This window comes from Nocardiopsis chromatogenes YIM 90109 (assembly GCF_000341185.1).
In the GTDB taxonomy this organism is placed as follows: Bacteria; Actinomycetota; Actinomycetes; order Streptosporangiales; family Streptosporangiaceae; genus Nocardiopsis_A; species Nocardiopsis_A chromatogenes.
Genome location: NZ_ANBH01000194.1, coordinates 1 through 43,702 on the forward strand (window position 1 = coordinate 1; position 43,702 = coordinate 43,702).

Here is a 43,702-nt window from a genome sequence, read left to right on the forward strand (position 1 = left end):
GCGAACCGGCCCGCCCCGGTGACCGGGGCGGTCGTGGCGCCGATGTCGTCGCGCATGGCGGCCACCGGCGGCACACGGGTCCCGCGTCGCACCGGAACGTAGGCGGCGGCGAGGGTGACCCCGACGCCGACCGCCACCGCGACGGCCGCGCTCGTGCCGGTGAGGCGCAGCGGCACCTCCGGCAGCCCCACTCCGGCCGCGCCCATGGCGGCCAGCACGCCCCGCGCCAGTACCGCCCCGGCGGCCAGGCCCAGCGCCGAGCCGACCAGCCCCACGCCCAGCGCCTCACCCATCACCACGGCGCGCACCTGCCCCTGCGAGGCGCCGACCGCACGCAGCAGCGCCAGCTCCCGCACCCGGCGCGCCACCAGCACCGCGAAGGTGTTGGCGATCAGGAAAGAGGCGGTGAACAGGGCGATCCCGGCGAAGGTCAGCAGGAAGACCTCGAAGAAGCCGAGGACCTCCAGCAGCGGCCCGGTCTCCTCGTCGCGCACGATGTCCATGGGCAGTGACTCGGCGCCGAGGGGCAGCACGGAGGCGACGGAGTCGGCGATCTGCCACTGCGACTTGGCGTCGTCGCCCACCAGGTGGAACTCGGTGACCCGGTCGGGGTCGCCGAGCAGCAGGCGGCGGGCGGTGTCGGGCGCGAAGGCCGCGACCGTCGCCCCGGCCGCCATGCCCACCTGCCCGGCGCGGAACGTGCCGGTGAGCTCCATGTCGCGCTCGTCGCCCGCCCCGCCGCCGGGGTCGGGGAAGCGCAGCACGGCGCGGTCGCCGGGTTCCAGGCCCTGTTCGGCGGCGGTGCCCTCGTCCAGTACGAACTCTCCGGCGCCGCCGGGGCCGCGGCCCGCCGTCAGGGTGATCCCCGACCCGGGCCTGCCGTGCCAGGTGGTGCCGATCTGCGGCGGCCCCTGCCCGCCGACCTCCTCGCCGTCGGGGTCCAGCAGCACGGCGGTGCCCTCGGCGACCGGGTAGACGCCCTCGACCTCCTCGGGCTCGGCCAGCTCCTCCGCCAGGTCGGCGGGCAGGCCGGGACCGGCGCCGAGGGCGGGCCCGGCCTGCTGGGAGAAGGCCTGCTCGGTCCGGACCACGGCGTCCACGTCGGCGTTGATGCCGGCGAACATGCGGGTGAAGGACCGCTCCATGGTGTCGGTGAGGATGAGCGTGCCGCTGGTGAAGGCCACGCCCAGGACCACGGCGACGGCGGTGAGGGCCAGGCGGAGCCGGTGGGCGGCCAGCCCCCGCAGGGCGAGGCGGAGGAGGATCATGCCGGGCTCCCCGCGCTCTTCATGCGCTCCAGGATCGTGTCGGCGTCGGGGGCGTCCAGGCGCCCGGCGACGCGGCCGTCGGCGAGGAAGACGACCAGGTCGGCGTAGGAGGCGGCGGCGGGGTCGTGAGTGACCATGACGGTGGTCTGGCCGTGCAGGTGGGCGGCGTCCCGGAGGAGGGCGAGCACGTCGCGGCCGGAGGCGGTGTCGAGGTTGCCGGTGGGTTCGTCGGCGAAGACGATGTCGGGTCGGGCGGCGAGGGCGCGGGCGCAGGCCACCCGCTGCTGCTGCCCGCCGGAGAGCTCGGAGGGGCGGTGGCCGAGCCGGTCGCGCAGGCCGACGGCGTCGATGACCCGGTCGAGCCAGGCGCGGTCGGGTCGGCGCCCGGCGATGTCGGAGGGCAGGGTGATGTTCTCCAGCGCGGTGAGCGTGGGGACGAGGTTGAAAGCCTGGAAGACGAAGCCGACCCGGTCGCGCCGCAGTCGGGTCAGGGCGCGCTCGCCCAGGCCGGTGAGGTCGGTGCCGCCGAGCACGACCCGTCCGGAGGTGACCGTGTCGAGCCCGGCCATGCAGTGCATCAGCGTGGACTTGCCGGAGCCCGAGGGGCCCATGACGGCGGTGAGGCGGCCCTGGGGCACGGCGAGGCTGACGCCGTCGAGGGCGGCCACGCGGGAGTCGCCCCTGCCGTAGACCTTGCGGACGTCCTCGACGGCGGCCGCGGCGGGCGGGTCGGCGGATTCCTCGGTCGTCGCGGCGGTCTGGGTCATGATTCCTCCCGGCGGGCGACACGGCGGGGCTGTCGGCGGGCCCGGCACCCGGGGCCGGGGATGTCCCCGAAGGCGTCCGGGCGCCGGATACCCCGCGCCATGGCCCTGACGCTAGGCCGAACCCCGGGTCGCGCGCCTCCCCCGGGAGAGGTATTCGGCCCTACGCACGAAAGCGTGCGCGACGGGGACGGCGGGGACGCAGCGGTTCCCGGGCCCCGCCTGCCGTCCGCCGGGCTCCTCGCGGTCCGGGCGGGCGGCTCAGCTGGTGCCCTACTCACGGGCCCCGGCCGGGCGGCGGGCCGCCGGGGTGTGGGGTGGTCGGGCGGCGACGAGGCAAGGTCGGCGGCCCATACGGCAGCGCCGTCGAGTGACGGGCGTGTGCGTGGCCACCGTGGTGGGCGGCGACGGAGCGAGCGGGGCGGTTCCCAGGCCCTGCTTGCCGGGCGGCGGGTTCCTCGCGGTGCGGGAGGACGGCGCGGTCCCGGGGTTCGCGCTCTTCGACACCCGAGGCGGCCGCCGGACCCGCACAGCGAACCCCGTCAGCACTGTGACCTGGGCGAACACTCCGCGTTAGGTGCGGGCGGGAGCGGGAAGCGGGCCCAGCGACGCCCCCGGAGGCCCCGGAGCGACGAAGAGCGCGATACCAGAACAGGTTCTAGGAACAATATGCCCTGTTCGTACCTGTCCGGGGTGTTTCGGTCGAGCGCGGAGGCGAGCGCGGGGCCGTCCGGGCGCCCCAGCCGGGCTCGCGGGGCCCATGCGGGGCCGATATCGGCTACACACAGTGACACCGGGCCCGACAAACGGCCCCGGTGTGCCGTTTAAGGCCCTTCTGGCGCCGGATCCCGTTCACGTGTCGTGATGAACGCACGCCCGCACCGCCCGCGACGCCGCCCCGGGCGTCAAACGGGGCGCGCAAGGCGCCCCGACAGCCAAGGAACCGGGCGAAGCGGACACCGGGTCGGTACCGGCAGGCCCGGAATCCACCTTCCGGGCCCCACGGGCCCCTCGGGGCATCCATAGCGGTGAAACCTGCGCAGAATCACTGGCCGGGCGGCGATACCACCACCCTGGATCACCGCCCCTCCGCAGCGCGCTCGTTATGCCCGGTATGCCCTCGGGAGGGGCCCTCCGGGGCTGCGCACCGGCCCGGCGGCCGCCACGAGCGCGGGCGACCACCCGCCCACCTTGCCGCACCGCCCTGCCTGGACCGTGAGGAACCCGCCGCCCGGCAAGCAGGGCCCGGGAACCACCCGGCTCACTCCGTCGCCGCCCACCACGGTGACCACGCACACGCCCGCCGCACGACAGCGCTGCGGCGAGGGCCACCGCGCTTCCTCGTCGCCGCCTTTCACCTGGCACTCCGCTGGCCCGCCGCCCGGCCGGGGTCGGTGAGTGGGGTACCGGCCCACCCCCCGCCTTCCCGGACCGCCAGGAACCCGCCGCCCGGCAAGCAGGGCCCGGGAACCCCCCCGCTCACTCCGTCGCCGCCCACCACGGTGACCACGCACACGCCCGCCGCACGACAACGCTGCCGCAATGGCCCCACCCCTCGTCGCCGCTCCCGGGCCATTGGTCGGCGCTGAGGGCCGGTGCTCCGTCGCTCCCTCGCCTCAGCGCCGGTCCGGTGCCCCGTCAGCGCCGGTCCAGCCCTGTCAGCGCCGGTCCGGTGCCCCGTCGTCCTCTCCCGGGCGCACGATTCCGGTCTCGTAGGCGTGCACGACGGCCTGGACGCGGTCGCGCAGGCCCAGCTTGGTCAGCACGTTGCCCACGTGTGTCTTCACCGTCGTCTCGCTCACCACCAGCGCCTCCGCGATCTCGGCGTTCGAGCGGCCCCGCGCCAGCAGCCGCAGTACCTCGCGCTCGCGCTCGGTCAGCCGGTCCATCTCCGTCGACGGCTGCTCGCGGGTGCTCGGCAGCTTGTCGGCGAACCGGTCGAGCAGGCGCCGCGTGACCGTGGGGGCCACGATCGCCGCCCCCTCCGCGACCACCCGGATCGCCCCCGCCAGCTCCTCCGGCGGCACGTCCTTGAGCAGGAACCCGCTGGCGCCCGCGCGCAGCGCCTCCACCACGTACTCGTCCAGGTCGAAGGTGGTCAGCACGAGCACCCGGACGGTCTGCCCCGCGCCGCGCGCCCAGGTGAGGATCTCGCGTGTGGCGTCGATGCCGTCCTTGCCCGGCATACGGATGTCCATCAGCACCACGTCGGGCAGCAGGCGCTTGGTCGAGGCCACGGCGCCGTGGCCGTCGGAGGCCTCCCCCGCGACGGAGATGTCCTCCTCGGCCTCCAGGATGAGCCGGAATCCGGTGCGCAGGAGCGGCTGGTCGTCGACGAGCAGAACACGGATGGCCATGCACGGGATTCTTCCCGATCCACGGCCCCGCGGGCACACTCCGGCCCGGTCCGTGCCGGTACCGGACCCCGGCCGCGCGTCCCGCCCCCGCCCCGCCGCCACTGTGACCTGGCCCGTCACGCGACCCGCCGGAGGCCGCCCCGGTTCTCCCGGTTTCACCCGCGAACTGCGACCATGAGGCTCGTGACGGACCTCACCAGCGCACCGCCTCCGACGCCGCCAACCCCCCGCCCCGCGGCGGCGTCCCACCCCGTGGCGCGCCCCCGGAGGATCCCGGAACCGCCCGCCGCATGCCCCACTCCCCGTCGAGAACCGAAATAGCGAGAACCGCCCATGGCCGACGACCCGCAGCAGCGGCCGACCCCGACGAGCGAGGACAACCTGCTCAGCAGGCTCCGTGACTGGCGCGCCTCCAAAGAGGCGGAACTGCACGCCGAGGGGCTGGAGGACGAAGCCGTCGAGATGCCCGACCCGCGCGCGATCGACCTGGTCCTGCGCGTGGGCGAACTGCTGCTGGCCAGCGGGGAGGGCACCGAGGCGGTGAGCGAGGCCATGCTGAGCCTGTCGGTGGCCTTCGAGCTGCCCCGCACCGAGGTGTCGGTGACCTTCACCGTCATCTCCCTGTCGACCCACCCCGGCGGCGACAGCCCGCCCATCACCGGCGAGCGGGTGGTGCGCCGCCGCGCCCTCGACTACTTCCGGGTGAACGAGCTGCACACCCTGGTGCAGGACGCCGCGCTCGGGATGCTGGAGCTCGAAGGGGCGATCGCCCGCCTGCAGGCCGTCAAGCGCGCCCGGCCGCCCTACCCCGGGTGGCTCATGATCACCGGCTTCGGGCTCATCGCCTCCAGCGCCAGCCTCATGGTCGGCGGCGGTCTGCTCGTGGCCACGGCGGCGTTCATCGCCACCGTCCTCGGCGACCGGGTGGCCGCGGTCACCGCCAAGCGCGGGATCGCCGAGTTCTACCAGATGGCGCTGGCCTCGGCGACCGCCTCCAGCATCGGGGTCCTGCTGCTGTGGATCAGCAGCGTCCTCGACCTGGGCCTGTACGCGGGCGCGATCATCACCGGCAACATCATGGCGCTGCTGCCGGGACGGCCGCTGGTCGCCAGCCTCCAGGACGGGATCAGCGGCAGCTACGTGTCGGCGTCGGCGCGGCTGCTGGAGGTCTTCTTCACCCTCGGTGCGATCATCTCCGGTGTCGGCGCCGTGGCCTATACCGCCGTGCAGCTGGGTGTCGACATGGACCTGGACGACCTGCCCACGGCGGGCACGTCGGTGGACCCCATCGTGCTGGTGGGGGCCGCCGGGATCGCCGTGGCCTTCGCCGTCTCGCTGGCCGTGCCGCCGCGCATGCTCCTGGCGATCGGCGTGATGGGCGTGGTCATCTGGCTGCTGTACGCCGGGGTGCGCACCGCGTTCGGCGCTCCGCCGATCATGGGCACCGTGGCGGGCGCCGGCGCGATCGGTGTGCTCGCCCACGCGCTGTCGCGGCGCACCCGGCGGCCGGTGCTGCCCTACGTCATCCCCGCGATCGCCCCGCTGCTGCCGGGGAGCATCCTCTACCGGGGCCTGCTCCAGATCACCCTGGACCACCCCGTGTCCGGCCTGCTCAGCCTGTCCGAGGCGGTCACCGTGGGGCTGGCGCTCGGTGCGGGCGTCAACCTGGGCGGCGAGCTCGTGCGGGCGTTCCAGCGCGGCGGCCTCGCGGGGGCCGGACGGCGGCACCGCCCGGCGGCTCGCAGGACGCGCGGCGGGTTCACCTGAGAGGCGGCGCCGCAGGCCCGGGGGCACGGCCCGTTCCGGCGCACGACGGCGCGGCCGCTAGTGTCGGCCCATGATCGCCGTTCCCGACCGCGCCTCCCGCCCCGACCTCTGGCCCAGCGACCCCGACCGCGCCCGCGCGCTGCAGGACCGGCTCGCCCCTGAGGTGCGTGTGGAGCCGCTGGATGCCGGGGCGGTGGGACTCGCCGTCGGGCTGGACGTGTCCTACGCCCCCGGGGAGGACCGGCTGGTGGCCGCGGCGGTGGTGCTGTCACTGCCCGACTTGGAGGTGGTGGAGGCCGCGACCGCGGACGCGGCGCCCGCCTTTCCCTACGTGCCGGGCCTGTTCGCGTTCCGGGAGCTGCCGCCGCTGCTGGAGGCGATCGGCCGGTTGTCGGTGGAGCCGGACGTGTTCGTGTGCGACGGGTTCGGCCTGGCGCACCCGCGCCGGTTCGGGCTCGCCTGCCATCTGGGATGGCTGCTGGACCGCCCGACGATCGGCGTGGGCAAGTCGCCGTTCGTGGGCCGCTCCGACGAGCCGGGGAGCGCGCGGGGCTCCCGCGCGCCCCTGGTCTCCGACGAGGGCGATGAGGTGGGGTGCGCGCTGCGGACCCGGACGGGCGTGCGGCCGGTGTACGTGTCCGTCGGCCACCGCGCCGACCTGGAGGGTGCGGTGGACCTGGTGCTGCGCCTGACGCCGAGATACCGCCTCCCCGAGACGGTGCGCGCGGCGGACCACCTGTCCCGCGAACGCCTTAAGGACCTGGCCGCGGCCGAAGACCGCGCATAGAGGGCGGCAGCACACCGGCGCCAAAGCGGCACCCGGGGTGCGCCTTGAACGGCGCTGGCGGGATCGGTGTCATTTCCGGGGGCCGCGACCACCGGCGTGCCGAGCGCCGAACCGGTCCGACGGCTCCGAGCGGGACAGCGCGCCGGGAAACGCGCCGGGAAAGGCGCGGATTCGGCGGATTCGTGAGGTGCCCCGCCTACTCGGCCGCCTCTTCACCAACAGGCGCCACCCACGCCCCACTCGTGGGGAAGCGCCCCGCTGTTGGACGCACCGCCCGCCTCCCGGGTTCGCCGAATGGCCTACTGCGGCCTACCTTCACCCCCATTCGATCCACGTCCTGGTCCGACGCGTCGGAATCTCTATAAAGGCGCGGCAGAGTGTGCCGCACACCACTATGGTGCTTTTGGGGGCGGTCACCCGCCCCCATGGAAACGACCGAATCCGGAGGCGCGCCATGTGCCGTCACGAACCCCCGTGCCCGTCCTTCACCGCCAACGACCGCGAGGCGGCCCGAGTGGTGGCCGTCCATCCGGAGCAGGGCTGGAGCCTGCTCTGCAACGGCGTCGTGCTCTTCGAGGACACCGGCGAGCTGCTGCCCGACGGCAATACCATCGCCCCGCACCGCCCCGCCGTGCACATGGCGGCCTGACTGCCGACCGGCCCCGGCGCTTCCGGACGGGAGCGCCGATGGAGCAGGCGGCAGGGCACCGCTCCCCGTCGGTCCCGGAGATGCCGGTGGTCGGCGCCTCCCCGGCATGAGCGCCGGGCCCGGCCGGGCGAGGGCGCCCCCGAGGACCGCGCACCGGCCGGCGACGGGTGCCCGCCCGGCGGCACCCGCCGACCGGAGCGCTCAGCCCCGTGGCATTCACCGAACGGGGAAGCGCTCCCCCAGCCACTCGGCGACCACACCGCCGACCCCCTCGGGGTCCTTGGACAGTTCATGCCGCTCGCCAGGCCGCACCTCCAGCGTCTGGGCGTCGGCGGCGTCGGGGACCCCGAACGGGTCCCGGTCCCCGTTGACCACGAGCACCGGCACCCCGGCCCCGCGCAGCTCTTCGGCGCGCGACTTCTCCGGCTTGCCCGGAGGATGCAGCGGGAAGGCGAGCGCGACCACGGCGTCCGCCCCCAGCGCCGACGCCGTCCGGCAGGCCACGCGCGCCCCGTTGCTCCGACCGCCGAGCACCAGCGGGACCCCCGCCGCGCCCGGCTCGGCCCGCAGTTTCTCGATCATGGCCGACCAGGCCAGGTCCTGTGGCGCCGTGTTCGCCCCCGGCATGCGCCGCCCCGCGACACGGTAGGGCTGGGTCACCCGCGCCACCGCCCCGCCGGAGGCGAGCACGGCGTCCCGCACGGCCAGGATGTCGGGGGCGTCCACTCCCCCGCCCGCGCCGTGGGTGATCGCCAGCAGGTAGCGCGCGTCCCCCTCGGGCCACTCCACCTCGGCGCGCCCCGGTCCCTTCGGGGTATCGATCTCGATCTCCATGGCCCCCAACCTAGGTGCACCGAGTCGCCGGTTCCCGCAGAGCGATGGGCGCGCGGACGATCGCCGGACGAGGTGGCGACGACGACGGCCCGCAGGCCCTGCGCTTTCGGCGCCTTGTCGAAACGTATGCGATTCGCATATAGTCGCGCCCATGGCACCTTCCCTCGAAGTCGCGGTCGACCGCTGGCACACCGCCGTCAACGGCGGCGACCCCGATCGGGCGGCGGCCGCCGTCACCGACCCCGTCGTCGTCCTCGGCCCGAAGGGTGCAGGCCCCATCTCGCCCTCCGACTTCGCCGACTGGGTACGGCGCTCCGGGATCCGTATGCGCCCCACCTCCCGGCACCCCGTCAGCGACCGCCTCATGGTGGTCGAGCAGGAGGCGACCTGGCCGCAGAGCGAGCGCCCGTCCCGTGTGGCCACGGTCTTCCGGGTGAACGGCGACCGTGTCTCGGCCGCCCTGCGGCAGCCGGACCTCGCCTCCGCCCTGGAACTGGGCTTCATCTGCCGGGAAATGGCGGCCACGGAGTGAGCGTGGACACCCCTCCGGAGGGAGCGGAGCGGTACGAGGGGTCCGACCGGTCCGACGACGCACAGGAGCCGGGCACCGGCCCCGGCCCGACCCTCTTCGCCTTCGTCCGGCACTGGTCCCGGCGCTGGAACGGCCCCGCCGACAACGCCGCCGCCCGGCAGGGCCGCCTCGTCCTCGTCACTGAAGCCGTCCACTCCCTCCAGGCGCGAGGGAAGGCGCCGGTGACGGTCAACGCCGTCGCCCGGGAGATCGGGATCGACCAGAGCGGCGCCTCCCGCCTGGTCAAGGACGCGGTCGAGGCGGGACACCTGGAACTGCGCCCATCGGCCGACGACGCCCGCCGCCGCCAGGCATCGGTCACCGCCGCGGGCGCCGAACTGCTCCGCGACGCCCACCGCTGGCAGGAAGAGGTCTTCGGGCTCCTCACCGAGGACTGGACCCCGGAGGAACGCGCCGGGTTCCACCGGGCCATGGTCCGCCTGCTCGACCGCTCACACGCCGTGGAGCCCTGACCCCGACGGGGCCGCACCCCTCACTCACCCCAGGTCCGGCCAGCCCTCCGGGAGGACGTCCTCGGACGAGCCCGCCGCCTTCCGCAACCGGTCGCGGAAGTCGTCGTGCAGGGCCCGCCCCCACACGAACTCGCTCGGCGTGCGCACCGCCTCCTCCAGGGCGCCCCGCAGCTCGGCCACGCGCGCCTCCCCCTCCACGAGCGGGAGCGCCGCGCGCGCGTGCACGGCACCGAGCGCGGCGAACAGCTCCCCCGCCAGCATGGGTGTGCTGCCCTCGGCCTCGGCGGCCTCCAGGTACGGCTCCCACCACTGGGCCTCGTCCGCCCCCTCGGCCTCCGGGTCGGGTTCGAGGAATCCCCTGCGGAGCCGGGAACGGACCTCACCTGCCACATCAGCGTCGGTGTGCCGCGTCCCCTCCTCCCAGACCTGCGCCGCCGACTCCTGGTCGCCGCGCACGGCCAGCAGGCGGGCCAGCAGCTCGTAGGCGGTCGCCGCGGCGGGCGCGGGTACATCGGCGGTGGGGAGAGAGGGATCGCCGACCGCCCGGCCCCGAGGGGCGGCGCTGTCGACGACGATGCCGAACTGTTCGATGGCGCGCTCCACGTGCACGGCCCCCAGGAGCATGCGCAGACCCGGGTGCTCGCCCGCTTCGAGGCCGCGCCGTACGGCCGCCTCGGCGCGTTCGGTCTCTCCCCTGGCGAGGAGGCGTTCGGCGTAGTCCTGCGCGGCGTCCGGGACCGAGTCGGGGTCGCCCGCCAGCGCGCGCTCCCAATGCCCGCGCGCCGCATCCGCGTCCCCCCGCTGCTCGGCTGCGCGGGCCAGCCCGTGGTGGGCGGCGGGCGCGTAGCCTTCGTGCCCCGAATCGAGCACGGCGGTCCAGGCGCGCTCGGCGTCGGCGAGCAGCCCCTCCTCCTCACAGGAGAGGGCGAGGTGGTAGGCGGCGCGCGGCGCGTATTCGGGGTGGCCGGTCTCCATGGCGGCGCGGGCGGCCTCACGGGCCTCGGACACCTGCCCGGCGCTGTGCCGGGCGACCGCCAGGCCGAGCGCGGCGGCGGCCCTGTGCTCTCGGGAGCCGCCTTCCAGGACCTTCTCGTAGAGCTGTGCGGCCCGGGCGAAGTGGCCGTTGTGCGCGAGGTCGCGCGCCTGGTCGCAGAGGTCGGCGAACGCGGATTCGTCTCCGGCGGCACCGGAGGGCGAGGAGGAACCGGTCGTCGCGGTCATGCAGGCAACTCTCCACAGGGGGCGGGATCCGCCGCGCGGACGCGGCGGAGGCGCTGTCCCTCGGAGAGTAGCGGGTGCGCGGGGCCGTTCCGATCCGCCCTGCCCGGGTGTTGACGAACGGTTCCGAGGAGGCCGGGCAGGGGCGGAGGCGGGTCAGTCGTAGGTGAGGAAGTCGCCGCTGTCGACTTCGACCTCGAAGGGGTCGGCGATTTTGAACGTCTCACCGAACCGGTACTTCTGTATGGACTTGTACTCGTCCTTCTCCGGCCGACTGAACACGCTGGTCACCCCTTCCAGGGGGTCGACCAGGACGAAGCACGGGATCAGGGCTTGTGCGTAGATTCCCGGCTTCACCGTGCGGTCGGCTCGTGTGCTTCCAGGCGAGACGATCTCGGCAGCAAGAAGGACGTCGTCCGGGGGGATCGAATGCTCCGGTGTCCTCAGCACCGCCACCGGGGCGATGAAGAGGTCGGGAACGACGCTTCTGCCCAAGGCCGGGAGGCGGATCTCAAGGTTGCCCTCCGCCCTGTGCTCCTTCGGAAGGCATGGACGCAGCTGCTCACTGAGCAGGTAAACATTCTCTTGATGTAGACCGATGGGGGTCGGAGACAAGGTGATGGTCTCCCCGTCCAGGATTTCAGCCCGCCACCGCCTGGTCTCAGGCAGGCTGTCGAGGATCGCGAAGAGCTCGTCTCCGACGGATTCCGTCTCGGTACCGACGTCCCGAACCGGTTCCTCCACGAGTGCCGTCACTCTCGACTCCTCAATGTCGGACATCTGACCCTCACATCCTGTCACCGAGCGACGACACTTTCAGTGTTTCCCGCCATCCTCGGTCGGCTCCCATTCCACCCTCTATGCGGCGGCGGCGCCACTCCCCACCCCGGGTACCGGCGCCGCCGCTCACCTGACAGGGGCCACGCCCCCTTACCGGCTCACTCCTCGAACGCCTCCGGCGGCGGGCAGGAGCAGACCAGGTTGCGGTCGCCGTAGGCCTGGTCGATGCGGCCCACCGGCGCCCAGTACTTGTACCGGCGCAGCCGGGCGACGGGGTACCCGCCCTCGGCGCGGGTGTAGGGGTGCTCCCACACATCGGCGGTCAGGGCCTCCGCCGTGTGAGGGGCGTTCTTGAGCGGGTTGTCCTCCGGGTCGTACTTCCCGTCGGCCACGCGGTCGATCTCCTGGCGGATCGCGACCATCGCCTCGATGAAGCGCTCCAGCTCCTCCAGGTCCTCGCTCTCGGTGGGCTCCACCATCAGGGTGCCCGCCACCGGGAACGACATGGTCGGGGCGTGGATGCCGTAGTCGATCAGCCGCTTGGAGACGTCCTCGTTGGTGATCCCCGTCTTCTTGGCGATCTGCCGGATGTCGATGATGCACTCGTGCGCCACCAGGCCGTTGTCGCCGGTGTAGAGCACCGGGTAGTACGGCTCCAGGCGCTTGGCCAGGTAGTTGGCGCTGAGCACCGCCGCCTCGGTGGCCGCGCGCAGGCCCGCCTCGCCCATCATCCGCACGTAGGCCCAGGAGATCTGCAGGATCCCCGCCGACCCGAACGGCGCCGCCGACACCGGGCCCACGCCCGTGTGCGGCCCGGCGTCCGGCTGGCCCGGGTGGTTGGGCAGGTACCCGGCCAGGTGGGAGCGGACCGCGACCGGCCCCACGCCGGGACCGCCGCCGCCGTGCGGGATGCAGAAGGTCTTGTGCAGGTTCAGGTGGCTGACGTCGGCCCCGAACCTCCCGGGCTTGGCCCACCCCAGCAGCGCGTTGAAGTTGGCGCCGTCGACGTAGACCTGGCCCCCGGCCCCGTGCACCAGGTCGCACACCTGGGTGATGGTCTCCTCGAACACCCCGTGGGTGGAGGGGTAGGTGACCATGATGGCCGCGACCCGGCCCTCGTGCTTGGCGAGCTTGGCGCGCAGGTCCTCCAGGTCCACGTTGCCGCTGTCGTCGCAGGCGACGACCGCCACGCGCATGCCCGCCATGACGGCGCTGGCGGCGTTGGTGCCGTGCGCCGAGCTGGGGATCAGGCACACGTCGCGGTCGGCCTCGCCGCGCCCGCGGTGGTAGCCGCGGATGGCCAGCAGCCCGGCCAGCTCGCCCTGCGACCCGGCGTTGGGCTGCAGCGACACCGCGTCGTAGCCGGTCACCTCGGCCAGCCAGCGCTCCAGGTCGCGCACCAGGGACACGGTCCCGGCCGCCTGGTCGAGCGGGGCCAGCGGGTGCAGCCGGGCGAACTCCGGCCAGGTCACCGACTCCATCTCGGCGGTGGCGTTGAGCTTCATGGTGCACGAGCCCAGCGGGATCATGGTGCGGTCCAGCGCCAGGTCGTAGTCGGCCAGGCGGCGCATGTAGCGCAGCAGCGAGGTCTCGCTGCGGTGGGTGTTGAACACCTCGTGGTCGAGGTAGTCCACCCCGCGGCGCAGGTCCTGCGGCAGGTGCGAGGACGGCTCGGGGGCGGGCCGCTCGGCCTTGTCGCCGCCGGAGAAGGCGGCCAGCACGGCGGCCAGGCGGGCGTCGTCGGTGGTCTCGTCGCAGCTGATGCCGACGGTGTGGTCGTCGACCCGCAGCAGGTTGACGCCGCGCTCGGCCGCCGCCTCGACCTTCCCGGCCGCGCCGTTGGGGACGCGCACGCGCAGGGTGTCGAAGAAGTCGTCGTGCACGACGGTGAAGCCGCGGTCGCGCAGCCCGGCGGCCAGTCGGGCGGTGTGCCGGTGCACCCGCTCGGCGATCGCCCGCAGCCCGTGCGGGCCGTGGTAGACGGCGTACATCCCGGCCATGACGGCCAGCAGCACCTGGGCGGTGCAGATGTTGCTGGTGGCCTTCTCGCGGCGGATGTGCTGCTCACGGGTCTGCAGCGCCAGCCGGTAGGCGGTCTTGCCCGCGCCGTCCACCGACACCCCGACCAGGCGGCCGGGGAGCTGGCGCTGCAGGCCCTCGCGCACCGACATGTAGCCGGCGTGCGGGCCGCCGAAGCCCATGGGCACGCCGAAGCGCTGGGTGGAGCCGACCGCGATGTCGGCGCCGAGCGCGCCGGGGCTGCGCAGCACGGTCAGGGCGAGGATGTCGGCGGCGACGACCGCCATGGCGCCCTTGTCGTGCGCGGCCTCGATGACCGGGCGCGGGTCGCGCACGGCGCCGCTGGAGGCGGGGTACTGCACCAGCACGCCGAACGCGTCGTCGTCGGGCAGGCCCTCGGTGAGGTCGGCGACCACGACCTCGATGCCCAGCGGCTCGGCGCGGGTGCGCAGCACCGCCAGGGTCTGCGGGAAGACGTCGGCGTCCACGATGAAGGTGGAGCTCTTGGTCTTGGTGGCGCGCCGGGCCAGGGTCATCGCCTCGGCGGCGGCGGTGGCCTCGTCCAGCAGGGAGGCCCCGGCCACCGGCAGGCCGGTCAGGTCGGAGACTATGGTCTGGAAGTTGAGCAGGGCCTCCAGGCGGCCCTGGGAGATCTCCGGCTGGTAGGGCGTGTAGGCCGTGTACCAGGCCGGGTTCTCCATGATGTTGCGCAGGATGACCGGCGGGGTGACGGTGTCGTAGTAGCCGCGGCCGATCATCGAGGTGCGCACGGTGTTGCGGTCGGCCAGGGACCGCAGTTCCGCCAGCGCCTCGGTCTCGCTCGCCGCGGCGGGCAGGTCCAGCGGGGCCGGCGAGCCCGGCGCGGTGAGGATGCTGTCGGGCACGGCCGCCGCCATCAGGTCCGCGGGGGAGTCGTACCCGACCGTTTTGAGCATTTCCGCGAGCGCGGCCGGGTCGGGACCGATGTGCCGGTCGGCGAACTCGCGCGCCGGCCCCCCATCGGTCGCGCGGTTACGGGTCGGCTGGTCCGGCATGGAGACCTCCTGGTCGCATTGGCCGCACGTCGCGGCCGCTGTCCTGTCCGGTCTCCCCCTCTGTCGCTCGCCGCCGTGCGGCCGCGGGCTCGCGACCGTGCGGGCTCGGTCCGCACGTCGCCGCTCCAGAGTGGCCTCCTCCGCGCGGTCCCTGGTGCCTGAGAGGTTACTGGGGAGTATTGCCCCGTCGGCGCCCCTGCCGGGGTCTCTCCCGCACGGTATCGACGGCCCGATGATGAACTTGTCCTTCGATTATCCACCGATCCGCCGGATTCGCACGATTCCGCGCCGCGAAGGATCACCTCGGCCCGGGTCTGGCGCGCCTGTGCACCGACCGCCCCCGAGGGTGGTGGAAACCCGACCGTACTCGATGCCGCGCGGGCGCACCCACCCGGGCCCCGCACCGCACGGGGCCGCTCGATGCGCTGGCCGGGCCCGATGCGCCGGGGCGGCCGCCCCGGCGGGCCCGGCGCTCAGCCGGTCTTGCGCTCGCGCCGCCGACGCGCGAGCTCGTCTCCGGGGTGCGGCTCCCCCCCCGNTGCGCCCTCCAGTTCCCGCCACACGCGCCCCAGGGCGATGCCGAACATCCCCTGTCCGCCCTGCATCAGCTCGACGACCTCGCCCGGCGAGGTGCACTCATAGACGCTCACGCCGTCGCTCATCAGGGTGATGTGGGGCAGGTCGGAGGTGTCCCGCCCGCGCAGGTGGTCGACGGCGGTGCGGATCTGCTGAAGGGAGATGCCGGTGTCCAGCAGCCGTTTGACCACCTTGAGCAGCAGGACGTCCCGGAAGCTGTACAGGGGGATGTCGCCCGACCCGGGCTCGGGGCGGACGCTCGGCCCCACCAGGCGAGTGCGCGCCCAGTAGTCGAGCTGGCGGTAGGTGACCCCCGCCGCAGCACACGCCGTTGGGCCGCGATACCCGACGTCCATAGGCAGCGCCACCACGTCCTCTTCACACAGCAGGCCCTGCTCCCCCGCTCGCCGTATCGCCATCGCCGATCGCCCGGAGACGGAGGCCTGATGATTGCCGCTCGTAACCGCCACGCCGAAACCTCCGGCTCCTCAGCCCACGGCGGGTCGACAGGGGGTTGCGAAGGGTACGCCGCGGGTGTTTCGACATTGAAGGTAAGCCGGTGCGCCAGAGAGCGTCAACGACACTCATCGGCGCGTCGCGGAACCTTTCGACGACCTTTCGGCGCCCCGCGACACGGTGTTCGTTTCCGCAGCTCACCACCATGTTAGGGGGCGAGCGCCGAAGCCGGTCGACAACACGCCGCCCGGCGCCGCCCATAGGGGCGCGCGTCCCCCGCACCCCAAGGGCCCGGTGACGCCCTGTGACATGCGCCACGGCCCGGTGCCGGTGCCGTGGTCACAGGCGCCCTCACGCTCTGCGAATCCGGCCGTGTACGGCCACCGGGGCTCGACACCGCGCACACGCGGGGAGGATCAGGGCGTGCCCCTCCCCAGGGCCGCAGCTCCCCGACGCCTCGAAAGGACAGGATGCCCTCCCCCTCCCCCGGTCGCGCCACCGTGCCCGAGGCCGCCCGGTGATGGCCCCCTCCCACGCGGCGACCGGCGCACTCGCCGGGGTCGCCGCGGCCGCCGCGGCCGCGGCCGCCTTCGGGTGGCCCGCCGGGGTCGCCGACCTGGCGGCCGCCGCGGGCATCGGCGCGGGGGCCGCGCTCCTCCCCGACCTGGACCACCCGCGCTCGACGGCCTCCCGGTCCCTGGGCCCGGTCACCGGACTGCTGTCGCGCGCGGCGCGGTCCGCCTCGGCCGCCGTGTACCGGTCCACCCGCACGCCCCGCGACGCACCGGGGGACGGCCGCCACCGGTACCTGCTGCACACACCGGTGTTCGCGATCGCGGCCGGCGCCGTCGCCGGGGCGGCGAGCACCCTGTGGCTCCCCGCGCTGGCCGCCGTCGTCTGGTTCGCCCTGGCCCTGGCCCTGCGGGGGCTGGGCCGGGCGCTGCCCAAGGGGCCCACCCGCCGCGGGCTCACCGCCGGGCCGACCGCGTTCCTGTTCGCGGGGCTGGCGACGGTGCTGCTGGTGTGGGGCGGGGTGAGCACCGGTCCGCACGTCGGGGCGGCGCTCGCGCTGGGCATGGTGGTGCACGACCTGGGCGACGCGCTCACCCGGAGCGCCGTCCCGCTGGCCTGGCCGGTGAAGGTGCGCGGCCGGCGGTGGGCGGCGGTGGGAGCGCCCAGGGGCATGCGCTTCGCCACCGGGGACCGGGCCGAGCACGTCATCCGGTGGGCGTGCCTGCTGGCGGCCCCGGCACTGGGCGCCGCCCACCTGGCGTCCTGACGTCACTGTTCGGCGCCGCCGGCCACGGCGGAGCGGTCCGCGCCCTCCGGGGGCGGCGGTGCACGGCCGGTCGGCCGGGGGTCGGATGGGCTGACGCATCGGTGTCCTCTCATCCGGGGTAGGGGATGCTCCACCGACAGGACGCGCAGGCCCGCCGGAGGGTTTGCCGACCGCCCGCGCGGGCGGGTCACGTCGGCTGGAGTGGCGGAACTACTCGCGGCCGCGGCCGTTCCGCGCGCGGATGCCCCGCCGAACTGGGCGGACAGAAGTGACACCGGTCCAGTGGACGCCGGGCGATCGTGCGGGACGGCGTTCGCAGGGGTGGTGCACCCTTTCACGGTGCCAACCGGGCTGACGCGAGGCCGCGCTCGCGCAGTTTCCGGTCACGGCCACTGGAGTGGTGGAATCTCCGTCCGAGCAGGCCAGTGCGATCGTCGCGGCGCCGGGGCGGCCCCGCCCCCGCGTCGGCGCCCTCCCCGTCGGCAGTCGACCTTCGGCCGCCCGCCCATGGTGGCGGGACCGCCTTAGATTCCGCGCACGCTATCCGGACGTGACCTCGCGCGGAGGACGGCGACCTACGGCACTCAGCCCGTCTGCCACCCGTGAAATGCCCGCAAAGAGGGGTCAAACGAAAGGCGCGTCGCCGTGCCGGGCGGTCCGCGAAACGGTTGGCTGGAGGTGATCGGCCGCAACGGGTCCGGATCCGCGGATCGGCACAACGGTGCGCATGGGGCCCGAGTCGCGAGGGACACCCCACGGCAGGGCATGTGCGGGGCCGACTCCGCGTCTTGTGGTCCGGGCGGTCCGGATGGCCCGGAGCGTGTGACGCGCGGCGGCGGAGACGATCAGGAGGCGAGATGGCGGACGGAGCGGAGACGGCCCTGCGCCCGTCGCGGTGTTCCGCCGAATGGTGCGCCTGCGCGACGCCGCGAGAACAAGGGCATCCGTCTGGAAATGGCCTCCGCCTCGGTGGTGCAGCCGTCCCGAGCCGCCGGGGCGGCCTCCGATGAGCCCGTACTCCGCCTATCCCCGCAGCGCGCGCGACCCGGGATGGGCACCGCTCGGTGCGGCCGCCGCCGCGATCGCCCTCCCCCTGCTCGCGTGGCCGCTGGTCGCCTTCCTGCTCCCCGACGCCTCGATGGTCCCCTCCGGGCGCCCGGTGGTCCTCGGCGAGTCGGAGGACTACGAGGCCACGGCCCGGTTCGAGCGCGGGTGGACCCAGCTCCCGGCCGAGAGCACCGAGGGCGAGCTCCTCGTCTACCAGCGCGGCCGCGTGCAGCTCCAGGTCCGGATCGTCCGACCGCCGCCCGGCGCACCCGAGGGGGCGCAGGACCTGTGGCACGGCCTCGAACGCATCACCCGCATGTCCGACCCGTCCGCGCGGCTCGGCGAGCCCGCCGAGGTGACCGGCGACGAGGGCGCCCAGGGCCTCAGGGGCCCGGTCGAGGGCGACACCGTGTCGGGCAAGGCGGCGGTGTTCCCCTCCCCCGGCGGCGGATTCGCCGTGGAGTTCACGGCCACGGCCGACCAGTACGCCGCCGTGCACGATGTCCAGGCCGCCGACCACGTCATGGAATCGGTCGCCTTCTCGGAGGAGGACGGGTGAGCGCGCGCCGCCCGGAACCACCTCAGACCCGCCGCCTCCGGCATGCAGCGTCCGGCGGAGCGCGCCCGTGCGGCCGACACGCGCCGCGAGGCGGCGCCCGCGGGTCCGCGGCGCCGATTCCGTCCCGGCACCGCACGGCACCCGGAGGGAAGATGCGATGAGCCCGACCTCCATTGCGGCGGCCCGCGGCCCCCGCCTCGCGGCGGCCGTCGTCTTCGTCGCGGTGTGCGCCCTGGGCGGCATGTCGCTCGTGAACCGGCTCGGCCTCATGGCGGCCGCCTTCCCCGCCGACACACTGCTCGCGGTCGCGGCCCTCGCCGTGCTGCTCGCTGCGGAAATCGCGCTGCTCGTACGGCTCCGGCCGGTGCGCCCGCCCGACGGCGCCTCAGCGGCCGCCGCCGTGGTGTGGGGCGCCGTCGCGGCGAGCGGGTGCGCGCTGATCGCCAACGACGCCTTGATCGGGGTCTGGTCCAAGTCCGGAGGGACCGCCTTCGCCGCGCAATGGGGAGCGGCGCTGACCGCACCGGTCAACGAGGAGGCGCTCAAGGCCGCCGGTGTGGTGCTCATCGCCGTCGCCCTTCCGTCGGCGCTGCGCGGACCGGTGGACGGCCTGGTCCTCGGCTCTCTGACGGGCCTGGGGTTCCAGACGACCGAGAACGCGATCTATGCGCTCAACGCGGTCGTGCAGGGAGGTGCCACGGCGGGGGCGCTGTCGGTCTCCCAGTCGCTGGTGCTGCGGGTCGGCGTGACGGGGCTCGGGTCGCACTGGGCCATGACCGCGATCGCCGGGGCCGGGGTGGGGCTGCTCGCGGCGGCGCGGTGGCACCCGAACGCGCGGCGCGCGTGGGCGGCGACGCTGTCCGTGGCCGCGGCGATGGCGCTGCACGGGTTCTTCGACGCGCCCGTGCTGGACGGGTCGGTGGCGGGCCTGGCGGCGAAGACCGCCGTGGTGTTCGTGTGCGTGGCGGTGGTGTACGCGGTGGCGCGCCGCTCCTATGTGCGCCGGGTGCGCGGGGCCTTGGTGGTCGAAGGCGAACGCGTGGACCTGCCGCGCGCCGACGCTGTGGAGCTGTCCTACCGCCGGGGCCGCCGCGACGCGCTGCGGCGGGGCCCGGGGCCCCNGGGTCCCGGCGCCCGACCGTCCGGCGGCTGCGGAACGGCAGCGGGGGATGCTCGCTGCGGCGGAGCTGCGGGCCGTGGGCGGCCGCCCTGAAGAGGAGGGACACGGCACCCCGGAGGACGGCGGTCCTGAGGAAGGGCCGTCCCCGTCCTCAAGTGCTGAACCGGAGTAGCGCCCGCAACGGCCATCGCGCTCGCTCGTCGAGGCTCGTCGCTACGAAGGCGCCGCCGACTTCACTGAGGTACGGCAGCCGTCCCTTCCGGCGGCGTTGTCGGGTGGACGGCCGCCGGTGGTCCGGGAGGCGACTCGGCCTGGTCCCCCGCTTACGGGCTCCGGCCGGGTGGTGGGTCAGCGGGGTGTGAGGTGCAGGGCCGCCGCCCTTCGTCGTCGCCCCCCTCTCCCTCACACCCCGGCGGCCCGCCGCCCGGCCGAGGCCCGTAATCGGGGCACCGGCTCCGCGCCGCTCATGGGAGCGCCTGCGAACATGTCCACGGCCATACGGTCCTACGGAGACGACGCTCCCGCGCCGGAGCGACGCGGGCCCGGCCTCCGGACGATCGGCCGCCACACCCCGCACCTCCCGCACCGCCCCCGCCGCCTTCAGTAATCTTCCGGCTGTGATCAGCACAGACGCACTCCACGACCCGGCGCGAACACGGGTGGCGGTCATCGGGGCCGGGCACCTCGGGGAGGCCGTGCTCGGCGGTCTCCTGCGGGCGGGGCTTCCCGCGCAGGACGTCGCGGTGAGCGCCCTGCCCGGCGAGCGGGCCCAGGCCCTGGCCGACCGCTACGGGGTGAGGGCCGGGACGGACAACGCTGCCGCCGCCGACGGCGCGGACATCGCCCTGGTCGCGGTGCCGCCGTCGGTCGTCCCCGCGGCGGCCGCCGAGATCGGACCCGCCCTGCCCGAGGGGGCGGTCGCGGTGTCGCTGGCGGCCGCCGTGCCGCTCGCGCGGTTCGAAGAGGCGCTGGGCCCCGGGCGCCCGGCCGCGCGGGCCATGACCAACACCGCCGCGGCGGTCGGCCGGGCCATGACCGCGCTGGTCGGCGGCATCCACCTGGACGGCGCGGCCAGGGCACGGGTCGGCGGCCTCTTCTCCCGGATCGGCTCGATCGCCTGGGTGGGCGAGGAGGCGATGGACGCGGTCACCGCCGTGGCGGGGTCGGGTCCGGGGTTCCTGTACCACCTTGCCGCAGCGATGGCCGACGCCGCCGTCGACCAGGGCCTTCCGCCCGGCGAGGCGCGGGCGGCCGTGGCGCAGACCCTGTACGGCGCCGCGTCGCTGCTGCGGGAGGCCGACCGGGGCCCGGCCGAGCTGGCCGCCGAGGTGGCCACACCCGGCGGGACGACCCGGGAGGCGCTGGACCGCCTGGACGCGCGCGGCGTTCCCGAGGCGGTCGCCGAGGCCGTGGCGGCGGCGGCGGAGCGCAGCAGGCGGCTGGCCGAGGGGGCGGGGCACATCTGACGAGGCCCTGGTGCAGACCGCATCGACCGGGGCCGGGGTCGGCGTCCGGAGACCTTCGGCGCCCGTGGTCGCCCATCGGCGGGCGGTCGGTACGGTCGGGCCGGTTGAAGGCCGCCCGGCGGTGGGAGGCCGCCGTGGGAGGGGCGAAGGGCGGTCGTCGGTCGGAGCGCGCCGATGGCGTCCGCTGAAGCGGTGGCGTCGCTTCCCTCCCGCCCTTCGCCGCCGATCTCGTAGAGACCAGCCCCATAGCCGCCGCCTTAAGGCCGGCCTCCCGAGGATCGGCGCGGGTGGAGTCCGCCGGGGCGCCCCGGTGTTCCACCACACCGGCGGACGCGCCGGACGCCTCCGAGACGCGGCCGAGGAGCGGCCGAGTACCCGCCCGGGTGCCGAAGTGCCGAACACACGCGACGGGGCGCGGAGGAGGCGTACTCCCCCGCGCCCCGGTACCACCGGCGGATTCCGGTCACTCCATCGGCTGTGCATGCTTGCCCTTGGGCGGCTGGGGCATGCCCTCGTCCGACGCACGCTCCTGATCCATGCCCATGTCCGTCTCCGCCATGGGCCCGGCCTGCGCACCCGTTCCGGTCTGCGCGCCCGTCCCGGCCGGGGCCGCCTGCGCGTCGGACTGGCCCGCGCGGTAGGCGCGGCCCTCGCCGACGCCCGCCCCGGACTCACCGCTCGGCCAGCCCGCCGTCAGGCCGTAGATGGCCAGCATGTCCACGGCGATCGCCACCAGCGACCAGAGCGGGAACGCGGCCAGGAAGCCCAGCTGCGCCACCGCGTTGATCGCCACCAGGACCACGGCCAGGGTGCGCGCCCACATGTGCCCGGTGAACAGGGCCAGCCCCACCGCCATCAGCACGGCGCCCCAGACCGTCAGGAGCAGCCCCCACCCGGAGAAGTCGAGGATGAGCATCTCCCCGTCGGCCACCGCGTAGTAGTCGGGTCGCGTCATGGCGACGATCCCCTGCACCAGGTTGACCGCGCCGATCATCAGCAGCAGTACGGCTCCGAAGACCATCCATCCGTTCATGCGCGACGCTTCCATGCTCGGCCTCCTCGGTACGGGCTCCCCGCGGCCGCCGCGCCGGACGGCGCGGCGGCCGCGGTCGTTCCTCAGGGCCGTGATGCCCACGGCACGCCCGGTGACGGCCACGGCCGCGCAAAGAACGCGAACCTGCAGGCAAAACACCCGCCGCTCGGGCCCGGGGCCGGCCGGTCAGTCCTTTTCGACGTGCGTCCCCTCCGACCGCCGGGACGGCTTGCGGAGCCTGGTGATGACCAGCGGGATGCCCCCGAAGACGACGATCCCCGCGACCACCATGGCCGAATACCCGACCGGGCTGAACCGATGCACCAGAAGACCGTCAGCTCTTCCTTGGCCGCGTCCGGCAGGCCGCGGAGACCGGTGACGACGGCCGCCGCTGTCAGCTGCGCCGTTCCGGTGACGCTGACGCCCTTGGTCCCCGCCGAGGACTGTGCATCGGGATACCGGCCCCGTCCTCGTGTGGTGGCCGTCAGTGCTGAACTCCGATTCGCTCGCCGGGCCCAGTGACCGCACTGCCCAATTCCTTCAAGGGCCCGGGGCCCCGCCGGGGACGCACAGCGAAAGGCCAGTGGCCTTGTGTGCGGGTTGATGAGCGTTCCGCAGGCGAGGGGCGCCCTGTCGGCGAGGTTTCGACCAGGGAGGATCCGACACGTGGACGCATCCCGTGAGAAGGCCGCGGCCGCGGGCGGCCGGGAGAGGGCCGGAGGCGCACCGGGGACGCAGTGGGGACGCGACGGGCAACCGGGAACCGGAGAGGGACGGGCGGACGGGAGGGGCACCCCCCGCCCGCCCCCGTCCGGAGGGCCGTCAGGTGAGTGCGACGAGCTCCCGGTACTCCTCGCTCCACAGGTCCTCGTCGGCGTCCGGGAGCAGCAGCACCCGGTCGGGCCGGAGTGCGTCGACCGCCCCCTCGTCGTGCGTCACCATCACGATCGCCCCGGGGTAGGCCCCGACCGCGGACAGCACCTCGCCGCGCGAGGCCGGGTCGAGGTTGTTGGTCGGCTCGTCCAGAAGCAACACGTTGGCGCCCGAATGGACCAGACCCGCCAGCGCCAGCCGGGTCTTCTCGCCCCCGGAGAGCACGGCGGCGGGCTTGTCGGCGTCGTCCCCGGTGAAGAGGAACCCGCCCAGGACCCGCCGTGCCTCGCCGTCGGTCAGTCCCGGCGCCGCGGCCGCGAGGTTGTCCAGGACCGTGCGCGCCGGGTCGAGCGTGTCGTGCTCCTGGGCGAAGTAGCCGATGCGCAGCCCGTGGCCGTGCACGACGCGGCCGCCGTCCGGCGCCTCCCTGCCCGCCAGCAGCCGCAGCAGCGTCGTCTTCCCGGCACCGTTGTCCCCCAGCACGACCAGGCGCGCCCCCCGGTCGACCGCCAGGTCCACCCCTTTGAGGACCTGGCGGGCTCCGTAGGACTTGGCCAGGGACACCGCCCCCAGCGGGGTCCTGCCGCACGGCGCGGGCTCGGGCAGGCGGATGCGCGCCGTCCGCTCCGCTCCGCGCACCGGTTCGGTCTCGGCCAGCATCCGGTCGGCCCGCCGGGCCATGTTCTTGGCCGCGACCGCGGTCGACGAGCGTGCCCGCATCCGGTCGGCCTGGGCGTGCAGGGAGGCGGCCTTGCGCTCGGCCCCCGCGCGCTCACGGGAGCGGCGGCGCTCCTCCGCCGCGCGCTGGTCGAGGTAGCCCTGCCAGCCCACGTTGTGGACATCGAGCGCGGACCGCCGGGGGTCCAGGTGGAACACGCGGTCGACGACGTCGGCGAGCAGGCCCGTGTCATGGCTGATCAGCACCAGGCCGCCCCGGTGCGCCCGGAGGAGGCCGCGCAGCCACACGACCGCGTCGGCGTCCAGGTGGTTGGTGGGCTCGTCGAGCAGCAGCATGCCGTCGGCGCCCGCGAACAGGATGCGGGCGAGTTCGACGCGCCGCCGCTGGCCGCCGGAGAGCGTTCCGAGCGGCGCGTCCAGCACCCGGTCCTCCAGGCCGAGGCCGGCGGCCAGCCGTGCCGCCTCGGCCTCCGCCGCGTGGCCGCCCGCAGCCTGGAACTCGGCGTCCGCCCTGCTGTAGGCGCGCATGGCGCGCTCCAGCGCATCCGGGTCGGCGGCGCGGGCCATGGCCTCCCCGGCACGCCGCAGCGCCTCCGCGGCCGTGTCCAGCCCGCGGGCGGACAGGATGCGCCCGGTGACGGTGGCGGCCTGGTCGGCGGCGCGGGCGTCCTGGGGCAGGTGACCCACGGGGCCGTGGTGCACGATGCTGCCGGAGGCGGGGGCGGTGGCTCCGGCCATGGCGTTCATCAGGGTCGTCTTACCCGCGCCGTTGCGGCCGACCAGGCCGACGCGGTCGCCCGGGGAGACGGTGAGGGTGACGTCGGAGAGCAGCGTGCGGGCGCCCGCGCGCAGCTCGACACCGCTGAGGGTGATCATGGGAAATACGCTCCGAACAAGCAGAAGGACACACTTCAGGCGGGGAAGCGGGTCCTTCGCTAAGAGATTCGGGGCGTCGACATGCCGGTCAGGGTATCGGCGGGTGGGGCTGGAAGGGCAACGGGTTTTTCCGACCGGGAGGGCCGTGCCGTGTGGTCCCCGGGTGTCGCGCCTGCGCGGGGCCGCCCCGGCCTACGGCCTGCCGGTCCGCGCCCGGGCACGAGTCCGGCCCCTCGCCGCCCGGACCGGCTGCACCGGCCTTGCCGGGCGGCCCGGGCGAGGGACCGGCCATAGGGGGCGGGAAGGTGCACGGCAAGGTGCTCCTGGTCTTCCTGGAGGCAGTGGCGCTACTCCAGCCCGGGTGTCCGGTGCCCCTGCACGGCCGGTGTGGGGGCGCTGTCCATGCCGGCGTGCACGGCGGAGATCGTCTTCGGGGCGAGGATCGGCCGCGACGGGGGCGGAGCACGGTTCCGGTGTTCGCCGTGGCGGCGGTGTTCCTCGTGTTCGCCCTGTTGGGCGGCCCTTCCACCAGGACGGCGAGGCGGTCCATTCGGGGACGGTCGCGTCGGTGGAGCTCTTCCCGCTCGCGCTGGTCTTCACCCCGGCGGTCCTCGTCTTCCGGCACGTGCTCTGCCGACGACCGAGTTAGCGCGGATCCTCGCGGTGCTGGAGGCGGTGTCGGGGGGTTGTTCCCGGCGGCCGCGGTGGCCCGGTTGGCGGGCGCCTGCACGTCTTCGCACATGGCGGCGGGCCCGGGGCGACGTAGAGCCGGACGGTCGGGGCGCACCCAGGGGGCCGCCGCGCGGCCCCCTGCAACGCAAAGCGGGTGGCCGTCCCCGCTCGACGACCACCCGCGGTCCCGGTCTCGGGGACCGGAACTGCTGCCACAGTATCGGGTCGCCCCAGGTCGTCAGGCCGCGTCGGCCGCCTGCGGCCAGGTTCGGCCGAGCTGTGCAGACACGTCAACCACTTGGGCCCCTCAAGCGTCCATCTTCAACTGCCCCTTCGCCACGCCCGGAGCCCGGCCCGGGGAGCGGGCGTCGACGGTGTACAGGATCCCCCGAAAGCGCGGCGAGGGCCAGCGGACAGGAGGGGAGGGCGGGCCGCGGAACACCGGGGCTCAAGAGGCGTGCGGCAGCCGGGAGGGGCGGACTGCCGCACACTTCATTGTCGCGCGGACACCTCGGGCCCACAGGGAAACCGCGACTTCGGCGACGGATGCGAACGAAGTGTCCCGCGTGGCCGACGTGGCCTCAGCGCCCCGCGACCTGGCCTCCGTGCCCCTCCGCCTGCGCGTCCGGCCGACCCGCCGTCGGGGTGTGCCGCGCCCGGGGCACGGGCACGGGGCGCGCCCCTCAGAGCGCGCCCCGCGTTCCTTGACGCCGCAGCCCCCGGGTCTCGGAGGAGCGGGGTCAGGCCGCGCCGACGTTGACGTCGACGCAGGCGTAGAAGGCGTTGGGGGTGTCGGCGATGTTCCACACGGCCAGGACCTTCTGCTGGCCGCTGTAGCCGCTCAGGTCCACGTTGTGGGTGACGGTGGAGGGCGGCTGCTGTCCGTTCCCGTCGACGGTCCCGACGCGGTCGCCGCCGACGTAGTACTCCCAGTTCGAGGTCGCGTGCCGGGCGGTGAAGGTCCAGGTGAAGTCGAGGCTGGTGCCGACGGGCTCGACCGACCAGCCCTTGGAGTCGTCGTCGAGCTCGGCGAAGGCCTCGTTGCCCCCGCTGCAGCTGGTCAGGCCCTTGGGGCCCTCGACGCTCTGCGGCTCCCACTTGATCGGGCCGCACTCGACGGTGCCTTCGGCGCACTGCGCCTGGCGGCTGGCGGGCGAGGAGACGTATCCGTGGGCGTAGGCGGCGCTGGTGGGAAGGAGGGCCAGGGCCAGTGGGGCGGCGGCCAGGACGCTGGCCGCCTGGATGGACTTCCTGCGCAGGTGCATCGCGTGCCCTTTCGTGCGGGTCGCGTCCCCCTCGGATCGCGTGGGCGGTCCGGCCTGCCGGGAGGATCGCCGTTCAGCGGGGATCGGGGCGGCGGGCGGCCCCTGCCGAACGGCCCCCGTGCGGGGTGCCGACCGGCCCTGGTGAACCTAAGAAGGCGCCCCAGAAAAAGATAGGAATCTTTTCAATTCTTGTGCAGGGCACAACCGCCGCCCCGCGCGGACGGCGGGCGGGTGCGACGGGCGTCGGGGCGCGGTCCGACCGGGGCCCTCCCGGGTGTCGCGGACCCCCGGGGCGTCCGCGAGAAGGGTGCGCACCAAGAGGTCGGCGTGGGCGCGGGCGGCGTCCGGCCTTCGCGGGGCGATTCCGGTGATCCCCCGGGACAGCACTGACAGCGCCATGGCCAGGGCCACGGCGAAGACGGTGTACTGGGCGGGCGAGGCGATCCCGTGCGCGCGGAGGCGCCCCTGGACGTGCAGGCCCTCGACGACGGGCGCCAGCGCTTCGGCCAGGCCGGACACGCGGTCCAGGATCTGCCTGGTCCTGGGCCCTTCGGCCACGCCCTCCGACGCGAGGAGGCGGACGATCCCCGGGTACTCGGCGGCGGCGAGCACCACCCTTCCACAACGGCGCGCAGGGCCTCCTCGGGCCGCCCGCCTTCGGCGACGGAACGGCGGCGACGGTGAAGGTGCACGGCATCGGCTCCGGAGAGGCGGCCGGGGTGCTGGGCCCGGGTTCGGCGGCGCTCATCCGCCCCGACGGCCACATCGCCGCCGTCGGCCCCGCGGACGCCCCGCGGGCGATCACGGCCTACCTGCGAAGGTGGACGCACCCCGCCGAAACATGACCGTTTCGGTCCTGTCCAGTCCGATATTCGCCGGCCCGCCCCCGGGAAAGGAATTCCCGCCCAGAGAATTCCCTTCCTACGGTCGGGGCGTGCTAACATCCCTCACTCGCGGCGACCCGGACCTGCCCCTGCAGGGCCGTGCCGGACAACGGGCCTCGGTCCGGATCCGCTTCCGCAGTGCTTCCGGCCCCTGGCTCGATCGTTCTCCATTCGCACGGTCTCGGACTGCCAGGGAGTGCGCCGGTGCGCGTCTACTGTGCGGTGTTCGCCCTCGGGCTGCGCCGCTATTCCACTTATCGTGCGGCCACGGTAGCCGCCGTATTCACCAATGTCGTCTTCGGCCTCATCAACGCCTCGGTCCTTCTGGCGCTCTTTCATGCGCGCCCGGAGATCAACGGCTATGACGCCACGGACGCCGTCACACACGTCTTCGTCGCCCAGGCCCTGATGGGCCCGGTCGCGGTGATGGGGCCTCCGCTGGAGCTGGCCGAGCGCATCCGCACCGGCGAGATCGCGGTGGACCTGATGCGCCCGGCCTCGCCGCTGGCCTGGTGGCTCTCCCACGACCTGGGCCGCGCGGCGTTCGCCGTCGCCGCCCGCAGCGTGCCCACGTTCACCGCCGGGGCGCTGGTGTTCCCGCTCGCCCTGCCGGACGCCCCGGCGCGGTGGGCGTGGGCGGCCGGGGCGCTCGCCCTGGCGTCGCTGATCGGGTTCGCGTTCCGCTACCTGTACGCGGTCAGCGGGTTCTGGCTGCTGGACACCCGCGGGGTGTCGGCGCTGACCCACCTGATCGGCCCGGTGTGCGCGGGCATGCTGATCCCCCTGGTGCTCTTCCCGGCGCCGGTGGCCGAGGTGCTGCGGGCCCTGCCGTGGGCGGCGATGGTGCAGGTGCCCGTCGAGGTGTTCCTCGGCAAGGACACCGTCCCCGGAGGCGGGCCCGCCGGGGCGCTGGCGTTCCAGGCCGCCTGGGCGGCGGCCCTGCTCGGGCTGGCGGCCCTGGTGACCGCCCGCGCTGCGCGCAGGGTGGTGGTCCAGGGTGGCTAGCCCGTCCTCCGCCCTCCGGCGCGGCCGGGCGCCGCGCGTACCCGTGTACCTCCTGCTGGCCTGGACGTGGTGCCGGGCCGTCGCCCAGTACCCCGGGTCGCTGGCGCTGCTGGCCCTGGCCCAGGCGTTCTCGACCGCGGCCGAGCTGACGGCGGTGCTGGTGGTGTTCGGCCACGCCGGTGAGCTGGCGGGCTTCACCGCGCGGGAGGCGCTGCTCGTCTACGGCCTGGCGGCGCTGGCCTTCGGGACGGCCGACCTGCTGATGGGGTCGGTGGAGCGCATCGGCGACCACATCCGCACCGGCTCGCTGGACACCATGCTGGTGCGGCCGGTCCCGGCGCTGGTCCAGCTCGCCGCGGACCACTTCTCACCGCACCGGCTGGGCAAGGTCGTACCCGCGGCCGCCATGGTGGGCTACGCGCTCGCCACCCTGGACGTCCCGTGGACCCTCGGGCGGGTGCTCTACACGCCCGTCCTGCTGGCAGGCGGGGTGGCGATCTGCTGCGCGATCTGGACCATCGGGGCGTGCCTGCAGTTCTTCGTCACCGACGCCCGGGAGGCCGCCAACTCGGTGACCTACGGCGGGCAGGCCCTCACCGAGTACCCGCTGGCCGTCTACGGCCGCGGCATCGTCCGCGCGGCCACCTTCACCGTGCCGCTGGCCTTCGTCAGCTGGCAGCCCGCGCTGTACCTCCTCGACCGCCCCGACCCCACCGGGCTGCCGGAGTGGCTGCGCTTCGCCCCTCCGGCCGTCGCCGCCGTGCTGTGCGCCGCGGCCGCCCTGGCGTGGCGCGCGGGGCTGCGGCACTACCGATCCACCGGGAGCTGACCATGCCCTCCTCGCCCTCGTCCGATTCCTCGGCCGCCTCCGATTCCCCGCCCTCCTCCCCCGCCGACGGGCCCGTCATCGACGCCCGCGGGCTCGGCCGGTCGTTCACCGTCTCCGAAGGGCCGCTGCTGCGCCGCAGGCGCCGCACCGTCGACGCCGTCGACGGGGTGACCTTCCAGGTGCGCCCCGGCGAGGTCGTGGGCTACCTGGGGCCCAACGGCGCCGGGAAGAGTACGACGATGAAGATGCTGATCGGCCTGCTCACGCCGGGCCGGGGACGCCTGCGGGTCCTCGGGCTGGAACCGGCCCGCCACCGGGCGCGCCTGGCGGCGCGCATCGGCATCGTGTTCGGGCAGCGCACCACCCTGTGGTGGGACCTGCCGTTGCGCGACAGCCTGGCGCTGACGCGGCACCTGTACCGTGTCGCGCCGCACGACCACGCGCGGCGCCTGGCCGAGCTGACCGAGCTGCTGGAGCTGGGGCCGTTCCTGCACACCCCCGTGCGCCAGCTCAGCCTGGGCCAGCGCATGCGCGGGGACCTGACGGCCGCGCTGCTGCACGATCCGGACCTGCTGGTGCTGGACGAGCCGACCATCGGGCTCGACGTGGTCAGCAAGTCCACCATCCGCGCGTTCCTGACCCGGCTCAACTCCGAGCGCGGCACCACGATCCTGCTGACCACGCACGACCTGGGGGACGTGGAGCGGCTGTGCCGCCGCGTGGTGGTGATCGACCACGGCCGCCTGGCCTACGACGGGGACCTGGCAGGGCTGCGGGACCGCGCCCCGGGGCCGCGCACGCTCGTCGTCGACCTCGCCGAGCCGGGGCCGCCGATCGCGGTGCCGGGGGCGCGCTGCGTCCGCCGCCGGGGGCCGCGCCAGTGGCTGGAGCTGGACGGGAACCCGGCCGAGGTGATCGCGCAGGTGGCACGGGACCGCCAGGTCGCGGACCTGACCGTGCAGGAGCCCGGCATCGAGGGGGTCGTCGCGCGGCTCTACCAGGGGGATGCGGCCCTGGCGGCCGCAGACGGAGGGGAGTGAGGGAGGCGCGGGGGGAGAGGGCCGGTGGTGATGTTCGCGGCGCCGGGGGTAGAGGATGGAACGGGCCCGTTCCCCCTGTCCCCTGCCGCCTCATCCCTGACGAGGAATCCCCACCGATGTCCGATTCTTCCCCCGGTTCCTCCCCCGCCCCCGAACCGCAGGAGACCTCTTCGGCGGCCGCCCGGCCCGCTTGGTGGTCCGACCGGCGGTACTTGATCGGCGGCGGCGTCGCCCTCGGGCTGGCCGCCGCCGTCTCCCTCGGCGTCTACGCCACACCCGCGGCGGCCTACGAGAGCATCGGCGACTGCGACGAGCTGCTCAAAGACGCCGTCGGGCACGTGACCAAGGACGACGTCAAGGTCGTGGAGGTGGAACCGGCGTTCACGGCGCCGCCGACGGCGGAGGACGACACGGGCCCCGAGTACTCGGCCTGCGGCGGCTGGGTCGGTGAGGGCGAGCTGGTCGTGGACATCACCCTCTACTCGCCCGACACGGCGGCCTCGGACTACAAGCCCGTGAAGGAACGCCTCGCCGCCGTCAGGGAGAGCGCGGACGAGGGGCCCGAGGACGGCAGCGAGAAGCTCGCAGCCAAGGACATCGAGGTGGGCGACGAGGGGTTCGCCACCTTGTACAAGATCGTCGACGAAGCGTCGTACACGGACCCGTCCGGCGAGGAGACCCTCCTTCACAGGGCCCATTTCCGCATGAGCAATGTCGCCGTGACGGTGCAGTACCGGACCGAGGACACCACCTTGCCCGACGAGGACCTGATCCTGGTCACCAGGGTCTCCGAGGGCTTGGAGGAGAGCATCGACGCGACCGCCGAGTAGGGGCGGCCGGGCGCCTGCCCGCCGCCTGTCAGTCCAGGCGGATCAGGTCCTGCTCGACCGCCGCACGCACCGCGGCCGTCCTGGTGTCCACCCTCAGCTCGGTGGAGATGCGCTGCAGGTGCGTTTCCCCACACTCCCCACGCGCACCGGTATCGGCGTCATCCGAACGGATGACAACGAGGCCCATCCGGACGGTGTGCCCCGTTCCGCCGCAGGCCCGATGGTGCGGAGGGCCGACGGGCGCAGGGTCGGGGGTGTCGGCGAACGGACGGCCCCGGCCTGCCGCTCACCGGAGGAGGGTCAGCACCAGTGAACCCGCGGCGAGCGCCAGGTAGGCGCCAGGAAAGGCGATGTTGGCGAATACGCGTGCCCTGACGTGCGCCGCCACCGCCCCGATGAAGAAGAGGACGAGGCCCGCCGCCGCTGCCGCCCCGACCCATCGGACCCCGGCCACACCGGCGAGGAGTCCGACGGCACCGGCCGTCTTCAGCGCCCCGAGGGGCACGATCCACGAGGGCGGCAGGTCGACCGCGGCGGAATTCTTCATCACGAACCCCGCGCGCGTGAAGTCCGCGATGGCGATTCCCGCGTTGGCCAGAATCGTGGCCCATACGACGACCAGGTAGACGGTGTGCATCGGTTCCATCCTCCGTGTGGGGATTCCATCGGGCGCCGACCGAGTGGTCGGAACGGGCAGAGCGTCCCTCCGCAGGCGCCTCGCCCGCCGCCCCTGCGCACCAGCCTTCCGCCCCGTGAACCGGACCGTCCAATACCCGTTTCCATAACCTGATCGCATGGACGTGCACACCCGGCTGCTCCGCTATTTCACCGCCGTCGCCGAAGAGGGAGGGCTCACCCGCGCCTCCGAACGGCTCTATGTGTCCCAGCCGGCCGTGACCAGGCAGATCCACCGTCTGGAGGACCTGCTCGGGGCCCACCTCTTCGACCGGACGCCGACCGGGATCCGGCTCACCGCCGCGGGGCGCGCGCTGGCCGATCGGACCCCGACGCTGCTCGCCGCATGGGAGGAGGCCGTGCGCGACGTCCGGCTGGCCGTCGACCGGGAGGCCCAGGTCCTGCCCGTGGGGTTCATCGCCAGCGGCGGACCGGCATCGGCCGTCCAGGCCGCTTTCGCCCGGGTCCGCCCGGCCTGGCGGCTCGAACTCCGCCAGGCGCCGTGGTCCGACCCCACCGCGGGGCTGGCCGACCGGCGGGTCCGCGCGGCCCTGGTCCTCCTGCCCCTACCCGGCCAGGAGGGACTGCGCGTGGAGGTCCTGCACACCGAGCCGCGCAGTGCGGCCCTTCCCGTCGGCCATCCTTTGGCCGAGCGGGAGGTGATCCGGTTCGAGGAGCTGGAGGACGAGCCCTTCGTCGCCGCGCCGGAGCATACGGGCGCGTGGCGGGACCACTGGTTGGCGGCCGGAGAGCGCACATCGGGGACACCACGGGTCGGCGCGGTGGCCGAGCACCCGGACGAGTGGTTGAACGCGATCGCCGCCGGGCTCGGCGTGGCGCTGGCTCCGGAGTCGGCGGCCCGGTACTACGCGCATCCGGGCGTGGTCTATCGCCCGGTGGCGGGCGTGAGCCCGGTCCAGGCGGGTGTCGCGTGGGTCCCGGACGCCGAGGGCGACCCAGTGGTGGACGACTTCATCGCGTGCTGCCGTGGGGCTTGAGACACCGGGCCGGTAGCGGCCGGAGCGGAGCCCGCCTTCCGGACACCACGGGTGGCTCGGCGGGTCCCCCGCTCCTGGGCCCCGGCCGGGCGGCGGGCCACCGGAGTGCGAGGCGGAAAGCGGCGACAACCAAGGACGGCGCCCCATCCGGCAGCGTTGTCGGGCGGCCCGAAGGCGGCTGGGGCGGTGATTTCACCACGCAATCACCCTTGAGATGGTCCGTTCGCCGCGCTGGATCGGCCAGCGGGCGCGAAGGGGTCCGATAATCCCGGTTTCCAGGACGGGGCGTCACATTTGGTGAGACGAGGGGTCCGAATGACGTGCACCCTCCCTCAGGACGCGCCTCCGGTCAGGAGGGCGCCACCGCCTCACGCCCCAGCGGCCCGCCGCCCGACAGGCAGGCCCGGGGAACCGGCCTCCGACCTCCGTCGCCGCCCTCCGCCTTACGCCCCGACGGACCGCAAGCGGCTCGGATCGAGGGTCACGCCTTTCCGCCCTCCCCCTCTTCGCCGCCCCTCTCACCCTCGCCGGGGGCGAAGGCGAGGCGGTGCAGACCCTCCGCCGTCGCGCTGAACCCCTCGTCCCCGAGCAGTCCGCGCATCTCGGCGTTGAAGCGGTCCATCTCCGGGCGGGCCTCGCGCAGGGCCGCCTCCCCCTCCTCGGTCAGCTCCAGCACCACCGCCCGGTGCTCGTGCGGGTGCGTCCGCCTGACGACCAGGCCGCCGTCGGCCAGCCTCCGGACCAGCGCCGTCACGGCGGACTCGCGCAGGCCGAGCACCTCGGCGAGCCTCCGCTGGGTCGTGCCCGGCTCGGCGCGGACCGCGAACAGCGCCCCGAGCTGCGCGCTGGTGATCCCGGCGGCCTCCACCAGGCGGCGGTCGGCGTCGGTGCGCAGGCGGTGGGCGGCCCGCTGCAACAGGAAGTACAGGCGCTCGTCAGGTCCGGGCATGGTCCGATGTTGACAGAGGAGCCCGTGCGGCGCGATCCTCACTTCACTAGTGAAATGAGGATCCGTGGACACTCTCGACATCGATGACCCCGCCCTTGAGAACGCCCGCGCCGTCCTGCGCGCACAACCGTTCAGCGCCCTGCTCGGCGCGCGCCTGACCGCCTTCGGCGACGGGCGTGCCGTGCTGGAGCTGGACATCCGCGACGAGCTGCGCCAGCAGTACGGCGTGCTGCACGGCGGCGTACTCGGCTACGCCGCCGACAACGCGCTCACCTTCGCGGCGGGCACCTCCGCCGGGACGGACCTGATCACCGCCGGATACACCATCGACTACCTCAAGCCCGCCGACGGCGTCCTGCTGCGCGCCGACGCGCAGGTGGTCCGGGCCGGGCGCACCCGCGTGGTGTGCCGGTGCGACCTGGCCACCGTGGATGCGGAGGGCACGGAGACGCTGGTCGCCGTGGCCCAGGGAAGCGTGTCGGTCGGCAACCGGACCCGGTAGCGGAGGCAACCCGGCGGAGGCCGACCGGCCTGCACTCCGGCAGCGCCCGCCCCCGCGGGAGGGCACGGTGCCCCCGCGGGGAGGATCGGCGGGTGCCGACCCGGGGCCGCCGGGCGCGCTGTACGGTCGCCCCGGAGGGGCACCGCACGGCCGGGCGGGCGCGGCCTCCCCGGCCGCGTCCCTCCGCCCGCCCCCTCACCGCTCCAGGAGCTCCCGCAGCTCGGTGGCCACCCGTCCCGGGTCGGCCTCGGCCATGAAGTGGCCCGCCGCCACCGTCCGGTGCACCAGGTCGTCCACCCACCCCTTCCAGATGCCCTCGGCGTCGAACCCCAGCGCCGCACCCCAGTCCTGCTGCAGGACGGTGACCGGCATGCCGAGCTTCCGGCCCGCGTCCCGGTCGGCCTGGTCGTGCTCGACGTCGATCCCGGCCGAGGCCCGGTAGTCGGCGACGATCGACGGCACCGCGTCCCTGGACGCCGCGAGGTAGGCCTCCCGCACGTCCGCGGGGATCGTCTCCGGGTCGGCGCCCCAGGCGTCGAGGAAGAAGGAGAAGAACGCGTCCGGCTCGGCGCCGATCATCCGTTCGGGCAGCCCGGGCGGCTGGGCCATCAGGAAGAGGTGGAAGCCGACGGCCGCGCTCCGGCCGTGCATCACGTCCCACATGTCCAGGGTCGGCAGCACGTCCAGGCTGGCCAGGTGGGTGACGCGGTCCGGGTGGTCCAGCCCCGCGCGGATGGCGACCAGCGCCCCCCGGTCGTGCCCGGCCAGCGCGAACCGCTCGTGCCCCAGGGCACCGGCCAGCGCCACGACGTCGGCCGCCATGGTGCGCTTGGAGTAGGCCCCGCCGTCCTCGGCGGGCTTGTCGCTGGCGCCGTACCCCCGCAGGTCGGGGGCGATGACGGTGTGGTCGGCCGCCAGGTCGGCGGCCACGTGCCGCCACATCAGGTGGGTCTGCGGGAACCCGTGCAGCAGCACGACGGGGCTGCCCGAGCCGCCCACGGCCGCGTTCAGCTCGACGCCGTCGGCGACGGTCACCCTCTGGTAGTCGAATCCGGGAATGGTCGGCGCCATGGTGCTCTCCTCGATCGTTGTCGGTCCGGCCGGGGGCGGTCCGCGGGCGCGAGGCCCCCGCCCGACCGCCGTCCGCCTTCATCCCGAGCGTGCCGCGCGCGAATGAGCATCCGATGAGCGCATACCGTTGGACCGGCGTGCGAGCAGGGAAGGCGGGCATGGAGCGGGTCGGATTCGGTGTGCTCGGGCCGGTCACGGCCGAGCGGGACGGCGCGGCGGTCCCCCTCAAAGGGCCCCGGCACCGGGCGGTGCTGGCGGTGCTGCTCATCGCCCGCAGGCGGGTCGTCCCCGTCGACCGCCTGGTGGACGACCTGTGGGAGGATCCGCCTGACGGCGCGGTCGGCGCCGTGCGCACCTTCGTGGCCGCGCTCCGGCGCGCGCTGGAGCCGGACCGCCCGCCGCGCACCCCGCCCCGGCTGCTCGTGACCGAGGGCCCGGGGTACGCGCTGCGCGCCGTCCCCGGCACCGTGGACGCCTGGCGGTTCGAGGACGCCCTGAACGGGGCCGGAGACCAGCCGCCCAAGCGCGCCCTGGAGCTGCTCGACGACGCCCTCGCGCTGTGGCGCGGCCCCGCCTACGCTGATTTCGCGGCCGAGCACTGGGCGCAGGCCGAACGCGCCCGCCTGGACGAGCTGCGCCTGCAGGCGGTGGAGCGGCGCGCCGACGCCCGCCTGGCCCTGGGCGAGGCGGCCGCGGCCCTCCCGGACCTGGACGCCCAGGCCGCCGAGCACCCCTGGCGGGAGGAGACGTGGCGGCTCCTGGCCCTGGCGCTGTACCGCTCCGGGCGGCAGGCCGACGCGCTGGCGGTGCTGCGCCGGGCCCGGACGGCCCTCGCCGACGCCCTGGGGGTCGATCCGGGGCCGCGCCTCCGGCGTCTGGAGGCGGACGTGCTCGCCCAGGATCCCGCGCTGGAGCAGCCGGGGGCGGCCCGGTCCGCCGCCGAGGTGTGGGCGCGCACCGCCGCCGCCTATGACCGCTCGGTCGCCGCCGGTTCCCGCGCGCGGCTGGAATCGTCGGTCGGCCTGCTGCGGAGCCTGGCGGTGACCGGGGGCGGCGGCCTGGAGGCGGCACGGGAGAACCGGCCGGCCGCCGTGCGCGCCGCCGAGGAGGCGGACGACCCGGAGCTGGCGGCGCGGGTGATCGGCGCCTACGACGTGCCCGCGATCTGGACGCGCAGCGACGACCCGGCCCAGGCCAGGGAGATCGTCGCCGCCGCCGAGCGGACGCTCGCGGCGCTCCCGGAAGACGGGGACGGCGGAGGGGAGGGCGCCGGGAACGGCGAGGAGGGCGGCGTCGGGGGGCAGGCGGCAGCCCGCTGCCGTCTGCTGGCCACGATCGGCCTGGAGATGCGCGGCATCCGCTCGCCCCGCGGCCCGCAGGCGGCGCGCGAGGCCGAGGCGATCGCGCGCCGCCTCGACGACCCGGCGCTGCTGGCCTTCGCCCTCAACGCGGTGTTCATGCAGTCGTGCACGCGCGCGGGCGGCGCCGAGCGGCGCGATGCCATAGGCGCGGAGGCGGCCGCGCTCGGAGCCCGGCACGCCCTGCCGACCTATGAGGTCTTCGGCCGGATGGTGCGGATGCAGGCGCGCGCAGGACTGGGCGACTTCGCCGCCGCCGACGCGCATGCGGCGGCGGTCGACCGGCTGTCGCTTGAGAACGAGCTACCGCTGGCACGCGTCTTCACACGCTGGTACCGCGCGCTTCGGGTCGCCGTGTCGGGACGGACCGCAGACGCCGAGACGGCCTACCGGGAGGCGGCCGCGGACCTGGACGGCTCGGGCATGCCGGGCGTCGAAGGGGGGCTGCTGCCACTGGCGCTGCTGTGCCTGCACCTGTCGAGGGCCCACCGGGGCTCACCGGCGGCCCCGGAGGGGGCGCCCGAGTCCCCCGAAGCCGGAGGGGGCGGGCCGCCGGAGTCCCCGGTGCTCGCGGCGGTGGGACGTGTGTCCCCGGACGACGGCTGGGGTCCCTACCGGCCCTGGGTCGAACCGCTCCTGCTCCTGCGCGCGGGTGAGGACGACGAGGCCCGCGCCGCCTTGCACGCCCTCCCCGACCCCGCGCCGGACCTGCTCTATGAGGCGCTGTGCTGCCTGGAGGCGGCGGCCGCCCTCGAACTCGGCGACCGGGAGGCGTTGGTGAAGGTCCGCGACCGGCTCCTGCCCGCCCGGCAGGAGATCGCGGGGGCGGCCAGCGGCATGGTCACCGTCGGCCCGGTGGCGCGCTGGCTCGACGCGATCGCCGCCGCCGTGGCCGACGCCTGACCGCGCGGGCACGCCTCGCCGCTTCCAGGGCGTGATCGTCCTCCGCCGGAATCCGAAGCAGGCGTCCCGCCACCGGCCCACCCGTCGGACTCGCGGACGGTCGCGTCCGCTGGAGTGGCGTAATTTCCGCCCGACCAGGCCGGCGCGATCACCACGGCCTCGGGGCGGCCCCGCCTCGGCGTCGGTGCACTGACCGGTCCCTCCCTTATCGGAAGTCGGCCATCAGCCCCCACCTGGGGCGGCCATGGCCGCCGCAAGCGACACCACTCCAGCGAACGCCGCCGTCACCGCCGTCGGCGAGCGGGGCGCCGGTCGGGAATCCGGAAGTGGGCCGGCGTCGGCTAGGGCGTGTTTCTCGGATCAGGTCCGTAGCGAGCGGTGTCCAGGTGCGTCCATCGCAAGGCCGCTGGGAGAGTCGGTCAGCAGGCTGTCGACTGATGAGAACGCAGCGAGGGGCGTGCCTGGGCGCCGCGCAGTAGGGCCTGATCCGAGAAACACGCCCTAGGGCGGCAGCGGTCGCCTTGGCCTGGTCAGACGGGGATTCCGCGGCCGTGACCGGCTCCATCCGTCGGGTCCCGCCTCCCCCGGGCCACACCCTTGTGCAGAGTTGCACCGGGCTTTGCCGCGCGTCGGTATGGCGCGGCCCGCCTCCCGGGGGAGGCTGGTCGGCGATGCCGCCTGGGAGGTGACAGGGGGCGCGCCGCAGCGCGCGGCCCGGGTGGCGACGTCCGCACAGAACCGGGGGGATCCCATGCACCGCGTCGCGAAGGCCGAACCCGAGGCGCCGGGGAGGTGGCGGCGATGACCCGGCAGACCAGCCGCACGCGCCTCCCGGCGCAGGCGCGCCGTGAGGGGCGGGAGGAGTCGCGCCCGCCCGAGCTCGGCCCCGGCGATGTGGACGTCTCGCTCACCGTCGACGGAACCGCGCGCACCGTGCGCGTGGAGCCCCGGGTGAGCCTTCTGGACGCCCTGCGCGAGCGCATGGGGGTCACCGGTCCGAAGAAGGGCTGCGACCAGGGCGCCTGCGGCGCCTGCACGGTGATGGTGGACGGCCGCCGGGTGCTGGGCTGCCTGACGCTGGCCGTCACCTGCGAGGGGCGCGAGGTCACCACGGTCGAAGGGCTGGCCGACGGCGACCGGCTGCACCCCGTGCAGGAGGCCTTCATCGCCAACGACGCCTTCCAGTGCGGCTACTGCACCCCGGGCCAGGTGGTGTCGGCGGTCGCGCTGCTGGAGGAGGGCCACACCGGCGACGACGCCGAGATCGCCGAATGGATGAGCGGCAACATCTGCCGGTGCGCCGCCTACCCCAACATCCGGGCCGCCATCCGGCAGGTGCGCGACACGCACGAGGGGCGCGCCGCCGACACGGTCGGCACGGTCGGGGCCGCCGGGGCCGCGGAGACGGCCGGTCCCGGCGCCGCCTCCGACGCCGCCGCGGCGCATGCGGGCGGGTTCGCGGCCGCCCCGGGCCCCGACTCCGTCGGCCCGGCGGACCAGGCCGACCCGGCCCGTCATCAGGGCGGCCCCTCCGACCGACCCGGACCGTCCGGGGCCGACGGCTCCGACCGCCCGCGCCCGGAAGGGGGCCGGTGATGCATCCCTTTGCCTACACCCGCGTGTCCGACGTGGCCACCGCCGTCGAGGAGGTCGCCTCCGACCCCGGCAGCGAGTTCCTGGCCGGGGGCACCACCGAGGTCGACATGCTCAGGGTCGGCGTGGCGCGCCCGCGCCGCGTCGTCGACATCAACGCGCTGCCGATCTCCCGCATCGAGGAGGGCGACGGGGGTGTCCGGCTCGGCGGTCTGGCCAGGATGAGCGACGTCGCCGCCCACCCGGTCGTGCGCGAGCGCTACCCGGTGCTCGCCCAGGCGCTGGAGAAGGGCGCCTCCCCGCAGCTGCGCAACATGGCCACCATCGGCGGGAACCTGATGCAGCGGGTGCGCTGCGCCTACTTCCGCGACGGCGGGGCGGCCTGCAACAAGCGGGTGCCGGGCAGCGGGTGCGCGGCGGTCGGCGGGGTGAACCGGGGCCATGCCGTGCTGGGCACCAGCGAGCACTGCATCGCCGCCCACCCGTCCGACGCCGCGGTGGCGCTGACCGCCCTGGACGCTGTGGTGCGGCTGCGCGGCCCCGACGGCGAGCGGTCCGTGCCCGTCGACGACTTCTTCCTGCTCCCCGGGGACACGCCCGAGCGCGAGCACCCCGTGGGGCACGGGGAGCTGATCACCGCCGTCGACGTGCCGCCGGTCCCGGCCGCCCGCACCTCGGTCTACCTGAAGGTGCGCGACCGGGAGTCCTATGAGTTCGCGCTGGCGTCGGCAGCCGTCGTGCTGCGCGTGGAGGACGGGATGGTCGCCGAGGCCCGCATCGGCCTGGGCGGCGTGGCCACCAAGCCGTGGCGGGCGCGCGAGGCTGAGGGGGCGCTGGTAGGGGCCCCGGCCGAGGGGGCCTCCTACGAGCTGGCCGCGGTACGGGAGATGCAGGGCGCGGTCCCCAGGGGCATGAACGCCTTCAAGGTCGAGCTGGCCGAGCGCACCGTGGTACGGGCGCTGCACATGGCGGCCGAGCGGCAGGGAGGGGCGCGATGAGCACCGTACCGCAGGAGACGCGGGCGGCCCAGACCGGGCGGCCCATGGACCGCGCCGACGCCCGCGCGAAGGTGACCGGGGCGGCGCGCTACTCCGCCGAGTACGCACCGCCGGGGACGGTGCACGCGGTGCTGGTCGGCGCCGAGATCGCCGCAGGCGAGGTGACCGGGATCGACGCGCAGGAGGCGCTGCGCTCGGACGGGGTGCTGGCGGTGCTCAGCCACCTGAACCTGCCGCCGCTTGCGGCCGAACCGCACCTGCTGCCGTCGCTGGCGGGTGCGAGCGCCTCCGGGCAGAGCTTCTTCCCGATGCGCGACGCCCGCGTGCACTACGCGGGGCAGCCGGTGGCGATGGTGGTCGCCGACACCTTGGAGCGGGCGGGGCACGCGGCCTCGCTGCTGCGGATCGGGTACCGGGGCGAGCCGCACGTGACCACCCTGGAGGAGGGCCGGGAGCACTCCTACGAGCCCGAGCGGATCTTCGCCGGGTTCATGCCGGGGCGGATGGGCCGGGGCGATGTGGAGGCCGGGCTGGCCGAGGCGGACGTGGTGGTGGACGCCGTGCACCGGATGTCGGCCAACCACCACAACCCGATCGAGACGGCGGCGGCGACGGCGCACTGGGAGGACGGCCGGCTGACGGTGCACGACTCCACGCAGGGGCCGACCGCGACCCGGCTGACCGTCGCCGAGCTGCTGGGCATCCCGCCGTCACAGGTGCGGGTTGTGGCCACGGCGGTCGGCGGCAGCTTCGGGTCCAAGGCCATGATCTGGGCGCATCCGACGCTGGCGGCGATGGCGGCCCGGCACGTGCGGGCGCCGGTGAAGCTGTCGGTGACGCGCGAGCAGATGTTCACCGCCTGCGGGCACCGGGAGGAGCAGGAGCAGCGCATCACCGTGGGGGCGCGGCGGGACGGCACGCTGACCGCGATCCGCCACCACAAGCTGTCGCCGACCTCGCCGTTCGACGACTGGGCCGAGCCGTCGCTGGAGATGCCGGCGCGGATGTACGCCTGCCCGAACCACGAGGGCGTGTACCGGCTGTTCCGGGCGAACACGATGACCCCGGCGTTCATGCGGGCGCCGGGCGAGGCCTCGGGGATGTTCGCCCTGGAGACCGCCATGGACGAGCTCGCCTCTCAGCTCGGGATCGACCCGGTCGACCTGCGGTTGCGCAACCACAGTGACACCGACCCGACCAGCGGGCTGCCGTGGTCGAGCAAAGGGCTGCGGGAGTGCTACGAGCGGGGCGCGCAGATGTTCGGCTGGCACGACCGCGACCCGGTGCCGGGCACCCGCACCGACGGGCACTGGCTGGTGGGCACCGGCATGGCCTCGGCCGTGTACCCCGTCTACCAGGCGATGAACCCGCAGCGGGCGCGGGTGCGGCTGCACGCCGACGGCCGGGCCGTCGCCGAGACGGCGTGCGCGGAGTTCGGCACCGGGGTGGGCGCGGTGATGCGGCAGGTGGCCGCGGCGGCGCTGGGCATCGACGCCGAGCAGGTGGAGGCGCGCTACGGCGACACCGACCTGCCCACGACGGTGGCGGCGGTGGGCTCGGCCGGGTCGGGGGCGATCTCCGCGGCGGTGCACACGGCGGCGACCGCGCTGCGCGAGCAGATGGTGGAGCGGGCGGTGGCCGACCCGGATTCGCCGCTGCACGGGGCCGACCCTGCGCGGGTGGAGGTGGCCGGGGGCCGGATGTTCGTGCGGGACGGCGGGGGCGAGTCCTACACCGACCTGCTGCGGCGGCACATGATGTTCGACGCGGAGGCGCTGGGGTCGTGGGACCCGCCGGGGTCGGACGCCGGGTTCGCGGCGGCGACGTTCGGGGCGCAGTTCGCCGAGGTGGGCGTCGACCCGGACCTGGGGCTGGTGCGCGTGCGGCGGATGCTGGGGGTGTTCGCCCCGGGGCGGGTGCTCAACGCCAAGACGGCGCGCAGCCAGTTGATGGGCGGCATGCTGTGGGGGCTGGGGCACGCGCTGCTGGAGGCGACCCGCATGGACCCCGACTCGGGCCGGTGGGCGAACGCGAGCATGGGCGATTACCTGCTCCCGGTGAACGCGGACGCCCCGGAGGTGCGGGTGGAGTTCGCCGAGGTGGAGGACCGGATGGTCAACCCGCTGGGCGTGAAGGGTGTGGGCGAGGTGGGGGTGGTGGGCGCGTCGGCGGCCATCGCGAACGCGGTCCACCACGCGACCGGGAGGCGGTTCCGGGACCTGCCGATCACCGTCGAGGCGGTGCTGGGCAGGGGCTGAACCGGGGCGGCCGCCGCTTCCCGCGCCCGCAGCGGGCGCGGGAAGCGGCACGGCCCGCCCGGGCGCCCCGGTCAGAGCGGCCATGCCCCGTGGAGGACACCGTCGGCGGCTTCGGCGGGGTGCTCACCCGGGCCCGCAGGCGAGCGACACGCCGGGGCCGGGTGGTGGCCGAGGCTGCTCCGGTGGGCCGTGCATCCGCACGGGCCGGGGCCGTCGCTGCGGCGGGCGCGTGCCGAAGGGCCCGCCCGACCTACGGGTAACGCCAACCACGCAGGGCGAGGACCCCACACGGCGTACGGCGACACGACAGCCGCCCGGCCCCGCCCCGCTTCGCTCCACCGTCCCGCTGGGGCACCATCAGCGGCTCTTGCTTTGCTCTCGGACCCCGTCGGCACAGCCTCACCACCGCAGCAGGCGCCGTTGATCATGTCGATGGGAAGTGAGAGCGCCTGTCCGCCGGTTCCGACAGCGCTCAGATGACTCGGCGCGACGCGGTGCCGACGACTTCCGTCGGCCCCACGGCCTCCCCTCGTCGCCGAGCGTGGCCGCCGCCCGCCCCCCCTCAAGGGGCCGTTCGCCCCCGCTTCACTGCGGGCGCTCCACCTCGGCCTCCGGCTTCACAGACGGCGAAGGGGGCAGCTGCCGGGGAAGGGCAGGGTGCACCCCGTCGCCCGCGGCGCTGTCAGGCCTCATCGACACGGCTCTGCGGCGAACGGAGACGCTGTCGAACCCCATCGACAAACGCCGTCCCCACCCACGAACAGAACCATGCCGTCGGCGCGGGCCGACGAACGCTGTCAGGACCCGACCCCGTGGACGGAGCCACGGGGCATCGTCACAGCACGCGCTTGGCCGGGCGTGAGCGCCTGAGGAGTCGGGCGGCGATCACCGGGAGCGCGCTCGCGAGGCACAGGACCAGCACGGCCGGAAAGAACCACGCGGATGCCCCGACCCGCTCCGGGAACCAGACCGCGGCGCACACGAGGGCGAAGACTCCCTGGACGATTCCGGCGGTGAGGAGCACCGATCTCGCTCCGGTGACGGCGTCGGCCCGGTCGGCGGGCCGGTCCACCAGCGCGGCGAGAGGCGTCCGGTCGGCGTCCGGGAAGTCGGCGAGCCGGTCCTTGGGGACCGTCCGCAGCACCAGGACCGCGCTGAAGGCCAGGAGCAGGAGCACCCCAGCGCCCACGAGCACCGGGCCGAACGCCGTCAGGGGGCCGGTCGCGGCCGTAGCCGTGATCGTCCCGGGGCCGGAGAAGTGCACCGGCAGCTCCCCCGGCAGGCGCGGGTAGACCGCCGCTCCCACGACCACCTGCCCCAGGAGGAGCAATGCCGCCGGGGCCAGGAAGAGCTTCGGGAACGGCGGCGGGGAATAGCCCGCCCCGGGC

General features: G+C 74.8%; 36 protein-coding genes, 2 pseudogenes and 1 riboswitch. Of the genes and pseudogenes, 20 read left to right on the plus strand and 18 right to left on the minus strand.

All coding sequences use genetic code 11. The features are described from left to right. From D476_RS0118725 to D476_RS0118735, 3 genes are all read right to left on the minus strand, one after another. Positions 1–1,268, minus strand: a 1,268-nt coding sequence (locus tag D476_RS0118725) for an ABC transporter permease (RefSeq protein ID WP_017625463.1), incomplete at its 3' end; no start/stop codon positions are given. Continuing rightward, positions 1,265–2,035: an ABC transporter ATP-binding protein gene (locus tag D476_RS0118730; RefSeq protein WP_017625464.1), complete on the minus strand. Its 771-nt coding sequence runs from the start codon at positions 2,033–2,035 to the stop codon at positions 1,265–1,267. The genes D476_RS0118725 and D476_RS0118730, both read right to left, overlap by 4 nt. Positions 2,036–3,690: 1,655 nt before the next feature. Further along, positions 3,691–4,389, minus strand: a complete 699-nt coding sequence (locus D476_RS0118735) for a response regulator (protein WP_017625465.1) — start codon at positions 4,387–4,389, stop codon at positions 3,691–3,693. Positions 4,390–4,722: 333 nt separating this feature from the next. On the opposite strand from D476_RS0118735, the gene D476_RS0118740 reads away from it, so the two are divergent. From D476_RS0118740 to D476_RS0118750, 3 genes are all read left to right on the plus strand, one after another. Then, entirely contained in the window at positions 4,723–6,156 is a 1,434-nt protein-coding gene (locus D476_RS0118740; protein ID WP_017625466.1) for a threonine/serine exporter family protein, read from the plus strand. Between the two features lie 70 nt (positions 6,157–6,226). Continuing rightward, complete coding sequence (locus D476_RS0118745) at positions 6,227–6,943, plus strand: endonuclease V (RefSeq protein ID WP_017625467.1); 717 nt, start codon at positions 6,227–6,229, stop codon at positions 6,941–6,943. A 454-nt stretch (positions 6,944–7,397) separates the two neighbouring features. Continuing rightward, on the plus strand, positions 7,398–7,592 hold the full coding sequence (locus D476_RS0118750; protein ID WP_017625468.1) for a DUF5999 family protein: 195 nt from the start codon (positions 7,398–7,400) through the stop codon (positions 7,590–7,592). A gap of 216 nt (positions 7,593–7,808) precedes the next feature. On the opposite strand, the gene D476_RS0118755 is transcribed toward D476_RS0118750, so the two are convergent. Continuing rightward, entirely contained in the window at positions 7,809–8,426 is a 618-nt protein-coding gene (locus tag D476_RS0118755; RefSeq protein WP_017625469.1) for an alpha/beta hydrolase family protein, read from the minus strand. Positions 8,427–8,577: 151 nt separating this feature from the next. On the opposite strand from D476_RS0118755, the gene D476_RS0118760 reads away from it, so the two are divergent. Together D476_RS0118760 and D476_RS0118765 are read left to right on the plus strand one after the other, a co-directional pair. Beyond that, positions 8,578–8,958: a nuclear transport factor 2 family protein gene (locus D476_RS0118760; RefSeq protein WP_017625470.1), complete on the plus strand. Its 381-nt coding sequence runs from the start codon at positions 8,578–8,580 to the stop codon at positions 8,956–8,958. A 2-nt stretch (positions 8,959–8,960) separates the two neighbouring features. Continuing rightward, positions 8,961–9,470, plus strand: coding sequence for a MarR family winged helix-turn-helix transcriptional regulator (locus tag D476_RS0118765; RefSeq protein ID WP_017625471.1), 510 nt, complete (start codon positions 8,961–8,963; stop codon positions 9,468–9,470). A 24-nt stretch (positions 9,471–9,494) separates the two neighbouring features. On the opposite strand, the gene D476_RS0118770 is transcribed toward D476_RS0118765, so the two are convergent. From D476_RS0118770 to D476_RS0118785, 4 genes are all read right to left on the minus strand, one after another. Next, positions 9,495–10,691 carry a tetratricopeptide repeat protein gene (locus tag D476_RS0118770; RefSeq protein ID WP_017625472.1) on the minus strand — a complete coding sequence of 399 codons (1,197 nt, stop codon included), beginning with the start codon at positions 10,689–10,691 and terminating at the stop codon, positions 9,495–9,497. A 153-nt stretch (positions 10,692–10,844) separates the two neighbouring features. After that, complete coding sequence (locus D476_RS0118775; RefSeq protein WP_017625473.1) at positions 10,845–11,468, minus strand: Uma2 family endonuclease; 624 nt, start codon at positions 11,466–11,468, stop codon at positions 10,845–10,847. A 158-nt stretch (positions 11,469–11,626) separates the two neighbouring features. After that, positions 11,627–14,521, minus strand: coding sequence for an aminomethyl-transferring glycine dehydrogenase (gene gcvP / locus D476_RS0118780; protein ID WP_017625474.1), 2,895 nt, complete (start codon positions 14,519–14,521; stop codon positions 11,627–11,629). 135 nt (positions 14,522–14,656) lie between these two features. Further along, positions 14,657–14,745, minus strand: a riboswitch (glycine riboswitch). Positions 14,746–14,994: 249 nt separating this feature from the next. Then, positions 14,995–15,567, minus strand: coding sequence for a MerR family transcriptional regulator (locus tag D476_RS0118785; protein ID WP_026123643.1), 573 nt, complete (start codon positions 15,565–15,567; stop codon positions 14,995–14,997). Between the two features lie 506 nt (positions 15,568–16,073). On the opposite strand from D476_RS0118785, the gene D476_RS33820 reads away from it, so the two are divergent. From D476_RS33820 to proC, 4 genes are all read left to right on the plus strand, one after another. Beyond that, complete coding sequence (locus D476_RS33820; RefSeq protein ID WP_017625476.1) at positions 16,074–16,832, plus strand: metal-dependent hydrolase; 759 nt, start codon at positions 16,074–16,076, stop codon at positions 16,830–16,832. A gap of 1,006 nt (positions 16,833–17,838) precedes the next feature. Further along, positions 17,839–18,438 (plus strand): hypothetical protein, encoded by a 600-nt coding sequence (locus D476_RS0118795; protein ID WP_017625477.1) that lies wholly within the window; start codon positions 17,839–17,841, stop codon positions 18,436–18,438. Between the two features lie 268 nt (positions 18,439–18,706). Then, complete coding sequence (locus D476_RS33825) at positions 18,707–19,651, plus strand: PrsW family intramembrane metalloprotease (RefSeq protein ID WP_449289410.1); 945 nt, start codon at positions 18,707–18,709, stop codon at positions 19,649–19,651. Positions 19,652–20,175: 524 nt separating this feature from the next. Further along, positions 20,176–21,024, plus strand: a complete 849-nt coding sequence (gene proC, locus D476_RS0118805) for a pyrroline-5-carboxylate reductase (RefSeq protein ID WP_239648758.1) — start codon at positions 20,176–20,178, stop codon at positions 21,022–21,024. 463 nt (positions 21,025–21,487) lie between these two features. On the opposite strand, the gene D476_RS0118810 is transcribed toward proC, so the two are convergent. From D476_RS0118810 to D476_RS0118830, 5 genes are all read right to left on the minus strand, one after another. Further along, positions 21,488–22,072 carry a DUF7144 family membrane protein gene (locus tag D476_RS0118810; protein ID WP_017625480.1) on the minus strand — a complete coding sequence of 195 codons (585 nt, stop codon included), beginning with the start codon at positions 22,070–22,072 and terminating at the stop codon, positions 21,488–21,490. Between the two features lie 171 nt (positions 22,073–22,243). Further along, entirely contained in the window at positions 22,244–22,381 is a 138-nt protein-coding gene (locus tag D476_RS37995) for a hypothetical protein (protein WP_017625481.1), read from the minus strand. 498 nt (positions 22,382–22,879) lie between these two features. Further along, positions 22,880–24,484, minus strand: a complete 1,605-nt coding sequence (locus tag D476_RS0118820; RefSeq protein ID WP_017625482.1) for an ABC-F family ATP-binding cassette domain-containing protein — start codon at positions 24,482–24,484, stop codon at positions 22,880–22,882. Between the two features lie 1,412 nt (positions 24,485–25,896). Next, complete coding sequence (locus tag D476_RS0118825; RefSeq protein WP_017625483.1) at positions 25,897–26,421, minus strand: lytic polysaccharide monooxygenase auxiliary activity family 9 protein; 525 nt, start codon at positions 26,419–26,421, stop codon at positions 25,897–25,899. 147 nt (positions 26,422–26,568) lie between these two features. Continuing rightward, positions 26,569–27,033, minus strand: a complete 465-nt coding sequence (locus D476_RS0118830) for a hypothetical protein (RefSeq protein WP_152529391.1) — start codon at positions 27,031–27,033, stop codon at positions 26,569–26,571. 65 nt (positions 27,034–27,098) lie between these two features. On the opposite strand from D476_RS0118830, the pseudogene D476_RS38000 reads away from it, so the two are divergent. The 5 genes and pseudogenes from D476_RS38000 to D476_RS0118855 all read left to right on the plus strand — a co-directional run. After that, positions 27,099–27,266: pseudogene (locus D476_RS38000) on the plus strand (aromatic-ring hydroxylase C-terminal domain-containing protein); the annotation flags it as partial. A gap of 243 nt (positions 27,267–27,509) precedes the next feature. Further along, the gene (locus D476_RS0118840) at positions 27,510–28,310 is read left to right on the plus strand and encodes an ABC transporter permease (protein ID WP_026123644.1); all 801 of its coding nucleotides are present in this window, start codon (positions 27,510–27,512) and stop codon (positions 28,308–28,310) included. Beyond that, positions 28,303–29,139, plus strand: a complete 837-nt coding sequence (locus D476_RS0118845; protein WP_040726640.1) for an ABC transporter permease — start codon at positions 28,303–28,305, stop codon at positions 29,137–29,139. Before D476_RS0118840 ends, D476_RS0118845 begins: the two co-directional genes overlap by 8 nt. A 2-nt stretch (positions 29,140–29,141) precedes the next feature. Further along, on the plus strand, positions 29,142–30,179 hold the full coding sequence (locus tag D476_RS0118850; RefSeq protein ID WP_017625489.1) for an ABC transporter ATP-binding protein: 1,038 nt from the start codon (positions 29,142–29,144) through the stop codon (positions 30,177–30,179). Between the two features lie 116 nt (positions 30,180–30,295). Continuing rightward, entirely contained in the window at positions 30,296–31,009 is a 714-nt protein-coding gene (locus D476_RS0118855) for a hypothetical protein (protein ID WP_017625490.1), read from the plus strand. Positions 31,010–31,037: 28 nt separating this feature from the next. On the opposite strand, the gene D476_RS38255 is transcribed toward D476_RS0118855, so the two are convergent. Further along, positions 31,038–31,196 carry a hypothetical protein gene (locus tag D476_RS38255; protein WP_017625491.1) on the minus strand — a complete coding sequence of 53 codons (159 nt, stop codon included), beginning with the start codon at positions 31,194–31,196 and terminating at the stop codon, positions 31,038–31,040. Between the two features lie 99 nt (positions 31,197–31,295). After that, on the minus strand, positions 31,296–31,646 hold the full coding sequence (locus tag D476_RS0118865; RefSeq protein ID WP_017625492.1) for a DoxX family protein: 351 nt from the start codon (positions 31,644–31,646) through the stop codon (positions 31,296–31,298). Positions 31,647–31,803: 157 nt separating this feature from the next. Between D476_RS0118865 and D476_RS0118870 the strand changes: the two genes are divergently transcribed. Next, positions 31,804–32,682 (plus strand): LysR family transcriptional regulator, encoded by an 879-nt coding sequence (locus tag D476_RS0118870; RefSeq protein WP_017625493.1) that lies wholly within the window; start codon positions 31,804–31,806, stop codon positions 32,680–32,682. Positions 32,683–33,163: 481 nt separating this feature from the next. On the opposite strand, the gene D476_RS0118875 is transcribed toward D476_RS0118870, so the two are convergent. Beyond that, a complete protein-coding gene (locus D476_RS0118875; RefSeq protein WP_017625494.1) occupies positions 33,164–33,631 on the minus strand; it encodes a MarR family winged helix-turn-helix transcriptional regulator in 468 nt (155 codons plus the stop codon). 64 nt (positions 33,632–33,695) lie between these two features. On the opposite strand from D476_RS0118875, the gene D476_RS0118880 reads away from it, so the two are divergent. Further along, on the plus strand, positions 33,696–34,133 hold the full coding sequence (locus D476_RS0118880) for a PaaI family thioesterase (RefSeq protein WP_017625495.1): 438 nt from the start codon (positions 33,696–33,698) through the stop codon (positions 34,131–34,133). Between the two features lie 195 nt (positions 34,134–34,328). On the opposite strand, the gene D476_RS0118885 is transcribed toward D476_RS0118880, so the two are convergent. After that, positions 34,329–35,204, minus strand: a complete 876-nt coding sequence (locus tag D476_RS0118885) for an alpha/beta hydrolase (RefSeq protein ID WP_017625496.1) — start codon at positions 35,202–35,204, stop codon at positions 34,329–34,331. Between the two features lie 158 nt (positions 35,205–35,362). Between D476_RS0118885 and D476_RS0118890 the strand changes: the two genes are divergently transcribed. The 4 genes and pseudogenes from D476_RS0118890 (at position 35,363) to D476_RS0118905 (ending at position 42,314) form a co-directional block, all read left to right on the plus strand. Then, positions 35,363–37,465 (plus strand): AfsR/SARP family transcriptional regulator, encoded by a 2,103-nt coding sequence (locus D476_RS0118890; RefSeq protein ID WP_017625497.1) that lies wholly within the window; start codon positions 35,363–35,365, stop codon positions 37,463–37,465. An 801-nt stretch (positions 37,466–38,266) separates the two neighbouring features. Then, positions 38,267–38,809, plus strand: a pseudogene (locus D476_RS33830) ((2Fe-2S)-binding protein); the annotation flags it as partial. Positions 38,810–39,060: 251 nt separating this feature from the next. Next, positions 39,061–40,056 carry an FAD binding domain-containing protein gene (locus D476_RS0118900; protein ID WP_017625499.1) on the plus strand — a complete coding sequence of 332 codons (996 nt, stop codon included), beginning with the start codon at positions 39,061–39,063 and terminating at the stop codon, positions 40,054–40,056. Continuing rightward, positions 40,053–42,314 carry a xanthine dehydrogenase family protein molybdopterin-binding subunit gene (locus D476_RS0118905; protein WP_017625500.1) on the plus strand — a complete coding sequence of 754 codons (2,262 nt, stop codon included), beginning with the start codon at positions 40,053–40,055 and terminating at the stop codon, positions 42,312–42,314. The genes D476_RS0118900 and D476_RS0118905 overlap by 4 nt, the downstream gene beginning before the upstream one ends. Positions 42,315–43,149: 835 nt before the next feature. Here the strand turns inward: D476_RS0118905 and D476_RS0118910 are convergent. After that, the coding region (locus tag D476_RS0118910; protein WP_017625501.1) for a DUF1648 domain-containing protein at positions 43,150–43,702 on the minus strand (553 nt) is incomplete at its 5' end.

Coding starts and splice junctions, on each gene's coding strand:
- D476_RS0118730 (WP_017625464.1), bottom strand. CDS start 2,035: ATGACCCAGACCGCCGCGACGACCGAGGAATCCGCCGACCCGCCCGCC.
- D476_RS0118735 (WP_017625465.1), bottom strand. CDS start 4,389: ATGGCCATCCGTGTTCTGCTCGTCGACGACCAGCCGCTCCTGCGCACC.
- D476_RS0118740 (WP_017625466.1), top strand. CDS start 4,723: ATGGCCGACGACCCGCAGCAGCGGCCGACCCCGACGAGCGAGGACAAC.
- D476_RS0118745 (WP_017625467.1), top strand. CDS start 6,227: ATGATCGCCGTTCCCGACCGCGCCTCCCGCCCCGACCTCTGGCCCAGC.
- D476_RS0118750 (WP_017625468.1), top strand. CDS start 7,398: ATGTGCCGTCACGAACCCCCGTGCCCGTCCTTCACCGCCAACGACCGC.
- D476_RS0118755 (WP_017625469.1), bottom strand. CDS start 8,426: ATGGAGATCGAGATCGATACCCCGAAGGGACCGGGGCGCGCCGAGGTG.
- D476_RS0118760 (WP_017625470.1), top strand. CDS start 8,578: ATGGCACCTTCCCTCGAAGTCGCGGTCGACCGCTGGCACACCGCCGTC.
- D476_RS0118770 (WP_017625472.1), bottom strand. CDS start 10,691: ATGACCGCGACGACCGGTTCCTCCTCGCCCTCCGGTGCCGCCGGAGAC.
- D476_RS0118775 (WP_017625473.1), bottom strand. CDS start 11,468: ATGTCCGACATTGAGGAGTCGAGAGTGACGGCACTCGTGGAGGAACCG.
- gcvP (WP_017625474.1), bottom strand. CDS start 14,521: ATGCCGGACCAGCCGACCCGTAACCGCGCGACCGATGGGGGGCCGGCG.
- D476_RS33820 (WP_017625476.1), top strand. CDS start 16,074: ATGGCCCCCTCCCACGCGGCGACCGGCGCACTCGCCGGGGTCGCCGCG.
- D476_RS0118795 (WP_017625477.1), top strand. CDS start 17,839: ATGAGCCCGTACTCCGCCTATCCCCGCAGCGCGCGCGACCCGGGATGG.
- D476_RS0118810 (WP_017625480.1), bottom strand. CDS start 22,072: ATGGAAGCGTCGCGCATGAACGGATGGATGGTCTTCGGAGCCGTACTG.
- D476_RS0118820 (WP_017625482.1), bottom strand. CDS start 24,484: ATGATCACCCTCAGCGGTGTCGAGCTGCGCGCGGGCGCCCGCACGCTG.
- D476_RS0118825 (WP_017625483.1), bottom strand. CDS start 26,421: ATGCACCTGCGCAGGAAGTCCATCCAGGCGGCCAGCGTCCTGGCCGCC.
- D476_RS0118850 (WP_017625489.1), top strand. CDS start 29,142: ATGCCCTCCTCGCCCTCGTCCGATTCCTCGGCCGCCTCCGATTCCCCG.
- D476_RS0118855 (WP_017625490.1), top strand. CDS start 30,296: ATGTCCGATTCTTCCCCCGGTTCCTCCCCCGCCCCCGAACCGCAGGAG.
- D476_RS38255 (WP_017625491.1), bottom strand. CDS start 31,196: ATGGGCCTCGTTGTCATCCGTTCGGATGACGCCGATACCGGTGCGCGT.
- D476_RS0118865 (WP_017625492.1), bottom strand. CDS start 31,646: ATGCACACCGTCTACCTGGTCGTCGTATGGGCCACGATTCTGGCCAAC.
- D476_RS0118870 (WP_017625493.1), top strand. CDS start 31,804: ATGGACGTGCACACCCGGCTGCTCCGCTATTTCACCGCCGTCGCCGAA.
- D476_RS0118875 (WP_017625494.1), bottom strand. CDS start 33,631: ATGCCCGGACCTGACGAGCGCCTGTACTTCCTGTTGCAGCGGGCCGCC.
- D476_RS0118885 (WP_017625496.1), bottom strand. CDS start 35,204: ATGGCGCCGACCATTCCCGGATTCGACTACCAGAGGGTGACCGTCGCC.
- D476_RS0118890 (WP_017625497.1), top strand. CDS start 35,363: ATGGAGCGGGTCGGATTCGGTGTGCTCGGGCCGGTCACGGCCGAGCGG.
- D476_RS0118900 (WP_017625499.1), top strand. CDS start 39,061: ATGCATCCCTTTGCCTACACCCGCGTGTCCGACGTGGCCACCGCCGTC.
- D476_RS0118905 (WP_017625500.1), top strand. CDS start 40,053: ATGAGCACCGTACCGCAGGAGACGCGGGCGGCCCAGACCGGGCGGCCC.